The following is a 57671-nucleotide window of genomic DNA, read 5'->3' on the forward strand; positions in this document are numbered from 1 at the left end:
ACATGCACGTCGAGCACACCCGCATCGAGGTCCTCGCAGATGGTGTCGAAGTCGTCATGGAGGTCGGCGGAGAGCGAGGCCGGATAGGGCCTCTCGCTCGTCGACGAGGCCGTCGCGGCATCCGAGGCCCCACTGCCCGAGGCAGCCGCCGAGGAGGTCGTCACGGAGGAGGAGACCCGCGACGCGGACGTGGGGATGAGTCCCGTCGCCCGGCCCACGGCCACACAGATGGTCGTGACGAGCAGCACGGAGGCTATGCCACGAAGCAGACGCACGGCAGACCCTTCTCGGTGTGCCTACAGCACCTTGCTGAGGAAGCTCTTGGTGCGCTCGTTCTTGGGATGGCTCATGACCTCTTCGGGAGTGCCTTGCTCGAGGATGACACCGTCATCGACGAAGACCACACGGTCGGCGACGTCGCGGGCGAAGCCCATCTCATGGGTCACGACGACCATCGTCATGCCCTCCTTGGCAAGCTCGCGCATGACGTCGAGGACCTCCGAGACCATCTCGGGATCGAGGGCGCTCGTGGGCTCGTCGAAGAGCATGATGTCGGGTTCCATGGCGAGGGCACGGGCGATGGCGACACGCTGCTGCTGCCCGCCCGAGAGCTCCCGGGGCTTCGCGTCGACCTTGTTGGACAGTCCCACGCGCTCGAGGAGCTCGAGGGCCTTCTTCTCGGCCTCGGCGGGTGTCTTGAGCTTGAGCTCGACCGGCGCGAACGTGAGGTTCTGCTTCACCGTGTAGTGCGGGAAGAGGTTGAACTGCTGGAAGACCATGCCTAGGTGCCGACGGACCTGGTCGACGTTGGCGCTCTTGTCGGTGATGCTCTCGCCGTCGATGAAGACCTCACCCGAGGTGGGCTCCTCCAGACGGTTGAGGCACCGCAGGAACGTGGACTTGCCCGACCCGGACGGCCCGATGACGCAGACGACCTCGGCAGGCTTAATCTCGATGTCGATGCCCTTCAGGACCTCGACCTCACCGAAGGTCTTCGTGAGACCTACGACCTTTATCTTTGGCTCGGCCATGTTAGGCATGCATCCTTTTCTCGATCGTCCTCGAGACGAGCATGAGGACGCTGGTGATCAGGAGGAAGCAGATCGCCACCCAGGTATAGGTGGCGAACGACTCCATGGTCCTGCCGACATAGATCTTGGCCTGGTACATGACCTCGCCGAGGCCGATGGCATAGAGGATCGTGGAGTCCTTGAGCGTGATGATGCACTGGTTCACGAGCGAGGGCAGGCAGATGCGCACGGCCTGCGGCAGGATGATCTTCCGCATGGACGTGGCATACCCCACGCCGAGGCTGCGCGCCGCCTCCATCTGACCCTTGTCGACCGACTCGATCGAGCCACGGAAGATCTCGGAGCTGTAGGCGCCGGCATTGAGCGAGAGGGTCACGAGGCTCGCCGTGAAGACGTCGATGCGGAAGGCCGAGCCCGTGAGCATCTGGATGAGCTGGGGCATGGCGAAGTAGATGTAGAAGGCCTGGACCAGCATAGGGGTGCCGCGGATGAGCCAGATGTAGAACTTGGCGATGCCGCGGAGCACCCGATGCTTGGAGAGGTGCATGAGGCAGACGAGGATGCCCAGGACCATGGCGATCACGAGCGAGATGATCGTCACCTGCAGCGTGACCGAGAGGCCGCTGGCAAGCATCGGCGCCAGGTCCTCGAACGTCTCGAGCATACTCGACAGGCTCATGGACCACCCTCACATCCGGGGGCCGCGGGGCCCCATGTCAGTTGTCATGCGTACCATCCAGCTTACGCCTTGAGGTACTGGTTGACGATCTCGTCGTACTTGCCGCTGTCCTTGATGCTCTTGAGGCCCTTGTTGAAGGCGGCGAGGAGGTCGGCGTTCTTGCCCTTGAGCACGGCGAAGCCATACGGCGTGGAGAAGTCGTCCTTCTCCTCGACGACGATCTTGAGGCCGTTGCCCTTGGAGATGCCATAGGCCATGACGGGGTAGTCCTCGAAGCAGGCCACGGAGTTGCCCGTCAGGACGTCCTGGTACATGAGCGAGGAGTCATCGAAGTACGTGATGGTCAGGTTGTACTGGGACTTGAGGCTCTCCGCGCAGTCGGCCCCCTGCGTCCCCGTCTTGGCGGCGACGGTCTTGCCGTTGAGGCCGTCGAGGCTCGTGATGTCCGAGCCGTCCTTGACGGCGACGCAGACGTAGGAGTCGTAGTACTCATCGGAGAAGTCGTACTTCTGCTTGCGGGCGTCCGTGATGGACATGCCGGCCATGGCAGCGTCCGCCTGGCCGGACTCGAGTGCGGCCACCGCGGCGTCGAAGCCGAGGGACTGGAGGTCGTAGTTGAAGCCTGTCTCGGCCGCGATGGCGGCGAGCAGGTCGACGTCGATGCCGACGAACTTGTTGGAGTCGTCCGTGAACTCGAACGGGGCGAACGTGGTGTCCGTCGCGACGATGTAGCTGCTCTTGGAGAAGTCCGACGAGGATGACGAGGTCGTCGACGAGGAGCTCGATGACGAGGAGGACGAGCCGCAACCCGCGAGGCCGACCATGGCGACGGAACCAGCTGCGAGACCGAGGAACTCACGACGAGAGAAGGTATGAGACATGGTTGACCCCCAACGTTTGATGGCTTTCGATACCTGTATATGTTAAATGAGTGTACTGTATCTTGTTTTCCAACTTGTTTCGCCAAGAAAGCCACAAGTTCGTCCGAAGCAGCAGGTGCGGTGACGGACCTTATGCAATACCGGTCAGGTCGGGCTCGAGTGGCTCTCCCCCGCACATCCTCAGGCACATGTCACGAAGCTCTGCTATAGTCGACCGCAATTGCATAGACGGGGAGCTTGCGACGGCAGGCTGAGAGGGAGCACATGCTCCGACCCAGGGAACCTGATGTGGATAATGCCAACGAAGGGATGCGCTATGACGCAGATCGATGCCGCACGTGCGGGAACCATCACAGAACAGATGAGGACGGTCGCCGCCGACGAGTATCGGGACGCCGGGTTCGTGCGCGAGGGCGTGGCGGCGGGACGCATCGCGATCCCCGCGAACCCAGCCCATGTGGGTCTCGCGCCCCGCGGCTTCGGGGCGGGCCTCCGCACCAAGGTCAACGTGAACCTCGGCATCTCGGGCGACATCCATGACGCCCCCACGGAGTGGGAGAAGGTCGACATCGCCGAGAGGTATGGGGCCGACGCCATCATGGACCTCTCCAACTCGGGCAAGACCCGCCGGTTCCGCCAGCAGCTCATCGGCCGCACCCCCCTGGCCGTCGGTACCGTCCCCATCTACGACGCCATCGGCTACCTCGACAAGCCCCTCGTCGAGCTCACGGCAGAGGACCTGCTCGGCGTCGTGCGGACCCACGCCGAGGACGGCGTCGACTTCATGACCATCCATGCCGGCTTCAACCGCCGGGTGCTCGACACCTTCCTCGAGACGAAGCGACTCACCAACATCGTGAGCAGGGGCGGCTCGCTCCTCTTCGCCTGGATGATGACGACGGGCAACGAGAACCCCTTCTACGAGCACTTCGACGAGCTCCTCGCCATCCTCCACGAGCACGACGTGACCATCTCGCTCGGGGACGCCATGCGTGGGGGAAGCACCTTCGACTCGACCGACGCCTCCGAGACGGCCGAGCTCGTCGAGCTGGGCAAGCTCACCACCCGCGCCTGGGACGCCGGGGTGCAGGTGGTGGTGGAGGGTCCCGGCCACATGGCACTGGACGAGGTGGCCGCCAACATGAAGCTCCAGAAGCGCCTCTGCCATGACGCCCCCTTCTACGTGTTGGGCCCGCTCGTCACCGATGTTGGCATGGGGTATGACCACATCACCGCTGCCATCGGGGGTGCCGTCGCTGCCGCATCCGGTGCCGATTGGCTCTGCTATGTGACCCCCGCAGAGCACCTCAGGCTCCCCGACGCACATGACGTGCGAGAGGGGCTCGTCGCCACGCGCATCGCCGCCCATGCGGCAGACATCGCCAAGGGCATCCCCCATGCCCGCGACGTCGACGACCGCATGAGTGACGCCCGCAGACGTGTCTCCTGGGAGGAGATGTTCGACTGCGCGCTCGACGGTGACCATGCCCGCGAGGTCCTTGCCGAGGCACCCCCCGAGACCGAGGGCACCTGCACGATGTGCGGCAAGATGTGCGCCGCACGCACGGTCAACCGCATCATGGATGGACTCACCGTAGACCTGGGAGAGAACTAGATGAATACCTCATACCTCAAGACCTGCATGGACTCCGTCCGCGAGCAGGCGCCCCTCGTGCACTGCGTCACCAACTACGTCACCGTGAACGACTGCGCCAACGCCCTGCTCGCTGTCGGGGGAAGCCCCATCATGAGCAGCGGGGAGGCAAGCGACGTCCGTGACATCGCCAGCATCTGCGACGGGCTCGACCTCAACATCGGCACGCTCGACGAGGTGTCGGTCGCAGCCATGCGGGTCGCAGCCACCCGCGCAGGGGAGCTCGGGCATCCCATCCTGCTCGACCCGGTCGGAGCCGGCGCCTCGGCCATGCGCACCTCCACGGCGAGCGTCCTTCTCGACTCGTTCCCCGTGAGCGTCATCCGGGGCAACATGAGCGAGATCCAGGCCGTGGCAGGCGCGAGCTCGACCACGCACGGGGTCGACGCGAACCCGGACGATGCCGTCACCAGGGACAACCTTGCCGACAAGGCGGCATTCGTACGGTCCTTCTCGGCCACATGCGGCACCATCGTGGCCGTGACCGGTGCCATCGACCTCGTGAGCGACGGCACGCGCACGGTCGCCATTGCCAACGGTGATGCGACCATGAGCCGCATCACAGGCAGCGGTTGCATGCTCTCGGCCATCACGCCGGCATTCCTTGCCGCGCACGACGACGCCTTCGAGGCGGCCGTCACGGCCGTGTGCGCCATGGGGGTGGCGGGCGAGGTCGCCGCAGGACGCATGGGTCCGCTTGACGGGAACGGGAGCTTCAGGACCTACCTGCTCGACGCCCTCTATAACCTCACGGGGGATTCCCTGCTCGCAGGGGCCCGCATCGACGAGCCGGAGGCATGACGCATGACACCCCTGGCAGCCCGCGGCACCTGGTCGAGGCAGGACATCCGCCATGCGATGCGGCTCTATGCCGTCACGGACCGGGCCTGGCTCCATGGCAGGACCCTCCCCGACTGCGTGGCACAGACCATCGAGGGAGGTGCCACCTTCATCCAGCTCCGCGAGAAGCACGCCGGTCATGACGAGAGGCGCGACCTCGCCCTCAGCCTCAGGCACATCTGCGCCAAGGCAGGCGTGCCCTTCGTCATCGACGACGACGTCGAGCTCGCCCGGGAGGTCGGCGCGGACGGCGTGCACGTTGGGCAGTCGGACATGGCCTGCGAGAGGGCGAGGGAGCTCCTCGGCCCCGAGGCCATCATCGGGGTCTCGGCCCAGACCGTCGGGGAAGCCCTCGCAGCCGAGCGCCAAGGGGCCGACTACTTGGGCGTGGGCGCGCTCCACCCCACGCCGACCAAGCCGGACGCCGCCGAGGTCACGCTCGATGGGCTGGCCGGGATCTGCAAGGCCGTCTCGATTCCCGTCATAGGGATCGGCGGCATCGACGCGGCCACGGTCCACGAGCTTGCCGGGACCGGCGTCGCCGGCGTCGCCGTGGTGTCGGCCATCTTCGCGGCCGAGGACGTCACGTCGGCCACCCGCGAGCTCGCCTCAGGGGTGGCCGCCCTCCTGGACCGACCATGAGGCTGCCTGCGGTCCTCGCCATCGCAGGGACGGACTCGTCGGGAGGGGCAGGCATCCCCGCCGACATCAAGACGATCGCCGCGCACCACCTCTATGCCGAGTGCGCCATCACGGCCGTGACCGCCCAGGACACCTGCGAGGTCCGCGACGTCCAGACCATCGACGCCCGCATCGTGGGGTCCCAGATGGACGCATGCTTCGAGGACATCCCACCTGCCGCGGTGAAGGTCGGCATGGTGGGAGGCGCCGAGACGTGCTCGGCCATCGCGCGCGCCCTTCTCGCCCACCACGCCAAGGACGTCGTGCTCGACCCCGTGATGGTGGCCACGAGCGGGGCCACGCTCGCAGACGACGCTACCGTGGACGCCCTTACCAGGGAGCTCTTCCCACTCGCCTCGGTCGTGACCCCAAACATCCCCGAGGCGGAGCGCCTCGCGGACGCCCACATCACCGACGAGGCCAGCGCCGAGGACGCAGCCGATGCCATCGCGCGCCTCACCCCCGGCGCCGTCCTCGTGAAGGGTGGGCATGCCCGGAAGGGGGGCGGATGACCTGCTGCGCCTCGCCTCGGGAGAGATGGTCTGGCTCAGGGCCGAGCACATCGAGGCGCAGGGCACCCACGGGACGGGATGCACCCTCTCGTCGGCCATCGCCTGCGGCCTGGCATGTGGGAGCCCCCTCGAGGACGCCGTCCGTGCCGCGAAGGCCTATCTCGAGGGGGCCCTTGCGGCAGGCCTCGACCTCGGGCATGGCAACGGCCCCATCGACCAGCTGTGGGAGCTCCCGGAGGCCTGATTAGATTTCTCGGGACGATACGTTGACTGCATGTCGCTCGGCTCCTATACTCTCCATAATTCCTAGCTGCGTACTAGGATTATGACAGCGGACAAGGAGAAGAGAAGATGCCCCCTACGAACCCAACCTCGACCCTCCATGGTGCGACAAGGCTCATCCATGGAGGGGGCACGACGGACCTGACGACCGGTTCCGTCAACGTCCCGATCTACCAGACCTCGACCTTTCGACAGGAGGAGATCGGTGGCACTCCAAGATGGGAGTACTCACGCACGGGCAACCCGACGAGAGCGGCCCTCGAGTCCCTTCTCGCCGAGCTCGAGGACGGCACGCACGGCTTTGCGTTCGCCTCGGGCATGGCCGCCATCACGGCCGTGATCTCGCTCTTCGATGAGGGCGACGAGATCCTCATCTCAAGCAACGTCTATGGGGGGACCTATCGCGTCCTCGACAAGGTGTTCTCGCACTTCGGAATCGGCTTCTCGGTCGCCCAGGGGACCAGCCCCGACGACTATGAGGCCGCCATGGGACCCAAGACGGTCGCCGTCCTCATGGAGAGCCCAGCGAACCCGCTCCTCTCCGTGACCGACATCTCCGCCGTGAGCGAGGTCGCCCATAGGCATGGGCTCCTCTCGATCGTGGACAACACCTTCATGACCCCCTGGCTCCAGCGCCCCCTCGAGCTCGGCGCCGACATCGTCGTCCACAGCGCCACCAAGTACCTGGGCGGCCATTCCGACCTCGTGGCCGGCGCGGTAATCGTCCGGGACGACGAGCTCGCGCGCAGGCTCGCCTTCATCCAGAACTCGACCGGTGGCGTCCTGGGACCCTTCGACTCCTTCCTCCTGATCCGAGGCATCAAGACGTTGGGAGTCCGCATGGACCGCCACGTGAGCAACGCGCAGATCATCGCCGAGGCGCTCGCAGAAGACCCGGAGGTGGCCCATGTCCACTACCCCGGTCTCGAGGATGACCCCAGCTACGAGACCAACCGCCGGCAGGCCACAGGCGCGGGCGGCATGCTCTCCTTCGAGCTTGCTCCGGGCCACGACCACCGTATCTTCTTCAAGAGCCTTCGGCTCGTCGCCCTCGCCGAGAGCCTCGGCGGCGTCGAGTCCCTGGCCTGCCATCCGGCGACGATGACCCACGCCGCGATCCCCCGCGAGGAGCGGGTCCGTGCGGGCATCACCGACGGGCTCATCCGGCTCTCGGTGGGCATCGAGGACGCGGATGACATCCTCGCCGATGTCAGACAGGCAATTCGAGCGAGCTCCCAGGGAAGGAACTGAGATGGGACATCACTACGAGTCCATGCACGAGCTGGTCGGGCACACGCCCATGGTGAGACTCAGCCACGTGGGAGCGCCCGAGGGCGTGGGGCTCTTCGCGAAGCTCGAGCTCTGGAATCCCTCGGGCAGCGTGAAGGACCGGACGGGCATGTACATGGTCCAGGACGCCGAGCGTCGGGGCCTACTCCATCCGGGCTCGACCATCGTGGAGGGGACCGCGGGCAACATGGGCCTAGGAATCGCCTTCGCAGCCCTGGGCAAGGGCTACCGCGTCATCTTCGTGGTGCCCGAGAAGTTCAGCGAGGAGAAGCAGACCCTCATGCGCGCCCTGGGCGCGGAGATCGTGAGCACATCCCAGGAAGGCGGAATGTCGGAAGCGGCCTCCAAGGCTGACGAGCTCGCGTCGAGCATCCCTGGAGCCGTGGCCTTAGGGCAGTTCCACAACCAGGCGAACCCGCAGGCCCACTACGAGACCACGGGGCCCGAGATCTGGGACGACCTCGATGGGGACATCGACTGCTTTGTGGCCGGTGCCGGATCGGGAGGCACGTTCACCGGCATCATGCGACTCCTCAAGGAGAGGGACCCGAGCATCCGAGGGATCCTGGCCGACCCCGTGGGATCGACCATGGGTGGCGGCACGCATGCCGACTATGCCACCGAGGGCATCGGGAACGACTTCGTCGCCGAGACCATGGACATGTCACTCGTCGACAAGGTGGTCAAGGTCGATGACGAGAAGGCCTATGAGGGATCCCGTCTGCTCGCACGTGAGGAAGGCATCATCGCCGGTTCGAGCTCGGGAGCAGCCCTTGCCGCGGCCCTGGAGGTGGCACGGGGGATGCATGCGGGGACCGTGGTCACGCTGTTCCCCGACCGTGGGGATCGCTACTTCAGCAAGCATCTGTTCGCCTAGGAATGGCGATGTGCAGAGAGTGCTTGACAGGGCACGGCACGAGTGGCATCCTGTTCATCACATTAATTCCTAGTACATTACTAGGTGTTAGTGAACGACCAAGACGACATGAGAGGAGCGGCACCATGAGCAACGTGACATCGGGCACAGAGAGGAAGATGCGCATGTGCATGTGTGGCATGATGCCGCACACACCATAGGCCACTCTTCCACAACCAACGGTTGCGCCCGAGTGACCTCGGGGCCGCAGCCACCGTAGCAGCCCGCACACCGCGGGCTTTTTCTTACCGATCACACTTGAGAGGAATGACGACATGAGCCTTCTGGACACATTCGAACGGCTGGAACGGTACCGATGGGTCGAGCTCTCGCACCACCTCGATGACGACTCCCCCTACTGGGGAGGGCTCGACGAGGGCGCCGTGGAGATAGGCAGGACGGTGCTCGACTTCGATTCCGACGTACTCTCCTGCCTGATCCAGACCTTCAAGTTCCCAGGCCAGTTCGGGACGCACGTCGACTTTCCCGGTCACTTCGTCAAGGGAGGGAAGCTCTCCGATGCCTATGACCAGAAGCAGCTCGTCTTTCCCCTGGTAGTCATCGACATCTCCGACAAGGTCTCCAAGTCCCCCGACTACGAGCTGACCCTTGACGACATCCATGAGCACGAGTCGAGGCACGGCATCATCCCGGCCGGATCCTTCGTAGCCCTTCGGACCGACTGGTACAAGCGTTGGCCGAGTGGTGATGCCCTTGCGAACCTTGACGAGACAGGCCACGAGCACGCGCCTGGCTGGACGATCGAGACCCTTAGGTTCCTGTTCGAGGAGCGAGGGGTCAAGGGAACGGGCCACGAGACGTTGGACACCGACGCATCCGTGGGGGCCGAACGCACAGGTGACCTGGTCGCAGAGCGTTTCGTCCTGCAGCAGGGCAAGATCCAGATCGAGCTTCTCGCGAACCTCGATCAGGTACCCGCGACAGGCGCCGTCCTCTTCGCCTCGGTACCGCGGATAGATGGGGCCACGGGACTTCCGGCTCGCGTATGGGCAATCGTCGACGATGGTAACGAGGAGTAGAGATCATGGCTGAGACTTCATCTACTGGAACGCTTCATAAGGATGCACTTGGTTTCTTCGAGGTGATTGCCCTCTCCGTGGCAATACTTGCGCCCACGTTCGCCTCTTCGATGAACTTCGGTATGATCGCCGCGGATGCAGGGTCATCGGTGAGCCTCGTCTTCGTCATCTCGGTGGTCTCCCTTCTCTTCGTAGCGACGGCCTTCGTCAAGTTCGGGTCGAGATACTCCTCGGCAGGTTCGGCCTACACCTATATCGAGGTCGGCCTGGGAAAGCATGTCGGTGCCCTCAGCGGCTGGGCGCTCCTGCTCACCTACACTTGCTGGACGGCCGGCTGCTCGTCGGCCTTTGGTTACCTGTTCGGCCAGTTCGTGCTCGAGCTGACCGGCATCGACATCTCCTGGGTCGTCTTCACGCTCCTCGCGCTTGCGGGGATATGGTACATAACGTATTCCGACGTACACCTGAGCACACGCCTCATGCTCGTGGTGGAGCTCATCGCTGTGGCCCTGCTCCTGGTAGGTCTCATCTCCATCGCAGTGCAGGTGGCTGGGACGACCGGTCTGAGCATCGCTCCGTTCCAGACGTCCGGGGACACCACGGCCACGGGCATCGGTACCGGCATGGTTGCCGCTATCCTGAGCTTCGGCGGGTTCGAAGGGGCTGCCAGCCTGGGCGAGGAGACGAGGAACCCTCACAAGTACATCCCGGTCGCCATCCTGAGCACCGTCATCTTCGCTGGCATCGTCTATGTCTTCGTCAGCTTCGTCGAGGTGAACGCCTACGGTCTCTCGCCAGAGGGTATCGCCGCCTTCGCCTCATCGGGTTCTGCTGTGGTGGAGCTCTCCTCACGCTACCTGAGTCCGACGTTCACCACGATCATCACGTTGTTCATCAGCATCTCGGCCTTCTCGACGGCACTGGGGTCGATGACTGCAAGCTCACGCGTCCTCTACCAGCTGGCAAAGGATGGTAAGGCGCCTATCTCGCTCGGGAAGGTCCATCCCCGCCATCAGACCCCTTCCGTGGCAGACGGTGTCATCACCGTCGTCGCAGTGGCAACCGTTCTCGCGGTCTTCCTCGGGTCCGGTGCCACCATCGACGGCTTCCTCGTGTTCCAGTACGTCGGCACCATAGGCACCATCGCGCTCGTACTCGTCTATCTGCTCACCTGCATAGCCGCGATTGCCGAGTTCGGGGTCAAGAGCCACGAGTGGACCTGGCAGAACATCTTCCCGGCCGCTGGCAGCGTCTTGTTGGCCTACGTGCTGTGGGCCAACGTGGCCCCCGATGCCCTCGAGTTCCCCTTCAACATCTTCCCCTTCGTCGTCATAGCGTTCCTCGCCGCAGGCTACGCAGTGACGAGCATCATCTGGAGGAGAAGCTCGACCGACCCGCAGGTCAGCACGAGCGCAGAGGGCGCGACCTCACAGGCCTGATGCACCAAGGTCCTGCGTGTCACGACAGGCGGGGCCCATCGTTGACTCGACGGTGGGCCCCGACCTAGTAGAGAGGGCTCCAGGCAGCGGCATCGAGCGCGGCGTCGACGTCATCCGCTGGCACGCGTGCCAGGCCCTCGTCCATCGCCGTCGTCGCGACGGCCTCGGCCACACGGCGGGTGATGCGAGGCAGCTCGGCCATGGGCGGCAGGACCGGGGCACCCGGTGTCTCCACGTCGACGAGGTCGGCAAGGGCGCGGGCGCCGGCAAGCAGCATGGACCTGCTCACGACCTTGGCGCAGATGACCATGGCCCCCAGGCAGATGCCGGGGTACATGAGGGCGTTGTTGCCCTGCCCGATCCTATGGGTGATGCCGGCCACCTCGACCGGGTCGGAGGGCGTCCCCGTGACCACGAGCGCGCGTCCTTCGGTCCAGGCGAGCACGTCTGCAGCCGCGGCCTCGGCAAGCTTCGTGGGGTTCGAGATGGGGGCGATGAAGGGCCGATCGCAGCCCTGGGCCATGGCCTTGCAGACCTGCTCGTCGAAGGAACCATGCACCGTCGAGGTCCCGACGAGCCCGAACGGCCGGACGGCCAGGATGACATCGGCCAGGCTGGTGAGGTCGAGTCCCGCGGGAAGCTCGGAGCGGTCATGGGCATAGCGCCCCTGCCCCTCGGTGAGGTCATCGAGGTCGGACGTGACCAGCCCCTGCCGGTCGAAGGCGTAGATGCGCGAGGAGGCGTCCTCCTTGCTCAGCCCACCGAACGAGACCATCCCGTCCACGATCTGGTCGGCGATGCCGATGCCCGCCGTGCCGGCTCCGAAGATGACGACACGCATGTCGTCGTAGCTCGCGCCTGCCACACGCCGTGACGCCTCGAGCGCACCCAGCACCGTGACCCCCGTCCCCTGGATGTCGTCGTTCAGGGTGAGGACGCGGTCGCGATAGCGCTCGAGGATGGGCGCCGCGCAGGGGCGTCCGAAGTCCTCCCAGTGGAGGAGCGCCTTGGGGTAGAGGTCGAGTGCCGTGGTCACGAAGGCGTCGATGAAGGCGTCGTACCTCTCGCCACGGACACGATGCTCACGGAGCCCGAGGTAGCGCGGGTCATCCAGGAGCTGCTGCCGGTTGGTGCCGCAATCGATCATGACCGGGAGGATCTGGGCCGGGTCGATGTGGGCGGCCGCCGTGTAGACGGCGAGCTTGCCCGTGAGGATCTCCGCCCCGTTCACGCCCCAGTCGCCGATGCCGAGGATGCCCTCGCCGTCGGTGGCCACGACGAGGCGGATGTCCGCGCCCACGCCGGCGAACTGGGTGAGCGCGCGGCGGATTCCCTCGGGATGCTCCACGTCCACGTAGGCGACGGAGCTGCCTGAGTAGTGGTCGCAGTACCCCTCGATGGACTGGGCCACCGTGGGCGCATAGACGACGGGCATGTACTCAGAGAGGTGCCTCTCCATGCTGAGGTAGAACAGCCTCGTGTTGGTATGGCAGACGTCCATGAGGTACATGCGGCGCGCGAGGTCGGTGGGCTGGGCGAGGAAGCGCTCCCAGACCTGGGCCTCCTGCTGGTCCTGGGTCTCTAAGGCCGCAGGGAGCAGGCCGTCGATACCGAGGTCGAGGCACTCCTCCCGCGTGAAGGCGCACCCCTTGTTGGTCAGGGGGTCAGACAGGATGGCGCGACCGCTCTCGTTCATGCTTGGGTCCTCTCGTGTGGGTTGATGCCATCATGACAGACCGAGCCACCGGAGTGGGGGCGAACCCCCGGCTGTCACGGATGCAGGTGCCGACCGCCCACCGATGGGACGTCACTCTCGCCGTCCGAAGTGTCACCATGTTGATTGAACAACTTGAGAAGACCAGTGACTGGCAGATGGAGGAGCGCCCATGTCCGATTCGCTGAAGTGGTGGCAGAGGACCATCGTGTACGAGGTCTACCCCAAGAGCTTCCTCGACACGAGGGGCCAGGGGACGGGCACCATACAGGGCATCACGTCCAAGCTCGACCACCTCGCCTCGCTCGGCGTCGGCGCCGCCTGGCTCACCCCCGTCTACGCCTCCCCTATGGTCGACAACGGCTATGACGTGGCCGACTACTATGCCATCGACCCAAGCTTCGGGACCATGGCCGACATGGACGAGCTCATCGCCCGTGCCGGCGAGCGCGGCATCCGCATCGTGATGGACCTCGTGTTCAACCACACATCCGACCAGAACTCGTGGTTCGTCGACTCCGCCTCGTCACCCACGGCCGAGCACGCCGACTGGTACATATGGCGCGACGCCAGACCCGACGGCAGCGCCCCCACCAACTGGCGCAGCATCTTCGGGGGTTCGGCATGGGAGTGGTGCGAGGCACGGCAGCAGTACTACCTGCACACCTTCGCCCCCCAGCAGCCCGACCTCAACTGGGCGAACCCCCGCGTCCGCTCCGCGCTCTTCGACGTGGCCAACTTCTGGGCCGACAAGGGCGTGGGCGGCTTCCGCGTGGACGCCGTGACCTACATCAGGAAGCCCGACGAGTTCCGCGACGGCACGCCCGACGCCGATGACGGCATGGTCCGCATCCATGACATGACCGCCAACACGCCCGGCATCCTCGACTACCTCCATGAGTTCAAGGACGCCGTCTGCGACGGGCGCGACATCTTCACCGTGGGCGAGGCCAACGGCGTCGTCGCGTCCGACCTGCCCCTCTGGGTGGGCGACGACGGCGTCTTCGACATGGTCTTCGAGTTCTCGCACATGCACGTCCCCATGGGTTCCGCCGAGGTCTGGTACGAGGCTCCCGCCTGGAGGCTCACGGAGCTCAAGGCAGCGCTTGCCGCATCCCAGGCCAACACCGCGACCACGGGCTGGTACCCCATCTTCTTCGAGAACCACGACCAGCCGAGGTCGCCCTCCAACTTCCTCCCAGCGGGCGTGGACCCTGCCCTGGCCGCGAAGGTGCTGGCGACGGTCCTGCTCACCCTGCGGGGCACGCCCTTCGTCTACCAGGGCGAGGAGCTCGGCTACACCAACGTGGCCTGGCCCTCGATCGACGACTACGACGACGTCTCGTCCGCGTCGCAGTACGCCTCCGCGATCGCGGCCGGCCTCACGGCGGACGAGGCCCTGAGGTGCGTCCATCGCTTCAGCCGTGACAACGCCCGCACCCCCCTGCAATGGACCGACGGCAGCCACGCGGGCTTCTCCACGGGCACGCCCTGGCTTCCCGTGCACGACGACTACGCCACGGACAACGTCGAGGCGCAGGATGCCCAGAAGGCCTCCGTGCTCTCCTGGTACCGACGGCTGGTCGCCCTCCGCGCCTCGCACGAGGAACTCGTGTCGGGCGACTACGTCGAGCTCATGCCCGCGAGCGAGCAGGTCCTCGCCTTCCAGAGGACGGCAGGGGCCAGAAAGGCCGTCGTGCTCGCGAACCTCTCGGACGAGGACGCGCCCTACGAGGCATCGCTCGTCGACGGCATGGGGCTCCTCGCATCCACCTACGGCGACTCGCTCGCAGGGACCCTCCGCCCTCTGGAGTCCGTCGTCTTCGAGGCGTAGGCACGGCCGTCACCCCGCGTCGGCAACCCCCTAGGCCTTCCTGCCCACCTGCTCGGCGATCAGGTCGAAGAGCACCTGTGGGTCTATGGGCTTGGAAAGGTGGGCGTCCATCCCGACCTCGAGGCTCGCCCTCACGTCCTCCTCGTACGCGTTGGCGCTCATCGCGATGATGGGGACCGTCTTGGCATCAGGGCGGTCGAGGGCACGGATGGCGCGCGTGGCATCGAGGCCGTCCATGACCGGCATGCGGATGTCCATCAGGATGACGTCGTACGCCCCCGTCTCGGCCTCCGAGAACGCCGTGAGGCCTGCCTGCCCGTCCGCCTCATGCCGGACGTCGCAGCCCTGCCTCTCGAGGAGACGCTGCGCGACGAGCGCGTTGACGTGGTTGTCCTCGCAGAGGAGCACCTTGAGCCCCGTGAGGTCCACGGGCTCGTGCTCCTTGGGAATCCCCTGCGCCAGAGCGGCCTGCCGCCCCTGCGAGACGTCCTGGACGGCTGGCGCGGCCGCGTCCCTCGAGCGGTAGCGATAGGGCAGGGTCACCGAGAAGGTCGTGCCGACGCCCAGCGCGCTCGTCACCGAGATGTCACCGCCCATGGCGCGTGCCGTCCTCCGCGCGAGCGCGAGCCCCAGCCCCGTCCCCGGGATGGCGCCCGTGCCCTCGAGGCGCTCCTGCGCGAAGGGGGTGAACACCTGCCTCAGGAACCCCTCGCTCATGCCGCACCCGTCATCCGAGACCGTGAGGAGGTCGCACGTGTCCTCCTCGTCATGGCTCAGGTTCTTGACGGCGATCGTCACATGGCCTCCCTCGCCGGTGAACTTGAGGGCATTGCTCAGCAGGTTCATGAGCAGCCGCTGCGTCTTGGGGACGTCCATGTAGTACTCGTAACCAGCGACACCCGTACCCTGTGGGTACTCGAAGTGGATATGCTTCGACTCCATCTCGGGGGCGACCATGCTCACGCAGGGGATGAGGGCCTCCATGGGAGGGGCCCATGTGCAGTTGAGCGTGAAACGGCCGCTCTCGATGCGGCTCATGTCGAGGATGTCATTGAGGATGTGGAGCAGGTACTCGCTCGATTCCTTGATGTGCTGGAGGTCCTCCCTCGTCCCAGGCTCCTTGGTCTCGTCGAGGGCGAGCTGGGTCATGCCGATGATGGCGTTCATGGGGGTGCGGATGTCATGGCTCATGTTCGAGAGGAACTCGCTCTTGGCGCGGCTCACGCCCTCCGCCTTGCTCAAGGCCTCCTGCAGGACCTGCTGCTGCTTGAGGTCCTGCTCGTAGATGTCGGTGATGTCCCGGCTGGCGAGGACGATGTCCTCATGGGTGTCATCGAGATAGAAGGCCCGCGTCCGCTTGCAATGCGGCTCGCCGTCCTCGCCCATGCGCAGGTAGGTGATCTTGTCGACCGCCCCTCCCTGCGCCCCCTCGACCAACGCGTCGCGCGAGAAGAACCTCCGCACCTTGGCGACGTCCTCCGGCACGATGCCCTCGAGCACGGGGGCGTCCCCACCGAAGAGCGCGGCATCATAGTCGAACCCCTCGCCAAGCGCCTGGCCACGGTCCGCATAGTCGTCGCGCAGACGGAGCAGCACGGCCTTGCCCGAGACCACGCTCAGGAGCATGACGAAGTCGGTCTCCTCGTCTATGACCCCATCTGCCACGAGGGAGCGCTTCCTCTCGAGGTCGACGTCACGCACGAAGACGTAGGCGACGACGTCGTCCGTGTCGCAGTCACGCTCCATCCTGCTGTCCGCGCTCAGCCAGTGGAGGCACCCGTCATCGAACCGGACGCGGAAGTCCATGCTGCGCTCGGGCATCCCGCCGTCGAACAGGTCGAGGTTCGTGATGCGGTCGAACCGTGACGCGAGCAGCGCACGGTCACTCTCGACGGGCATGCCCTGCCTCAGGAGGGCCACGCACTCCGATCCGGTCTTGTTGTCCAGCGACCGGTCCTGCGGATGGTGCACGTTCCGGTACTCCGTCACGATGTCGCGTGTGACGTCATAGGTGATGGTGACCAGGCTGTCCTGCTCGAGGAACTGCCGCCGGTTGCGCTCGAGCTCATACTGAGCCTTGACCTGGCTGTTCGCACGCTCGAGGTGCTGCTTCGTCGCCATGGTGTGGTCATAGTCGGAATACCCGCAGTAGACGATGGTCGTATCGTCTATGCGCCTCACCACCGACGCGGAGACGCTCAGCCACTTGTAGGAGCCGTCGCCGCAGAGGTTCCGATATACGGTCGTGGCGACCTCGTCCCTGGTGGAGAGGCCCCTGATGAACCTCGAGACCGCCTCCTTGTCATCGGGATGGACCCCGCGTATGGGGTCGTCCCCCACCCGCCCCTCATGTTGCGCACGGGTCTCGCCGACCATGCGCAGGAAGCCCTCGTTCATGTAGACCTGGTGGGCGACGTCACCCCGTATCTCATAGATCCCGATGCCGGCCGGCATGAGGTCGAGCAGGTCCTGCTGGCGCAGGCGCTCGGCATGATCCTCCGTGACGTCCATGTCGTACTCGAGGAGGAGCCTCCGTCCGCCGACCTCGAGGACGGTGCTGCGGATCCTGATATAGAGGCCGACCTTGGGATAATGGCGTATGGACTCCAGGGACTCCCCGCACTCCAGGCTGCAGCCCGCGCAGTCCTTGCAGGGGGCATCGAGGCCACGCAGGTACGAGAAGCACGTCTCGCCAGGACGGGGAGACACACCGAGGTGCATCAGGTCCTTGAAGGCCTGGTTGATATAGACGACCTCATGTGTCGCGACATCGCTGACCATGATGCCGACATCAGATACCTCGGCAATACCCCTGAACAGGACCGACTCGTCCGGCGGCGTCATGGGACGGGCCTACTTGATCGTGAGAATGTCCGAGAACCCCGTCATGTCGAAGACCTCCATGACCGCATCACAGGCATTCACGATGGTGAGCGACCCTTGGGATGCCATGCGCTTCTGCGCGGCAAGGAGGACGCGGAGGCCCGCCGAGGAGATGTAGTCGATCTGGGCGAAGTCGACGACGAGGTCGACGATGCCGTCAAGCGAGGAGTCGAGCTCCTCCTGGAGCTGGGGCGAGGTGTTGGTATCGAGCCGACCCACGAGCCCGATGGTGAGCGTCGTGCCATCCTGATGCTTGATGATGTCCATCGAGACCTCTTCCGTCAGACGTTTCCGCTTGGGTGGCCAGCGACGCCACGCATGCATAGCGCCATTGTAGACACCGCGAGCCCCGCCACGCGAAGGAACCAACGAGCGGTAGCACACGGTCGGGCACCGTCACGAATCCGAGGGGACCCTCTTGCTCAGGGTGAGGACGTTGAGGCCGTTCGTATAGTGGTAGGCCATCCCGTCCATCATGCCCTTCACGAGGATGATGCCGCGCCCGCCTATCTCCTCGACGCCATGGGGATGGGGGGAACCACCCGTGGGGTCGAAGGGCACGCCGGCGTCGATGAAGCGGAGCACCACCTGACCTCCCTCGACGGCGAGCTCGACCGTCGCCTCGCCAGGGGCGGCGCGGCCGAGGGAGCCCGCACCGCGCACCCCCTCGGGGGGAGCGGGGGCCAGCGCCTCTTCCCCACCAGGGGCGGCGATGACGCCTTGCCGCTTAGCATCACCCGAGGCAGATGTCGTATATGCGTACCTCATGATGTTCGAGAAGACCTCGTCCTGGACCACCATGACCTGCGCGATGAGGCGAGGGGGGAGATGCCCCTGGGTGAGCCAACCCTCGATGAAGTCCGCCACGACGGCGCAGGCCTCGAAGGTCGCCGGGACGCGCAGATAGCTCCCGAGGAGGTTGATGCGCAGACCGAGCATGGTGATGTCATCGGACTGCTCGGCCCCATCGACGAACCCTGCGATGTCCTGGCGCACCGCGGGCAGCAGCTTGGTCGGGTCCTTCTCGTCGGAGGAGGCAAGGGCATGTTGCAGGCGGTCCTCGCCGAAGAGCTCGCCGGCCCCGTTCATGGCCTCGGTCACGCCGTCCGTGTACAGGAAGATGTCGTCCCCCGCCTGGAAGTCGAACTCGCAGGTCCGATAGGTGACGCCCGCCATGCCGGCCAGCACGAAGTTCGGACGTGACTCGACGAAGAACCAGTCCTTGGACCCGCCGTGGCACATGAGCGGCGGGTTATGCCCGGCGTTGGCGAACTGCGCATGGCCGTTCGAGAGGTCCACGAGCAGCGCCCAGGCGGTCACGAACATACCTGCGCCGTTCTCGGCACAGAGACGGTCGTTGGCGAGCTCGAAGGCCTTGGCCGGGGTCCTGCCGGCCATCATGTGGTCCTTGATGTAGGACTTCGCGGACATCATGACCAGGGAGGCAGGCATGCCCTTGCCAGACACGTCGGCCATCACGACGCCCAGATGCGTCTCGTCCACCAGGAAGAAGTCGTAGAAGTCACCACCGACCTCGCGCGCCGCCTGCATCGTGGCGAAGATGTCGAAGTCGATGCGACCAGGCCAGGGCGGGAACACGCTCGGCAGGGCGTTCGCCTGGATGGACGCGGCGAGGACCAGGTCCTTCCGCATGTGCTCCTGCTCGGTCTCGAGCAGGTTGTTGATGTGCTTGAGGTTGGTGATGTCCGATGCCGTCGCGATGAGGCCCTGATGCTCGTCGCTCCCAGGCAGGTCGATCGTCGTCAGCTGATAGTAATGGTCGTTCAGGAAGAACTCCTTCTGGTCGAGGCAGTGCCTCACCGAGGCGGGCAGGGGACTCCCGACGTCGAGGTCGCCCCACAGGTCGTTTGCCATCGCGTTCGAGAAGAGCAGCCTGCCCTCGGAGTCCAGGACGCAGACGACCTCGGGCATGGTGGCCACGATGGTCTCGAAGGCCTGCGGCAGGGCATCGAAGGCGCGCCTGCGCACGATGCAGTACGTGAGGATGCCGAGCGTGATGATCGAGCTCAGGGACGAGGGGTCGAAGCTCCCGAAGACGCCGAGTGCCTGGAGGAGCGACAGGAGGAGAGGCGTGGCCGCCGAGACGGTGAACAGGACGAGGATGGAGGTGTCACCCAGGAGGCGGTGCGTATGATGCGCATGGACGCTCATGGCGATGGTCGAGCAGAACATGAAGATCTGCACCGCACTGTTGATGTACTCGAACGGACCGTAGTCGAGAAGCACGCCCGGCAGCAGCTCCCCGGTGGCGATGCCCGTCGGGGTGAAGTACAGGGGCTGGTACCTTCCCGGAAGGGCCATCAGGCAGCCGATCCCCACCTCGAGCGCAAGGGCGACGCGAAGCCACGTGGGCACCTTCGCCTGGCACCAGTCGGCGATGAAGAGGTAGTAGAGATAGAGGGAGAGGTTGCCGCAGACGAACTCGAGGGTGACGCCAGCGGAGGCACCGTCGATCGACTGGGCGTTGAGCTCCATGAAGTAGCCGATGCAGGTGAATCCGGCGATGAAGCCCATGCAGAGCATGAGCGACTTGGCATTCGACGCGCGGCAGCGAAACAGCACGTCCGTGTTCCAGGCAACGAGCCAGAGGCCCAGCAGAAGGGAGATGTCCACGAGGTTGAGCGGTGTCATCGCAATCGCCTGGCTTCCAGATGATGAGTCCGGGCGAGGTAGGTGACGACCTCGCCCGCATCGACCCTGACGGGGCCCAGTCTATCATTACAGGAGATGGGCTTCGGTCATCCGCGACCATGGTAGGCACCATCCGAGACGCGAGAGGTCCTTCTCGACCGGAACGTCTGACGGGCGCTCCCCACGTACGCTCATCCCCTCCATCATGACCGCCCATGCCATTGCGGACGCGCCGGCATGAGGGGGCGCCCTATACTCCGTTCATACCAGGCCGACGGCCAGATGCGAGAAGCCAAGGGATTGGATGCCGGATGGACGAACACTCAAAGGCGATCCTGGACCAGTACCGTGAGGCTCGGCCGACCTTCGTCAGGATGCAGGGCATCGTCCTCGACACCCTCAGGGACAGGTTGCAGGCCAACGGCCTTGCGGTCGGAGGCCTGGAGGCACGCGTCAAGACCGAGGAGAGCCTCGCAGGAAAGCTCGAGCTCAAGGGCCTTAAGTACCATGGCCTCTCGGACATAACGGATATTCTCGGCGTCCGCGTCATCACGTTCTACACCGACGAGGTCGATGCCATCGCGAACATCGTGAGGGACACCTTCGACATCGACTGGGAGAATTCCGTCGACAAGCGCAAGCTGCTGAGCCCTGACCAGTTCGGCTACATGTCACTGCACTACATCTGCACCATCCCGAAGGAGCTCTTCCATGACGAGGGCTGTCCCGGAATCAACCGGTACCGCTTCGAGATCCAGATGCGCACCGCCCTACAGCATGTCTGGGCGAGCATCACCCACGACACCGGCTACAAGTCCGACATCGAGGTCCCGACCGAGTACGTCAGGGACCTGTCGCGCCTCGCTGGTGTGCTCGAGCTCGCTGACGACGAGTTCGTCCAGGTCCGCAACCATATCAATGACTATCGTGATGGCATCAAGGAGCTGATCGCCACCGGGGACTACGACAAGGTCTCGCTCGATGGCGACACGTTCAAGCTCTATCTCAAGACCAATCCCTTCGATGCCTTGGCCCAGAGCATGGCCGAAGAGAACGGGGCGGAGCTCTACAAGGTCAGCGAGTGGCCCTACCTGGCAGCCCTCAAGCAGATGGGCATGGAGACGCTCGCCGACATCGAGCGCATGCGGACAGACGATGCCGAGGATGCCCGCAGGTTCATCGCGAGCCAGCTCGAGGGCACCGACATCGACATCATCGCCACCACCGCGGCCCTGCACGTCCTCTGCATCGTTCACATCGTCAAGCACGGCGGCGGCGAGGCCGACATCAGGCGATTCCTCGAGGCCGTCTATGGGGAGCGAAGGTCGAACGCGGGATCGGCGCGACGCTACCTCGCCCGCGCGAACGAGGTCGGCATCGGATAGGGGACGTCGGGCACAGGGTATATCTAGGTAGTCTTGCCGTGCGGTCACCGAAACAAGGAGACGTCATGGAACTCGACACCACGCTTCTGGACAGGGCCATCATCTTCGCCGTCAAGGCGCATGCGGGCACGGAGCGCCGCGGGAAGGGCTTCCCCTACATCGTCCACCCCATGGAGGCCGTCGAGATCGTGGCCACGATGACGACCGACCAGGAGCTCCTCGCCGCAGCGGCGCTCCATGACGTGGTCGAGGACACCGACGTCACCATCGGTGACGTGGCCGACGAGTTCGGTGATCGGGTCGCGGAGCTGGTCGCGTCCGAGAGCGAGGTCCCCGTCGAGGGGATGAGCGAGGAGGCCTCCTGGCACGGACGCAAGCAGGCCGCCATCGACCGCTTGGCGGCAGCCACCACTGACGCCAAGATGGTCGCCTTGGGCGACAAGCTCTCGAACATGCGTGCCATCGCTCGCGACCACGCCAAGCTGGGCGACGAGCTCTGGCAGCGGTTCCATACCACCGATTCTGCCGAGCACGAGTGGCACTACCGCGGGCTGGCGGCCTCGCTCTCCGAGCTCGCCGACACGAGCGCCTACCGTGAGTTCGTCTGGCTCATCGACCGGACCTTCACCAGCGGCACGGATACGTTCTCCCTCGAGCATGACGGTGACGTGCTCCACGTCACGGGCGCGATCGGCAGGGACGAGGCAAGCGCGTTGGTGGCTGAGCTCGGTGCGCCCATGACCGTCCTGGACTTCGCTCGCGTCACCTCGGTCGACTTCGCTGCCCTGAGGGTTCTCCTCGACTGCCGACAGGATGGCGGCTCCTTCAGGGTCTCGAACGCATCGGACGAGGTGTACATGCGCTTCGAGACCACGGGCACCTCGAGGTTCATAAGCGTGTGCCGTCGTCCGCGCGAGTTCGACATGTCCACGGTCAAGCGCCAGGGCGAGGGATGGACCGCCGAGAGCTACACCAGCGCCGACGGGGACTCGATGGTGAAGCTCTATCAGGCATCCATGCCCCAGGGCATCATCGAGACCGAGAAGGTCCAGGCACAGGCCGTGCTGTCATGCGGCATCCCGACCCCCCTCTCGGGCGACCTCATCAAGGTGGGAGACCGCCACGGCGTCACGTTCGAACGCATCACCGGCAAGAGGTCCTTCTCGCGGCTCGTCGCCGACGACCCGGACCACATCGAGGCCTACGCGGCGCAGTTCGCCGAGGCGTGCAGGCAGCTCCACTCGACCCCGTGCGACACGCGCGCCTTCCCCTCGGTCACGGAGTACTACCGCGGGGTCCTCGGGCGCGAGGCCTTCTGGCCCGATCCCGTGCGCACGACCTTGGGCGCCTTCCTCGACGGCATCGACGAGACCGGCCGCTGCGTGCATGGCGACCTGCATATAGGCAACGTCATCAGGGCAGACGGCAAGTGCCTCTTCATCGACCTCGCCGACTTCGGCTATGGCAACCCCGACATCGACCTGGGCTCGATGTACTTCACGATGTGCTTCACGCCCGAGGACATCGCGCACAACCTGTTCCATCTCGACAGCGAGACCATGCAGCGGTTCTGGAAGCTGTTCGTCCCCCACTACTATGGCACCGACGACCCGGCGAGGATCGCAGAGATCGAACATGGCCTGTACCCATATGCAGCCCTCAGGCTGCTCTACATCTCCCGGCATGTGGAGGGGCCCGAGCCACCGGAGGCGACACTCCGGATGATGCGCACGTTCCTCTTTGGCTAGATCATGAGGTCGAAGACCCTGGCGGGCACGATCTATCGCTCGAACTTCTCGAAGTAACCATCACCCCAGGTATAGCCATAGGGCGTGTCCTTGTCCTTGCAGATGCGCTCCGAGAGGGGAAGCGCCACCGCCATGAGGACCGCACCGAGTGCGACCGCACCGATCACGTCGGGAAGCGTGAGACCGGCCTCGACAAAGAAGGACACCACATAGGCCACCGTGAGCGGGAAGTACCCAAGCCATGAGGTGGCGAACCCCGGGTCGTAGATGGTCCGCTTCCCTTGGGCGCGGTACCGCTTGAGCGCCCAGAACCCCGAGGTCGTGTGAGCGAAGAGTTCGCCGACCCCCTGGAGGCATTGCATGAGCGCGAACATCGGCCCTACGCCGATGACAAGCATGGCGATACCGACGAGGGTGCCTATCCAGTTGGTCCACATGTCCGAGAGCTGGTTCATGGGATAGCGGTCGGGTGTCTTGGAGTCAGCCATGACGTTGTACATGTAGTGGAACCCGCCCGGGAAACGCCACTCCTCCAGCACATGGAAGGAGAGCATCGCCGTGGAGAGGGCCACGAGCTTGGTCTGGAGATCCCAGACGTCCCAGTTGGCCACTACGAGCCCGATAAGGACCCCGGCTATGAGCACCATCACATAAAGCCAGATGGAAAGCCATGCCTTTGTCAGCCTCTGTCTCATATCAGGCCACCTCCCAAGGGTTGCCGCCGATCGTGGCGGCGACCCCACTACGTTGCCTTGCAGACTAGTCGAACTTCGTGAACTCGGGGTCGAAGAAGACCTTGTCCTGATTGGCGAAGAGGATGGGAGCGACATCCTGGACGCGACCGGTCTCCTGGATATTGTGATGGATCCACTGCATCCCGGAGGTCTTGCTGTAGAGCTTGGGGATGACCGCCTTGTTGAAGGCCTTGGCCTCGGCACCGCCCTCGGTCATGCCCACCATGGTCTCGGCATAGAAGGTGGAGCCACCCTCGCAGGGTCCGAAGACATGCTTCACATGACCGGTGGCCTTGCCGCCCTTCATCACGTTGAAGGTGAACTCATGCTCGTTGAGGCACACGGTCTCCATCTCGAAGTAGATGACATCGTTGACCTCGCCGGTAAGCTCATGGATGCGCGACTTCGCACCCTCACGGAAGCCGAGGTTCTTGGTACCATCCGCGGCATCGGTAAGGGGCGTCACGGCGACGTGGTCGCGGTTGTGCCACAGATGGTAGATCGAGACCTCGGGGCCAGAGAAGTCGATGCCGTTCCAGGTGGTGCAGCACCCCAGATGCTCGAAGAACCACACGATCATCTCTGGTGTCACTCCCTCGAGGTCATCATGCTGGACCTGCGCGAAGAAGCAGCCCCTCTCGTCCTGTACGTAGTCGGCCCACTTGGCCGAGCTCTCACGCTTGAACTGCTTCTTGCCAGCACGGACGAGCGCCTGCCTCGCGATCTCGTGGTCCTTGCGGAGACGGTCCATGTCCTTCACGTGCGTCTGGCTCTCCTTCATGCCGATCATCCTCTCGTCCTCATATATGATACGATTGTATCTAACGAGACGAATGTATCATTGGCATGATTGCGAGACAATCGCCTCGCAACGTGTAATACAGAAGGATTTGATATGTATCACGTCAAGGATGACATCCGCGCACGACGCTCCTCCGAGCTGCTCTATCAGGGTCTGCTTGCCATGCTCCAGGAGAAGGACTTCTCGAAGGTCAGCATCTCTGACATCTCGCGGGTCTCGACCGTCGGACGTGCCACGTTCTATCGGAACTTCGACGAGCTGGCCGACATCCTCTGGTGGAAGTGCGACCAGGACTTCTCGGAGGTGCTGACCTCGTTCGTGAGGTCCGAGCCGACCCTCGAGAGGCAGGACGAGCTGCTCCTCTATGTGCTCCGCTATTGGATGGGCCATTCGAAGGACCTCGAGACGCTCATGCAGGTCGGTCGCCTGGACATCATCTACAACTGCTTCGTGGACAATGCCGGCATCGTCCTCGACTACTTGCACGGACGAGGCATCAAGATGTCGACCAGGAACTACACATACTTCATCTCCGTGCGAGCCGGCTTCTTCGTGGGCATGATGCGCGCGTGGATGGAGAACGGCAAGCATGAGTCCGCCGAGGAGGTCGCCCGCATCGTGAGCGAGCAGCATGGCGAGGTGATGAGCGCTGGGGTCATCGTATGAGCATCGGCCAGCGGAGCTGCCCGATGCTACGTGCGCCCTTATCAACTCTCAATCTACCTGCGATAACGTTGCATTCTGGCGCATAGTGTGACGGGGTGTCCTGGGGCCGGACCACTCCAACTCCATGGGTGAATCCGTGCGCCTAGTACCCACGGCCCGCAGCAATGCCATCTGGAGCTTCTGGTCCCTCATTCTGTAGTCTTGAGTGCTACCCATTGCCACCTCCCAACGGTTTGCGTCCTCGACTCCAATCTCATGCGATTCGGTGCGACCCATCCTCAGGCTCGGAGTACACCTCCTTGGCAAAGATTGATACCACCCGACAGGAGACCAGGGAGAATGCCACACCCAACAGGCCGCAGAGGAAACGCTCCGCAATGATGTCCTGGGTCAGATAGGGTTGTCCCAGTGAGTTTCCCGTCATCGCCATCAGGGCGACCATCGAGCTCCCGATTATGTAGCACCATGGCTTCTCGCCAACCTTCGGCATGAACGTCAACGCGACGAGCATGGCCGGAACGTACACCCATACCCTGATGCCCAGCGACACGGCGAAATGCTCGAACAGCCAAGCAATCGAGCAGCCGATCGTAACACCGATTGCGAAGTTCAGCCCGCGAATCGTAAGCGTGTCGAGGTCATCACCAATGAGCACGGCACCAGTGGCAAGGAGGACCCACTGCCCCCGGAAGTCCCGAAGCCGATAGGCGATGATGCCCGCCACGAACAGGAGAAGGCAATGGACCAGGATGCGCAGGGGCATACGTTCGTCCCGCTGGAGCAGTAGGCGATACTTGGTGATGACCTCATGCCGCAGACCGTCCTGCGGCCAGAGAGGAAGGCCCTTCAAACAGGACGGCACGACGTTCGCCGCGCAGACGAGGAGGGTAATCCCTGCCTCGACGCCGGCCACCGTCCCGAGGATGCCTTCCGGGAGACCGGCATTGCAGCCGATGACGAGACACATGGCGATGAAGAAGTACATGGGGAAGGGCAGTTCGTTCGCATTCGTGATGAAGTAGAAGACGTAGTAGACCACCGGAAAAACGAAGGCGACGACGAGCGGTCGGTTACCGATCAGCAGTCCCGCCGTGAGCGAGACCATCATGGATGCGGTGAGTACGAGGGTCGGGAGCAGGCCCCCGACAATGGAACGATCATCTTCCAAGCTAATAGCTCCTCTCGGTGGAGTCGTCGTCTGCCATGGCTGGCAGAAGTGCTGCATTCGTTCTGGATGGTCCATGCCATGGCCCGGACCGCTCGTGACGATAACGGGCTGCCCAAGCCATGACCCATCCGTTGAGTGACGGACGTCCGAAGTGCTTCTAGCCGCGTCCGCCTCAGAGCCTCTTCAGAGGGTTGATGCCGTTGGCCTTGAGTTCCTTCCAGATGAGGACGCAGTACCAAAGGTCGAAGACGAAGCACACGGCGTTCAGCGACCCCACGAAGTACCAGTCGGTCGCATGGGACATGCAGAACGAGATACCGACGGTCAGTGAGGTACCGATGAACTTCGTGAGAGCGATGTAGAAGGACTGGCCATCGATAGGATGCCCATAGTGCTTCCTCGTATAGAACATCTGGATGAACAGCACGCTCATGATGGCGTTCTGGATGAAGGCGATGAACTTCGCACCCTCCCTGGCAGAGTTATCGAAGAAGTAGCTGAAGTGGCTGAAGAAGTCCCCGCCGGTGAACATGATGAAGAACGCGAGCACGAAGCCCATCCCGTTCTCCTTGACTCGTATGTATATATGTATACGTTTGTATATTCTCGAGAAGGAGTATGTGATTCAGCCACAGCCAGAACGGTTGGCATAGGCGAACATGCGCACATTCACGGAAGTGAGCATCATATGCAGAGGAAGCTGTCGAGGACGAGAAGGGACATCATCGTCGCCCTCCTTGAGCTGCTGAAAACGAATAGCCTCGCCGAGATCACAATCACTCAGATCGCACAGGAAGCGAAGGTCGCAAGAAGGACGTTCTATCTGAACTACCAGAACAAAGAAGGGGTGATGAAGGACTACATCGAGGTGTTGTTCGATGAGTTCAGCAGATCCTTGCAGACAGCGGGGAGCAGAGACTCCCGACATGACACGATTGCATTCTTTCGCTTCTGGAAGGAACACCGGGAATTCCTCCTCTTGCTACAGAGGAACAGCCTTCTGAATCTGCTGCTTGATGAATATGAGCAGATGTTGGAAGAAACGACCCTGTTCAGCATCGAGAACGTCATGGAGAAGGACGTCGGCGCGAAGCAGATGCGCTATGTGAGGGTCGTATTGGCAGCTTCGCTCATGGGGATGCTGCTGGAATGGGTCGAGTCAGGTTTTCGCGAAGAGCCGGAAGAGCTCGCGGAAGTCATGGAGAACATGATGTACCACCGCAAACAAGAGTAGATGGACTCTGAGACTAGGTAGGAGGCGAATCCGTGCGCCCAGTTCCTCCTGTGCGTCGTGATGTCATCCGATGCCCCAGGTTCGCCGATTTGACGCTTCGTGTGGTACCCATCTGGTACCCGGCACCTCAAAACGAGTGCCTCCCCTCAAGGCTATCGGAGAGCCTCGATACGCCGCGCGACCTCGTCAGGGGAGAGCGAGGTCGTGTCGACTTTCTCGGTCTCGAGCGAAGCATAGAGCGGCAACCTGGTCACGCTCCTCTCGATGACGTCAGGCTCACGCAGGCCAGCGTCCACATCATGCGCCAGACGGTCACGAAGCGTCTGCTCGTCACAGGTGAGCGACACCGTGACGACACGTACGTCCTCGAGGTCGAGAGGCGACAGGATCCCATCGATGATGGACCGCTCGTGCATGACCCAGCAGAAGACGACGTTGTCGATGGCTGGGCAGGCGAGGAAGTTGGTCAGGCAGGTGACGATGTTGCCCATCACCATGCGCTTGGTCTCGTCCGTCACGCGAAAAGGATGCAGGTCCCAGCACCAGTCGCCATCGAGAAAGACGCTGTTCGGCAGGTCATCGGCCATAATCTTGCAGACGGTCGTCTTGCCCACGCCCATCGTGCCACCCACGACATAGAGCGTCCTCATGCCCGCGCCTCCCTAGATGGCCCAGACGGGAACGGCCTGCACGTCACGCGTGATGAGATAGGGCTCCTTCGTCTGGCAGATGACGGCGCCCTCCCCCACCTCGTAATCCGTAAGGGAGTCCAAGGCCGAGAAGTGCTTGATCGCATCGGTCCCGACGGTGAAGCCCGTCTTCACCTCCACGGGGTGCAGCACATGGCCCTCCTGTATGACGAGGTCGATCTCGCGCTTTCGGGAGTCACGGTAGAACCAGACGTCACGTACGTTCCTGCCCGCATTCATATAGCTCTTGAGCACCTCGGAGACCACGAAGGTCTAGCACCCGTGACGAGGACCACCTTCGACTGCCGGAGTCGCTCGTCAAGCGTCTCTTCTAACTCGCGCTCGATATACATGCGGATGCTCCCCTCTTTGGGTTCATCCTAGAGTGTACCGGTGAGTTTGCAAGATTTGGAGTTGTACTCCAAATCTTCTACTCCCACTCGATTGGTGAATCCGTGCGCCCAGTTCCTCCCGTGCGTCGTGATGGCGTGCCGTGTCCCAGGTTCGGCGAATCCGTGGTTTCATTGACACCCATTTGGCACCTCGGAGCCAACGACTATTGATCGGCCCATGACCGAGACGGACGCTCTCCCCCATCGCCACAGGGAAAGATGCCCCGGCGAGCCCTACCTCGCGACATATCCCGTGGACCGTCCGCGACCGACCTTCTCGATCGCACCCGCATCGAGGAGTTCTTTGAGCGTTCGCTCCACAGTGGTCTGGGATATGTCGGGGCACTCGACCAGGGTGTCTGACTTGGTGACCTTCCCGAGCCTTCCCTCGAAGTCGCGATACGCTGCCAGGACGGTACCCGGCAGGTACCGGACGATGGGAGCATAGTCGCAGGTCCCCTCGTGCCAGCCCACCAAGCTCTGACGCAGGGCGTCATGGTAGGCCTGCTTGGTCTGCTTGGTCTGCTTGGTCTGCTTGGTCTGCTCGATGATCCTCTCGATGCTGACGTACCTGCCGACCAGATACCCGCTCCGATAGAGGAGGAGCATAATCAGACGACTCATGCGTCCGTTGCCATCGTTGAGCGGGTGGATGCAGACGAAGTCGAACATGAACATGCAGGCAAGCAGCAGTGGGTCGTACCTCTACATCGAGACGGCATCACGGTACGTGGCGCATAGCCCCTCGACGGCGTCGGGCGTCTCAATGGCAGACAGTGGCCTGAAGCACAGGTGGCTTGCCCCAGCCGCATCGAACTCGACGATGGCGTTGTCCGAGTCCTTCCAGCGGCCTCCGTACGAGAACGCCGTATGACGGTAGAGGTCCCGATGGAGCTGGAGAATCACGCCGGGCTTGACCTCTATGTGCTCGTAGTCCTCGTGGATGGTCGCCAGCACGTCCCGATAGCCAGCGATCTCCGCCTCGTCGCGGTCCCGCGGCTCTATCCGCTGGGACACGAGCTTCGCGAGGCGGCCATCCGTCGTACGGATCCCCTCGATACGGTTGGAAGCCCCCGTGCTCTTGATCCGCGCCTCCTCGCAGAGTTTGTCGAGGACGTCGGGTTTGGTCGCGAGGTAGAGGTCCTACCTACCCTTGAACTCATGGATGGCAGACGCCATGTTGGTGATGTCTGGAGACATGAGGACGTCGGGAAGTCCAGTGTAGTCGAACGACCTCATTACGGTCCCTTCTGCCTCATCCATCTATTTACTGCATCATTTTGCGTTATTTGATGCAGATAGTACATGCATGGGACAGAGGGAGCGGCGACGTTGTCTGCATACGAGTCGGTCCTTCGATGCGCTGAGCAAAGGCCATGCTGGTCATCATGCCCATCGTGGACATGGAGAGCACCTCGTGTCCAGGTTGTATAGAGAATGGCCTGTAGTAGGCCCCGTCAGTACACGCCCCGCGACTTCCAATCCACAGGCGCACCGGTCTCCTCGTCATACTCCTTGCGCGATGAGTCGTAGCCCCTGTCACACACGGGGCACCAGACATAGGCCTCACCAATCGGGTCTCGGTCGCATGTCTTGGCCAGCATCTCATGTCCGCAGTTCAGACATGGATGGGGCATGGACTCGGGATGCGCCGCGAGCCACTGCCCATAGGTCATGCGCGGAGGCAACCCCCCATTGACTAGTGATAGCGCCATATTTCCCAGCTCCCCTTGGACGTCCCTGCCATCGCACAATGGCACCAAGCACACGTCATTGGCATGGGTCTCAGCCCTTGAACGGGATGCTGAGGATCCCCACTACCACCGCCAGCGGCGCTAGTAACGCGACTATCAGCATCTTGCCGATCGCCCTGAGCATGTCTGCCACCCTTCTCTCGTAGAGCTATGGGGCAGCGCAGACCCTATCACCCGACTGGGACACAAATGCCTCCCCACCACGTCGAGAGGCACAACAACATGATCGAGCGGACCTACAAGCTCGAGCGCGACATGGCCCTCGCCAGGAACGACATCGACACGATCAAGGAGGAAGCGAGGACGAGATGAGCGAGTTCCTGACCAGCAACGAGTGGCAATGGCGCCTGCTGCGCACCATTATCCGGGGAATACTGGGCGTGGTCGTGGCCAACGTCGACCTCATCATGGGCACCTGCGTGCTCGACCCCACATGGCGCGCGCTCACCGTGGCCATGGTGATGGCGGAGCTCTCGCCGGTGATGGCGGAGCTGGGTGCCACGACGGGGAAGGAGACAGACAATGGGTGACGTGACCGAGCCGACCGAGGCGGAGCTTTCCGCCATAGAGGACGGGCCCGAGGGCGCGCCTACGGGGTGGGAGGCCGAGAATGGCTGACGTGGCCGAGTTCATACAGTGCGACGCGCGCAACTACACGCCGGGCCGTCGCGGCTGCGGCATCTCGAACGTCGTGGTGCACTACGCCTCGACCGGTGCCTCGGCGCACGACAACCTGCTGTACTTCTCGCGCTCGGATGCCAAGGCGTCGGCCCACTACTTCATCGACAAGGACGGGACCCTGCGCCAGAGCGTACGCGAGGGAGACACGGCCTGGCACGCCGGCAACTGGGAAGTGAACCTACGTTCCGTGGGCGTCGAGGTGGTGAGCGCAGGCGAGGACTTCACCGAGGCGCAGGTCGCGACGCTCGCGAGCCTGGTGGCCGACCTCCGCGCCAGGTATGGCATCGGAGCCGGTGACGTCATCCGCCACTACGACGTGACGGGCAAGCTCTGCCCCGCACCCTACGTGGACGCAGGCAAGTGGGCAGCGCTCCATGCCCGCATCTGCGGTGGGGCGGCACCTGCCACGGGAGGCGGCGCCTCTGCGCCCTCCGGTGACGTGGCCGACCTGGCGAGGCGCGTAATCGCGGGAGAGTTCGGCAATGGCGACGCGAGGCGTACCGCCCTGGGAGACCGCTACCAGGAGGTGCAGGCCGAGGTGAACCGTATGCTGGGAGCTGAATCTGCACCGAGTGCCCCCGCGCCCGCCGTGGACGTGGACGAGCTCGCACGCAGGACCATCAGCGGCGAGTTCGGCAACGGCGACGCCCGCAGGGCGGCGCTGGGAACCGACTACGCAGCCGTGCAGGCCCGCGTGAACGAGATGCTGGGATGCGGCGGTGGCTCGGGCGATGCCGTGGACGTGGACTCCCTTGCCCAGGCCGTCATCAACGGCGACTACGGCAACGGCGAGGAGCGAAAGCGACGACTCGGTGCCAACTACGCCGCCGTTCAGATGCGCGTGAACGAGATCCTCTCGTGACGCGGGAGGACGTGCGCTGGGGAGCGGGACTCATGGCGGGCATGGCACTCATGGTGCTTGTGCTGCCGCTGGTGCTTTTGGCGTGGATAGTGCAGGGGCTCGAGAGATAGAAGGACGGCGCACCCTGGTTTGGATGCTGGGATGCTTCTTCTGTTATGCGCGCGAGGTGAAACCCTGAGGCGCCGCACTCGTTGGCTGAACGGACCGATGGAACCGGTGGGTCCCTCAACAAAAAAGAAATGACCTCATCATGGCATCTGATGGATTGCTAGTCAGGCTTAGAAGATAGTCGAAGCTGACCCAGACACCCGTCAACTTAAGCCGGGTAGGTATCAGCTTCATTGCTAATTATACCCACGCCGTATAGCCGAACGACCCGATGAAGCCAGTGGGTTGTTAAACAGAGAAAGGCCGCCCTCTCGGATGGCCCTCTGGTTGCTGCAATGTGAACGAACTAGAACTCTAAGAACGACACTGACACATTTCCGCCATCGTCTTCCCAGTCGGCCAAGCGCATGTCGTCCATGAACTTATCTGGAACGTCGTTCGGATCGTTCCTCCAGATAGGCTCGAACTCATCGGCGTCATCCTTGTCTATGAGCCAACCTGAAGTCTCCTCACAATGGATCCCTCCGACGATGCCATCATGGTTCTCGCCGCAGTCTAGGAAGTAGACCTTCCCGAGCTTCGAGGCTGAGCCCTGCACGATCTCGAAGAACCTCATGAACTCGGCATCGTCCGAGTCGCTCTTGAATCTAATCCCCAGAGCGTCCGATAGCTCCTCTGTAGTGCGCATTGTTTGCCCCTCCCCTCATGACTTGAATGACCCGATGAAACCGGTGGGTTGTTTAATCTGAAAACCACAACGAGGTGGCACGACAAGAGACGCGGCGACCAGTTAGCATCCAGAGGCAGCACTGGCTTGGCTGCCAAGGTACGCCGTCATCTTACATTGCTGCTGGCACCAAGCTCCTGAGGTGATACGAATTCCGGTACAAATCAACCCGCGAGGAGCGTCCTGGAGGGTTCGCTCGCGTTGCATCGAGGAGCTAAGGTCTGCTTGTCTACCTATCCGCTATATGTCGTTCGATGGTGCACTGCAACAAGACATTCGGCAAGTCTGACTGTGTTCAAAATGAAGACCGTCATGAATTAGGCGGCCGTCTCAAGCAAAATGCTCCTAGCATCCGCGCCGCGGAAGACGGCTCATCATCTCCAGGATAGAATCGCGTTATTGATGTAGAAGAACGCCGCGAGTAGTGCAGCAGCGATCAGGACCACGAGGAGGACCTTCTTCTTCACTGCCATCACCGCCACTCGTACTCTATCGTGTACTGATTGCCAAAGGCAGAGACAAACATGTTGGTAATATTCGTCTCCGCATTTGTACGAGCCTCGTCGATAAACCTCCGACAAGGTCGAACGACAGAGAACATATTAGTGAGGTCAACTGCCAGTTCCGCCGCATCTCTCTCCTCTCCGGATTGCACCCACAGCAGAGGGGCACCCGTGCGGGCGCCCCGTGTTCCCTGGATATGAGAAGGGCCACCACCTCGGGTGGCCCTCGATCGTGCCTGTTCTTGCTCCGGTCTAGACGAACGGGAGCGCGCTCTTGGTCTCCTGAAGAAACCTCAACGCCTTCTTCATCGCTCCGTTCTCCTGCATGAACTCGACACCTGAGAGTGTGACCGTCGGCTCCACGAGCCTGACGATGACGTCTCCGCCCCATGTCTTCGTAACGACCACGCCGTCGATGTAGCCGGCATCGACGAGCTGCCTCATGACCTGCGCCCAGTAGACGTACGGGATCTCGAACATACCTCCAGAGCAGGACACGACCTTGTGGTCAACCGGCTCCCCGCTCTTCAGGCAGGAATACAGATAGGCGAGAATCTTGTACATGATGACCTGCATGTCATCCTGTGCCATCGGCTCCTCCTAGTAGATTGCCCCGACGACGAAATCGGAGCTCACGAGCCCCGCGTCGTCGAACTCATTCTTGAGCGCCTTGAGACAGTATGGAGTTGGGTCGGTGAATGGATCGTCGCACAATCCAAGCCCATCTATCGCTCTTCTGGCGCGCTCAATGACACTTGATGGGACGCAATCAAAGAGGACCCATCCACAATCGTCGGTGATGACGTCCGGTACTTGTGGTGTGTCGCGCCATGGGTCACCGAGCCACAATGGGGTCTTCCCGTCATACAGCTCAGGGTATGGGTGCTCGGCGTCAACCCGATATGTCTTGTCCCCGTCGACGACATCGAAAATAATCATCATCACACCTCCAAGAGCTTGTTTAGCACGAACTTGAGAAGCTCGGGGTCATGCAAGAATGCCCATGCAGAATGACCTGCTGAAATCGGCCGATCGTTCAATTACAGCGGCAGCTGTATTGCCGAGGTCAGGATGGCTATAAGACACGAACTGAGCGACAGCCAAGGGTCAACAGTAGACCGGGCCATCGCTCGAGCATATTATACCCACGCCGTCGGTCTAGTGCTGAATGACCTGCTGGAGGTCAAACGGCCATTAAACCTGTACCGGTCACTCGAAGTCGATGACATCCTTCTGGTCTACCGATGGGATGCCTTCGACCTTGTACTCGCAAGGATCTCCTGAGAAGAGGATTCCTGAGGGCTTGTCGTGGTCATGCGAATAGTGGCCACAGCTCCCCTTGCAGTAGTACGGCTCGCCATCAAACTTGTTAGAACCCTTTAGTGCAAGCTTGCATGATTTGCACACGACGTTATCTGGGTCAGGGGAGATGCCATTGAACATCTCGTTCTCATCAAACATACCGGCACCTGCCCCACGCTGGACGACCCTCTCGAAGCGGCTATTCAATCAGCTTAAGACGGAGCCGTTTCCCGATTCGATGGTCTGGGCGTACTCCGTCTTCTATGAAAGACCTCCATCCCTATACAGAGCAAGAGGACTTCCAACAATTTGATTATACCCTCGCCTCTGACACTAACTGACCTATTGGGGTCGACCGCCTAATGAGAAACGGCGCGCCCTGGCTTGGCTGCCAAGATGCGCCGTTGTCTTGCTGGTCCCTTGTGCTTCTCCGCCCTCTCTTCCATGGAAGAATTCATGGAAGAATAATCCCGAGAGGAGCGTCCTGGAGCGTTCGTTAGTGTTGCGTTGGCCCTTCTCCGATTCGCTATTCTACCTGCAATAACGTTGCCTTCTGGCGCATAGTGTGATGGGGTGTTCTGGGGCCCGAACTACTCCCACTCGATCGTCGCGGGCGGCTTCGACGTGATGTCGTAAGCCACACGGTTCACACCCGGTACCTCATCCACGATGCGGCGGCTCATGTCAGCCAGCACCTCGTAGGGGATCTTGGCCCAGTCCGCCGTCATGGCATCGCTCGACTCCACGGCCCTCACGATGATCGGGCGCGCATACGTACGCTCGTCACCCATCACGCCCACGCTCTTGATGTCAGGCAGCACGGCGAAGTACTGCCAGCAGCTGTGCTCGGAGTTGCGCTCACCCGTCTCCTCGAAGAGGCGCGCGTTGTAGGCATCGAGCTCCTCGCGCACGATGGCATCGGCGTTCTTCAGGATGTCGAGCTTCTCGGGCGTCACCTCACCGATGATGCGGATGGCAAGGCCCGGTCCCGGGAAGGGCTGGCGATACACGATGTGTGCCGGCAGACCCAGCTTGAGCCCCAGCTCGCGCACCTCGTCCTTGAAGAAGTGGTCGAGCGGCTCGATGAGGTCGAAGTTGACTCCCGGCGGGAACGGGATGAGGTTGTGGTGGCTCTTGATGGTGCTGGCCTTGCCGCCGGTCTTGCGCGCGCCGCTCTCGATGATGTCAGGATAGATGGTGCCCTGCGCCAGGTACTCCACGCCATCGAGCTTCTGGGCCTCCTCGAAGAAGACCTTCCAGAACTCGGTGCCGATGAGCCGGCGCTTCTGCTCGGGGTCGGTCACGCCAGCAAGCAGCTTGGCATAGCGCTCCTCGGCGTGCACGTGCACGAAGTCCACGTCGAACTGCTTGGTGAAGACCTCCTCCACCTGCTCCGGCTCGTTCTTCCTGAGCATCCCGTGGTTCACGAACACGCAGGTGACCTGACGGCCGATGGCCTTGGAGCACAGCGCCGCCACGACGCTCGAGTCGACCCCGCCCGAGAGCGCGAGGATGACCTTCTTGTCGCCCACCTCGTCACGGATGGCAGCGACCTTCTGCTCGACGATGTTGTCCATGGTCCAGCTGGGCTCCAGATGGCAGATCTCGAAGAGGAAGTTCTTGAGGATGCGCGTGCCGTAGGCGGTATGACGCACCTCGGGGTGGAACTGGGTCGCGAAGAGGCGCTTGCGCGGACACTCCATCGCAGCCACCGGGCAGGTCTCGGTCCTGGCCGTGACCATGAAGCCCTCAGGTGCCTCGGCCACGGAGTCGCGATGGCTCATCCACACGGTCTGGGCCTCGAGCGGGGTGCCGTCGAGAAGGACGGACGAGCCCAGGCGCGTGAGCGATGCCGGGCCATACTCGCCCTTGTCGGTGTGCGCGACGCTGCCGCCGAGCTTGGTCGCCATGATCTGCTCGCCATAGCAGAAGCCGAGCACGGGGATGCCCATGTCGAAGATGGCCGCATCCATGTCAGGGGCGTCGTCGGCATAGACGCTTGCAGGCCCACCCGAGAGGATGATGGCCGCGGGGGCCTTCTGGGCGAGCTCGGCGGCCGTGACGTCGCAGGGGACGACCTCCGAGTACACGTGAAGGTCGCGCACGCGGCGCGCGATGAGCTGGCCGTACTGGGCGCCGAAGTCGAGCACTGCCACGTATTGCCGGGGCGAGAGGTTCTGCATGTGTCTGTGTCCTCCAGATCGTGAGACCGCATGCCATGACAGGGCAGCGGTCATCCCACAGGGTTACATGGGACATTCTATGCCAAGCGCCCGAACCCCGTAGGCAAAGCCCCGTAACACCCATCCCTGAAAGGAGCCAGCATTTCCTATGGACTTCCCCCGTGGAAGGCGCGCCGGCAGTACCATAGGCACGTTCATTGGAATGAATGCCACCTTTTGCTGCATGTACCTTGTCCTCATGGGCACCGGTGCATGGAGGCATGACCGAGGGAGTCCCTTGAGCATCGGCCCAAAGAAGAAGAACCCCGAGAGCAAGGCCCCTGTCAGCGATGGCACCACGCGCCATCGCTCTTCTCGTGAGCAGGCACGACAGGTATCCAGCGCGTCGGCCCTCTCCCGAGATGCGTCGACGGACCATTACTCCGACGAGCGCAAGCACCGCTCGCACAAGAAGGCACTCAAGATAACCCTCATCACCGTCGCGTGCGTGCTCGTCTGTGCGGTCGGTGGCGCCTGGGCTTACCTCAATAACATATCCTCCCAACTCAACAGCGGCGTCGATGACTCCTTGCGCGGGCAGCTGACCGAGACGACGGGATCGGATCCCTTCTATATCCTCCTCCTCGGGGTCGACAAGAGCCAGGACCGTGCCGAGGGCGACGAGTATGGTCCCTCGGACAGCGCCTATCGCTCCGACTCCATGATGCTCGTACGGGTCGACCCGCAGAACAAGCAGGTCACCCTCGTCTCGCTCCACCGTGACACCCTCATCGACTTCGGCAGCGACGGTGGCAAGCAGAAGCTCAACGCCGCCTACTCGATCGGCGGCCCCTCCTATTGCGTCCAGACCGTCTCCAAGTTCGCAGGCGTGCCCATATCCCACTATGCCGAGCTCGACTTCGACAGCTTCTGTGCCATCGTCGACCAGATCGGCGGCATCGAGGTCGACGTACCTGTCGACGTCTACGACCCCGAGTACACCGGCGCCGACATCAAGGCAGGCGTCCAGACCGTGAACGGCGACCAGGCCCTGCAGCTCTGCCGCGCGCGTCATGCCTATGACAACTATGGCGACGGGGACCTCTACCGCGCAGCCAACCAGCGTATGGTCATCGCCGCCATCGTGAAGAAGGTCCTCACCCTCGACACCGCCAGCATGGCAAGCACCGTCTCGACCATGGCAGGCTCCGTCACCACCGACATGAGCGTCACTGACATCCTCTCGCTCGCCAACGAGATGCGCGGCCTTGACGTCGACAACAACGTCTACTCCGGCATGGAGCCGACCAACTCCGAGTACGTCAACAACACCTGGTACGAGATCTGCGACACGACCGCCTGGCAGAAGATGATGACCCGCGTCGACGAGGGCCTCTCCCCCTATGAGGACTCGTCCGACGACCCCACGCAGGGCGTCGCCGGCGGAACCGACAACACCAAGAACGAGGGTGCCACCACGAGCTCAGACACCTCGAGCTCGACGGACTCCTCGACGACGAGCTCCACCACGGGAACCTCCTCGGACATTGACGTCCTCAACGCCGCCGGCGTACAAGGCATCGCCGCCAAGGCGGTCACGACGCTCGAGGCCGAAGGACTCACGGCGACCGCATCGAACGCAAGCTCGCACTCTGCCACGTCAAAGGTCATGTACGCAAGCGACGAGTACAAGGACGAGGCCGAGAAGGTCGCATCCGCCCTCGGCGGCCTCACCGTCGAGGCGAGCGACGGCAGCTACAGCTCGAGCGCTGGCGTCATCGTGATACTCGGCGCAGACCAGTCCTGACACAGGTCAGGGCCGTCACATAGACAGATGAGAGGGCCCGGCATCGTATGATGCCGGGCCCTCCTGCATTACCTGGAACCTGTTGCCAGCCGATGGCTAGACGTTGAAGCGGAAGTGCATGACGTCGCCGTCCTCGACGACGTAGTCCTTGCCCTCCATCCGGAGGCGTCCCGCATCGCGGCACCCCGCCTCTCCGCCCAGCGCGACATAGTCCTCGTAGCTGGCGACCTCTGCCTTGATGAAGCCACGCTCGAAGTCCGAGTGGATGACGCCAGCAGCCTCGGGCGCCTTCGCGCCGATGCGGACCGTCCAGGCCTTGACCTCGAGCTCACCCGCCGTGAAGTAGCTCTGGAGCCCCAGCGTGCGATAGGCGGTCTTCGCGAGGGTCTCGAGGCCGCTGTGCTCGAGGCCGAGGGAGTCGAGGTACTCCCGCGCGTCCTCCTCGGAGAGGTCGGCGAGCTCGGCCTCCACCTCGGCACAGATGGGGATGGGAGCCGTGTCCTCGAGGGGCGCGAGGTCCGCCGAGAGGGAGTCCTCGTCGACGTTCGCCACGTAGATGATGGGCTTCATCGTAAGGAGGAACAGGTCATGTGCAGCGGCACGCTCCTCCTTGGTCATCTCCATGGTCGCGGCACGGTTGCCCTCGTCGAGCCAGGATGAGAGGCGCTTGGCGACCTCGTAGCGAGGGGCGTTCTCCTTGTCCCGCTTGGCCTCCTTCTCGAGCTTCGGCAAGGACTTCTCGAGGGTCGCCATGTCCGCGAGGATGAGCTCCGTCTTGATGGTGTCGGCATCGGAGGCAGGGTCGACCCTACCTTCCACGTGCACTACGTCGGGATCAGAGAAGTAGCGCACGACCTCGCAGATGGCATCGGTCTCACGGATGTTGGCGAGGAACTGGTTGCCAAGGCCCTCGCCCGCGTTGGCGCCCTTGACGAGGCCGGCGATGTCGACGAACTCGACCGACGCAGGGACGATGCGGCTGGGGTGCACGATGTCGGCCAGCTTGGCCAGGCGTGCGTCGGGAACGTCGACGACGCCGACGTTGGGCTCGATGGTGGCGAACGGGTAGTTGGCCGCCAGACCGCCCTTCTTGGTGAGGGCGGTGAACAGGGTCGACTTGCCTACGTTGGGCAGGCCCACGATTCCGATTGACAGTGACACGTTCTCTCCTTCTTCAGGGCACGCAAGCGCGCCACGGGACTTCCTGACATGGGACGAGGCCATGCGACCGGTCTGCTACTGGTCCGACGACCCGTCATCGAGCTTCTCGAGCATGTCCAGGCCTTGGTTGAGCTTCTCCCTGCTCTTCTGCTTGAGAAGCTCTGCCTGGGCAGCACGCTCGGTCTTCTTGCGGATCTCCTCCTCGGTCGGCTCATCGGGCACGACCACGAGCTCCTGGGCATCGAACGCCTCCATGGACAGCGCATGCGCCGAGCAGGCTTCCACGCACGCACCGCACTCCGTGCAGTAGGCCGCCTCGATGCGCACATGCCCGTCCTCGGTGAGGTCGAGCGCATGGACCGGGCAGATGTCCTCGCAGGCCCCACAGAGGGTGCAGACGGACGTGTCGGCCACCGGACGCGCGGGCTTGATGTTGCAGGGCGAGCTCGGGGGCCTTCTGCAGGGCCGAGAGCATGATCTGCCGCCGTGCCGTGAGGATGCGTCGCTTCGACTGCGTGGTCCGCTCGCCGCACATGCGATCAAGGGACTGCTGGAGCGCGATGATCTGCTTGGAATGGAGGTCGAGCTTGGCCGTCACGGCCTGGAGCGCGCTCGCAGGCCGTGAGACGCCACCAACCAGCTGGGTACCTGTCTTGAGGGCAGAGTTCACGAACTCCTTGCGCTGCCAGCTCCGACGGATCTCGTGATTGAGGGCATAGTCGTCCACCTCGAGGTTCATCGGCTTGCCAGCCCAGGTCTCTGCCTGCGAGATGGCATCGGTGAGCCTCGCCTCGCCCGTGGTCGTGCGACAGCGGGTACAGATGTCGAGCGGGAGGTAGACCGAGACGTTGGGATACTCCACGAGCACCGAGAACCACACCTCGACGGGTACGTCACCGATGCACGGCAGCACGACCTCGTTCTCCTCGGGGATGCGGCCGAGCGCGCGCGTGCAGGTGACGTAGGCCTCCTCATGGGAGGTCGCCGCCGTGCAGATGCGCTGGTAGAGCTTGCGCGCCGAGGTCTTCTGGGTCGAGAAGCACTCCGAGGGACAGACCGCCGTGCACAGGCCGCACTTGCGGCAGGTATCCGCCAGCTCGATGGCGCCCTCGTCGAACTCGATGGCATCCGTGGGACAGACGTCCTTGCAGCGCGTGCAGAACGAGTCGTCCTTCATCTTGCAGCTGGCACACGGGATCGTGTTGGCGCGGGGGCGTTCCTTCCAGTCCGCGGGGTTCCAGGTGGGCTCGTCCGTCGACTCGCCGGTAAGGCTGTTCGCAAGGTTGCCGAGGGGGTTCTGGATGGCCTTCCAGTCGGTCTGTATGTCGATGAGGTCATCGAGGAAGTCGCGCTTCTGGGCCATGCCTCTGCCTCCAGCCGGGTCGTTGGGATGCGATGGGCCGCTTCTGCGATACCCACGGCATCCTATTGTACGGCAGGAGGGAGACGGTTTGCCGACGCACAAGAAAGGGGCACCCCGCCATCGCGGGATGCCCCTCCGAGTCGATGCTGACCTGACGGCCTAGTACATGCCGCCACCCTGGCCACCCTGCGAGGCGGCTGCGGAGATTGCCTCCTCGATGGTGGTGTCCTTGGGCTCGTCGGAGACGGTGGCCTCGGTGATGAGGATGAGGCTCGAGACGCTCGCGGCGTTCTGGAGCGTGGTGCGCGTGACCTTGACCGGGTCGAGGACGCCCATGTCGATCATGTCGCCATACTCGCCCGTGGCGGAGTCGAGACCCTGGCCCGCAGGCAGGCTCTTGATCTTCTCGACCACGACGGAGCCCTCGAAGCCGGCATTGTCAGCGATGGTCTTCACCGGTGCGGTGAGGGCCCTGGCGATGATGTCGACACCGATCTTCTCGTCGGCATCCTTGCACTCGACCTTGTCGAGTGCGTCGGCTGCCTCGAGGAATGCGACGCCGCCGCCGGCGACGATGCCCTCCTCCACAGCCGCACGCGTGGCCTGGAGCGCGTCCTCGATGCGGTGCTTGATCTCCTTGAGCTCGACCTCGGTGGCAGCTCCCACCTTGATGATGGCGACGCCGCCGGAGAGCTTGGCGAGGCGCTCCTTGAGCTTCTCGGAGTCGAAGTCGGAGTCGGTGTGCTCGATCTCGCCCTTGATCTGGGAGATGCGGTCGTCGATGGCCTCCTTGGAGCCGGCACCGTCGACGATGGTGGTGTTGTCCTTGGTGATCTTGACGGACTTGGCACGGCCGAGCATCTCGGCGGTGGTGTCCTTGAGCTCGATGCCGAGCTCCTTCATGGCAACCTGGCCACCGGTGAGGACGGCGATGTCCTCGAGCATGCGCTTACGACGGTCGCCGTAGCCAGGGGCCTTGACGGCGCAGATCTGCAGCGTGCCACGGAGCTTGTTCAGGATCAGCGTGGCCAGGGCCTCGCCGTCGACGTCCTCGGCGATGATGATCAGCGGTGCTCCGGACTTCTGCACGGCCTCGAGCACGGGCAGGATGTCCTGGATGTTGGAGACCTTCTGGTCGGTCATGAGGATGTAGGGGTCCTTGAACTCGGCCGTCATGGCCTCGTTGTCGGTCGCGAAGTACGGGGAGATGTAGCCCTTGTCGAACTGCATGCCCTCGACGGTGTCGATGTCCATGCCGAAGGTCTGGGACTCCTCGACGGTGATGACGCCGTCCTTGCCCACGACGTCCATGGCGTCAGAGATCTTGTTGCCGATCTCGGGGTCACCGGCGGAGATGGTGCCGACGGCAGCGATCTGCTCCTTGGTGGAGACGTCCTTGGCGGCACCCTTCATGGAGTCGACGCAGGCGTTGACGGCCTTGTCGATGCCGCGACGGATGGCCAGCGGGTTGGCGCCGGCAGCGACGTTGCGGAGGCCCTCGTTGACGATGACCTGCGCGAGCAGCGTGGCGGTGGTGGTGCCGTCACCCACGGTGTCGTTGGTCTTGGTGGCGACCTCCTTCACGAGCTGGGCGCCCATGTTCTCGACGGGGTCCTTGAGCTCGATCTCCTTGGCGACCGAGACACCGTCGTTGGTGATCGTGGGGGCACCGTAGGAGCGCTCGAGGGCGACGTAGCGGCCCTTGGGGCCCATGGTGGTGGTGACGGCGTCGGCAAGGGTGTTGACACCCTTGGCGAGCTTGGCACGTGCGTCCGTGCCGAACTTGATGTTCTTAGCCATATGTTCTTATCCTCCAGTGGAAGCCCGCATTGCGGGTGGTGAGCATTGGGTGAAGCGTGCGAGAGGAGCCTGGCGAGAAGCTAGGCCTCGATGATGGCGTAGATGTCATCGGCACGGAGGAGCAGGAAGTCCTCGCCGTCGATCTTGACCTCGTTGCCGCCGAACTTGCCGTAGAAGACCTTGTCGCCGGCCTTCACGTCAGGGACGATGCGCTCGCCCTTGTCGTTCGTCTTTCCTGCGCCCACGGCGATGACCTCGCCCTTCTGGGGCTTCTCCTGAGCACCGCTCGAGATGTAGAGACCCGTGGAGGTCTTCTCCTCCTTGGGAGCCGGCTTCACGAGCACGCGATCGCCCAGTGGCTTCAAATTCATATCTATGAACCTCCTCCTTGCGCCTCCCGGCGCAACCCTCGGCGAGAGATCTGGCACTCCCGCCCTTCGAGTGCTAACGCAAAGGATACTACCCACCTGGCCCACCCTATACAACGGGAAGGCAAAAAATCTTCTGAGTTTGCACTTAGATTTTGTGGTGGTCGGGAGAACAGGCATGACGGTCCCAATGATCCATCCATCGGGACCGTCATGCCTCCTAGGCGTTGCGCCTGCGCAGTGCGAGGGCAAGACCTGCCAGGACACAGCCGACAAGGGCCATGGGCAGCACCGACATCGAGTCGTCCGCCGTACGTGGGACGGCTTGGGCAGTGGTCATGCTGACCTGCGTCGTGCCGTCTTCCGCCGTGGGTGTCTCGGGACTCGTAGGGGTCTCGGGTGACGTGGGTGTCTCGGGACTCGTGGGCTCAGGCTCGATTCTCGTAGCCCTAAGTACCAACACATCGTCATCGAGGGCCGTGGAACCCATCACGTAGAGCCAACCCCCCGAGGTGGCGGCGCTGGCATAGAAGAGCGGTGCCCGCCACGCGCGCTTGCCGAAGTCCGAGAAGGTCTTACCGCCATCGGACGAGAGGTACGTGTCGGCGTCGACGAAGGTGGTCTCGGTGTCATCGGTATAGGCGAGCACGCCGCTGATGACAGGTCCCGTGCTGGTCATGGCGATGCCATAGGTACCATGGATGGTCTTGGTGCGGTCACTCGTCGAGGACTTCGTAACACGGGGCAAGGCGGAGCTGATGTCCTCCGTCGACCAGGCATCCCCTGACCTGGTGACCTTCTGCATGCCAGCAATCGTCATGACCGAGCTAGACGAGATGCTTCGGCCCTGGCAGACATAGATGGAAGTGTCGTCTGCCGCGACCCTGGGGCAGACACAACCGCTCGCAAGGCTTCCCACCGATGTGACCGTACCATCGGAGACATCCAGCGTCGCGACGTTGTCCTTGTCGAGGGCAAGCAGCGACGTGAACCCCAGGGGGGACGTCCCTATGCCGCTCGCCCCACCCACGAGCACGAGCTGGCCACCCATATCGGCGATCGAGGAGGCCAGGGGTACCTGGGAGGCATCGAGGACCTGCCAGGCATCGGCAGCGGGATCGTAGGAGTAGAGCACCGATCGGGCCGTCTTTGCGGTCCAGTCGAGGACGGTGCCGCATGCGACGATGTGACCGTCATGCACCGTCGCAGAGAGCGTGTTGACCTGCTCGGGCAGCGCCGCACACGTCGTCCAGCTCTCATCGCTGGGGTCATAGCGCCACATCTCGCGATAGGACCCCATCTCATAGCTCTGGTCGTGATCGCTCTGGTAATAGGCCTCGTACTGGTCCTGGGGAAGCACATAGAGGCAATCGTCGAGGCCCACCATGAGGTTGTCCATGCTGTTCTGCGAGAGCTCCGCCGGCATCTCGATGTCCTTCTCGAAGAGGGCCTTGTTGCTGGCCGAGGGGACCTCCAGCAGGTAGCTCTCGGTACAGCTGCCAGCACTCGTCGTCACCGTGATGGGCAGGACACCGGCCATGGTACCCTCGGGCACCTCTGCCACGATCTCATCGTCCGTCCATGAGATGACGGTCGCACTCGTACCTGCGACGCTCACGGTACCGGAACTCCCGAAGTCGCTGCCGCTGACCCTGACCTGGAGAGGGTCGGAGCCATCCACGAGCTCGGCCGAGTCGATGACCGGCAGCACCTTGGCTGAGGAGGTGGAGAGGTCGATCTGGCCGCCAGAGGTGCATGTGGTGAGGAAGCGACCATCATATTGGTTGATGTGCGACTTCAGCCAGGACACGCGATCGCGTGCGAGTTGGCCACGCATGCTGGAAGGTGCCTGCGAGGTCAGGCCTTGGTCGAGGGCGGCGACGGCCGCCGCACCCGCGACCATGGGCGCGGCCATGGAGGTCCCCGACATGTAGCGATAGGGGGCCACTGTCGTACCAGCAGCGAAACAGTCCAGATAGGCCTCCGAGACCGCAGGCGCGAAGGAGAGCCTGAAGGTGGCGCATCCGTCCGCATCGAGGGCGATATGACTGCCTGCGGTCCCCACCGACGCGAGGTCGAAGGAGCTGCCCCTCCAGACCCGATCGGCCAAGTAGTCGTCCGTCCATGAGGAGGCCGAGAAATATGTCACCCATTCGAAAGACCCATCGGACCGTATGGTGGCCAGCTCAAGGGTCTTGGCAGTAGTAGTTACTTGAGATGCCGCATCGCAGACCGCCAACGTCTTGAAGTTGGCCATGGTGGCGGAGCCAAGGGGCACCTTGAGGTAGCACCCGTTCTGCTGGTATCCATACGCCGTTCCGAGATCTGCCAGGTCGTCCGTACCCAGCTTGAGGGAGGACCCACCCTCGTAGTAGTACGTCGAGCTCGTGGTCCCGACCTGGTCTGCCGCAACAAGGGTGGCCTCGTCGAAGGTCTTATAGACCTTCACGGAGCCGTTGGCAGTGTCGAAGTTGTCGTACACCGTGGGGTTGCCGTCGGTCTCGGCCAGATAGGAGGCCCGCTCCGGCTCGGAGGTCCCCTCGAGGATCGCCGTCGAGAGGATCTGGGCACCCGGCGCCATCACGTCGGTGGTCGACTGGCCGAAGTTGTAGGCAACCTCGCCGTTCTTGCCCGTGGCACCCACCACGACGGCGTAGGGATTGTCCTTCAGGGCCGAGGCCAGGCGGGGGTTGTAATCGGTGTCGTCCTCCTCGTTGCCCGCCGAGAAGATGCTGACCACGCCCTTCTCGCCCAGCTGCGTCACGATGAGGGAGGTCATCCTGGTGATCTGGCGATCGCCCCAGGAGTTGTTGACGGCCACCAGGTTGAGACCGTTGTCGACGCACTTCGAGAGGTAGGCATAGCCACGGGCCATGCTTGCGGTGGTGAGGGCCCCGTCAGCGTTGTACACCTTGACGGCGGTGAGCTTCACGCCGTTGGCCACACCGCTCGTGCCGAAGTCGTTCCACTCGGAGGCGATGACGCCGGCGCAGTGGGTGCCATGGCCTAGGGTGTCCATGACGTCCGTCGCGTCACCGACGCCACTGACGTTCATGCCATAGTCGCCGCCGTCGAGGTTGTAGGAACGCATGTTGTCGATCACGACGTCATCGAGGTCGGGGTTGGTGTAGTCGATGCCTGAGTCCATGACCGCCACGACACCGGCAGCGTTCTCGTCGCCATCCGGCCAGTTGGGCGAGTTGATGTCGAAGCCGAGATACGACTTGCCGTCATTCAAGGTCGAGCCGTCGTTGTCGAGGCCCCACTGGTAGGACGTGAGGTCGGGCACGCTCGTGGCCTGTACTGTCGCGGTGTCAGAGCTGGTCGAGGAGGCCGACGAGACAGCATCCTGGGCGGCGAGCTCAGCAGCGGCATCGACGGACGTGGTGTCGACCTCGTCTGCGGTGTCCTCCCCTGCCTGCTCGACATAGTTGGGTTCCACCATGAGGACGCGCGAGTCATCCCAGAGGGCGTCGAGCATCTGCTCGCAGGTCATGTCCGGGTTGGTGATGAGGATGACGGAGATGGTGTCATCGGTCGACTGGGCGGATACGGCCTCGTCGGTCGCCGTGGCATAGGACGATGCCGTGGTGTCGAGGAGGGTCTCGGTATCGGAGGAGTCGCCCTCCGTCGCGAACCAGTCCGTCGTGGAAGCCGCGTCGCCATAGACGGCAGCTACGACCTCGCCTTCCACATAGTCGCCTGTGGCAAGGAGATCGGAGATCTGGGTGGCCTTGTCGGACTCGGAGTCGGACGTCGAGGCTGCTGCCGTATCCGACGCATCGCTCGTGGTACTCGAGACGTCGGTGGTGACGGTGGAATCCTCGGCAGGCTCAGAGGATGCCACGGCAGGCATCGGCACCCCGGAAAGCACCAGGACCAACGAGAGGAACGCCGCGAACACGAGGCGCATCCTGGACAGGGACGTCATTCTCGGATGGTTCTGGGTCATGGTGTCCTCCACGTGGCTCGGCAGACTCACTTGCACCCGACGTGACACAGTGAGGACGTCATGTCGGAGGGATAGGGACGATCAGGCGGTTCTCCTCGACTGTCCCAGTATCTGAAGGATGATGTTGATGATCTTGAAGTAGATGTAGATCACGGTGTAGACGAGCCCGAAGGCGGCCATCCACTCGAGCTTCTTGGGCATCTCGCCCTCGACGCACCCCTGGATGGTGTCGAAGTCGACCAGCAGGAAGAGCGCCGCGATGATGACGAAGACCACGGACATGGCGATGCTCACGATCGGTGACCCCATGAAGGTCATCATGGACTGGATGATGGTCCCAAGACCAGGGATGAAGGACAGCGCGAACAGTGCGATGCCACCAAAGATGCAGGTGAGGAAGAGGGCAAATACGATGGTCTTCGCCTTGCCCGAGAGACGCACCTTCATGTGGACGTAGAGGAACAGCATCCCTCCCACGAGCGCGGCCGTGAGGATGAAGGCAGCGAGCGACACCCACTTGTACTCGGGGGTGAGGCTCTGCGTGAACATGCCGATGAAGTAGCCCTCGAAGAGGGCGTAGAGGGTTCCCACCACGGGGATGGCAGGGCGGATGAGCCAGGCCAGGAGCGGTGTGAAGAGCACGATGACGCCAGCCACGGCCACCACCATGAGCTCGATGGCACATGAGTCGATGGCGACGATACCCGTGAGGTTATCGAGGTCGGTCACGGAAATGGTCCCGCCATAGGCGGCGGCGTTGGCCATGAGGTAGGAGTGGGCGATCCCAAAGACGAAGTACCCTGCGAGACAGAGCACGAGGAAGTAGATCGTCTTGTGAGCGATACCCTGGTAGGTGGCCACATCACCTGTGACCTCGAGCGTGTTGGCCTTCTTGGCCATCTTGCGGATGAGGGGATTGCACATCCCATAGCCCACGAACGAGGCCACCGAACCTGTCTGCGCCATGATGTCTCCTCTGCTCGTATCCTCGATTGGTCGTCATCAGATGGCTTTAAGGCTTAGGAGCAGTATGGCATGCCATGGACACCAAAAGGACACCAAATGGCGAGCGGCACTCAGCTACGCGCTCGATGTCATCACGGGAGAGAAAGAGACACCCGACCTCGCAGTCGCCTCACGCCTCGAAGGCGAGCCTGCCCCCACATAGTGACGGTGCGACCTCGCTACGACGAGAGGGCAGGGTCACGACCGTGGACGTCGATGACGCTCCCCTCGGTATTTGCTACTATATGCCTATCATTTAAAACGACGTCGGAAGGAACCGACCATGAACCTCTATGACTTCAGCATCCATGACCGCGATGGCAAGGACGTCAGCTTGGCCGACTACCGTGGCAAGGTGGTGCTTGTGGTGAACACCGCCACCGAGTGCGGATTCACGCCCACCTACGCCGACCTGCAGGCCCTCTACGAGAAACTCCACGACCGCGGCCTCGAGATCATCGACCTGCCCTGCGACCAGTTCGGCCATCAGGCGCCAGGGTCGGCCGACGAGATCCACCAGTTCTGCACCGGCCGCTTCGGCGTCACGTTCCCGCAGTTCGACAAGGTCGAGGTCAATGGCGCAGGCGAGATACCCCTCTACACCTGGCTCAAGTCCGAGAGGGGCTTTGCCGGCTTCGACCCTGACCACAAGATCACGCCGGTGCTCGTGGACATCCTCGGCAAGGCGGACCCTGACTGGCAGAGCGACCCGTCCATCAAGTGGAACTTCACCAAGTTCCTGGTCGACCGCGAGGGCGACGTGGTGGCGCGCTTCGAGCCCACGGCCGACGTCGAGAAGGTCGTCGAACCTGCCGTGGAGGCGCTGCTCTAACAGCTACTCGGCACATCCTCCCCCTCCGGGCGCCCATGCTGACTGACGAGGGAGAACGTCCTTCCCTACACCAGCTGGTCGAGCTCCGCCTGCCACACCGCGCGGCTCGCGTCGCTCGGCATGCGCAGGTCGCCACGCGGGCTCACGGCCACCGAGCCCACCTTGGGGCCGTCAGGCAGGCAGCTGCGCTTGAACTGCTGGGCGAAGAAGCGCCGGTAGAAGACCTTCTCCCACGAGAGTATCGTCGAGGCAGGATAGGCCCGCGCGCCATGGGTGCCGTCGAAGGCCACACGCGCGAGGCGATAGACCTTGGCCGGGCCGAACCCCTGGCGGAGCATCCCATAGAGGAAGAAGTCATGCAGCTCATAGGGTCCCACGAGGTCCTCCGTGCGCTGCGAGATGGTGCCGTCGGCCGTGGCCGGCAGGAGCTCGGGCGAGACGGGCGTGGCGAGCACGTCGGCAAGCACCGTGGCCAGGGCATCGTCCCCGCAGGTGTCGGCCACATGACGCACCAGGTGTCGGACGAGCGTCTTGGGGACGCCGGCGTTCACGCCGTACATCGACATGTGGTCCGCGTTGTAGGTGGCCCAACCCAGCGCGAGCTCGGAGAGGTCTCCCGTGCCCACCACGATGCCCCCCTCCTGGTTGGAGAGGTCCATGAGGATCTGCGTACGCTCTCGCGCCTGCGCGTTCTCGTAGGTGACGTCGTGCGTGGCCTCATCGTGGCCGATGTCGGCGAAGTGCTGCCGCACCGAGGCGGCGATGCCCACCTCACGGAGCTCGCAGCCCAGGGCCTCCGCAAGAGAGGAGGCGTTGCCATGCGTGCGATCCGTGGTGCCGAAGCCCGGCATGGTGACGGCCAGGATCCCCACACGGGGGAGTCCCAGCAGGTCGAAGGCGCGTGCGCTCACGAGAAGCGCCAGCGTGGAGTCAAGCCCGCCCGACACCCCCACCACCGCGCGGCTGCTCCCGGTGTGCTGCAGGCGCCTGGCCAGTCCGTGCGCCTGGATGGCGAGGATGTCCTCGCACCGCTCGGCCCTGCTCGCGGGGTCATCGGGAACGAAGGGGTGCGGGTCGACGAAGCGAGTGAGCCGCGTCTCGACGGGGTCGAGCGTGAAGTCGCTCACCACGTAGCCCGCAGCCTCGGCAGACGGGCTCGTCAGATACGTCGACATGCGCCGGCGCTCGGCCGCGAGGAGCGCCACGTCGACCTCGCTCGCGGCGACGCCCTCCCCGAACGGGCGCGACTCCGCAAGCACGCGGCCGTTCTCGCAGACCAGGTCATGGCCGCCGAAGACGATGTCCTGGGTGGACTCGCCCCAGCCCGCGCTCGCATAGAGGTACGCGCACACGAGGCGGGCGCTCTGGCCGCATACGAGCTCATGACGGTAGCTGGCCTTGCCGACGAGGTCGTTCGAGGCCGAGAGGTTGCAGACCACGGTGGCACCGGCGCACGCAAGCCCGATGGAGGGCGGCTCGGGCACCCAGAGGTCCTCGCAGACCTCGACGCCGAGCACGAGCGACGGCATGTCGGCGCAGCGGAAGAGCTGCCGGGCCCCGAAGGACACGCCAGACTGGCCCGCGACGTCGATGCGGCAGACGTCCGCAGGACCAGCCGAGAAGTGACGGCCCTCGTAGAACTCGTTGTAGGTGGGGATGGCCCGCTTGGGCACCACGCCGAGGATGCGTCCGTGGGCCAGGACGGCGCAGCAGTTGTAGAGCTTGGCGTTGACCCGCAGGGGAACACCCGCGAGCACGACCGCATCGACGTCGGCGAGGTCGGCGGCCAGGGTGGCAAGACCCCTCTCGGCAGCATCGAGAAGCTGGTCCTGCCAGAAGAGGTCCTCGCAGGTGTAGGCCGTGACGCAGAGCTCCGGGAGCACGACCACGCGGGCGCCGGTGCCCGCCGCCGTGCGCACGGCCTCCTCTGCGGACCGGACGTTATAGGCCACGTCAGCCACACGCACATGCGGCGTGACCGCCGCCACCGCCACGAACCCGTCGTGCATGGGAGCCTCCTCGGGAGAACGGACACGATGTCAGATGACCCCATGATAGCGGGAGCAGGGCCTTTGGGTCACAGGGCAGCCGAGAAGGGCCCGGTCGAAGGTCGTGGAACCGGTGCTACGGCTCCACGCAGGTGTGCTCGAGGAGGTCGATGAGCACACGGATCCCCTGCACGTAGGCCCGTCGCGTGATGCGCTCGTCGGTCCCGTGCACGCCTCGCGCCGACTCGTCGCCGTCCACCATGAAGACGCTCATGCGCAGGCAGGAGTCGCACACGCACTCGTACATGCGGGCATCGCTCGCGGCCACGGCCAGGTTGGGTGCCACGGTGATCGGGCGTCCCGTGGCAGGGTCCTCGAAGTAGCGGCCGGCGGAGGCGGCCAGGTGCGCGAACCCGTAGCCATCGGCGCGCGAGGTGGCCGAGGGGTCGTTGCCCACGAAGTAGAGCTCCACGTCGACGTCGAACGGCGCCGCAAGCTCCTGGCAACGCCTGAGCATACCCTCCTGGGTGTCGCCCTCGATGGCCCTGAGGTCGATGACGGCGAACATGTCCTGGGGCATCACGTTGGAGGCCGTCGAGCCGCCCACGCACATCGTAGGTGCCACCGTGGTGGCCACGTAGGGGAAGGTCTCACGCTGGGAGGCGAGCACCTGCGCGATCTCGTCCGCGTGGGCATCGACCGAGGCACGGCCCCCTCGCACCAACGACGCCAGCGGCTCCTCCGTGACCTGCGGTGCGAGCGCGGCGAGCATCTCGCGGTCGCACTCCACGAGGCCCACGGCCCACGGCTCGGCGACGACGGCCGCGACGGCCTGCGAGAGCCGCCCGAGCGTGGTCCCCCCGAAGGGGTTCGAGGAATGGCCGCCGGCACCTCGGGCGGTGAGGCGCAGGTCGCAGTAGCCCTTCTCGGCGAGGCTCACGAAGAGCACCGGCACGCCCGGCGCCCCCATCGCGTCAGCCGTCGGAATCACGTAGTCGCCCTCGTCGAGGAGGTACTCGAGGCGTACCCCGCGCTCCTCGAGGATGTGTCCCAGCCGGCGTCCGCCCGTCTGCTGGACCTCCTCGTCACAGCCGAAGCAGAACATGAGGGGCCGCGCGAGCGAGGAGCCATGCGCGAGCAGGTACTCGCAGGCCTCGAGCTCACCCATGAGCTGGTCCTTCATGTCGACCGAGCCGCGTCCCCAGACGTAGGTCCCGTCCAGGAAGCCCTCGAAGGGGCCATGCGTCCAGTCGCCCTCCGTACCTGGCATCACAGGCACCACGTCCTGATGGGCCATGAGCATCGCCGGGCGGAGCGACGCGTCGGTACCGGGGAGCGTGAGCATGACGGAGTGGTCGAATACCTCGAGCGTACCCGCGGCGAAGGTGCGGGGGAAGCGCTCCTCAAGATAGGAGAGCTGCGCCTCGAAGGGCTCCCAGTCGGTGGCCGCGAGGTCGACCTGGGCGATGGTGGGGAAGCGTAGCACGCCCGCCAGGCGTTCGCAGCAGGCGTCCGTGTCGAGGTCGGGATAGTCGTCCTCGTGGGCGAAGTAGCGCCAGACCTCAGCCATGCGTGTCTCCTCCTGGCAGCTCTCAGCCGCCGGTCATGCCTGCTACAGGCTCATGTTAGGGTCGGCGTCCATCGTGAGGTCGGCCGTCTGTCCCGCAGCGAGCCTCCGGGCCGCCACCAACGCGATCATGGCTGCGTTGTCCGTGCATGCCGAGAGGGGCGGCACCGTCACGCGGACGCCACGGCGCGAGAAGGCCTTCTGGTATGCGGCGCGGAGCTGAGGGTTCGCAGCGACTCCCCCGCCCACGCAGAAGTCCGTGACCCCACACTCCTCCACGGCCGTGACCGCCTTGGCCACCTGCACGTCGATGACGGCGGCCTCGAAGGATGCGGCCAGGTCGGGAAGGTCGATGGCACGGCCGGCCTTGTTCTGGCCCTGGATGTAGGTTATGACCGAGGTCTTGAGGCCCGAGAGCGAGAAGCGATAGTCGTGGCTGTGCATCATGGCACGGGGGAAGCGCACGGCCTTGGGATTGCCCTGGGCAGCGAGCTTGCTGATGACGGGGCCACCGGGGTACCCGAGCCCCAGGGCCTTGGCGACCTTGTCGAAGGCCTCCCCCACCGCGTCGTCGATGGTCTCGCCGAGGACCTCGTAGTCGCCCCAGCCACGCACGCACACGAGCATGGTGTGACCACCCGAGACCAGGCTCGCCACGAAGGGCGGCGTGAGGTCGGGGGTCTCGAAGAGGTTCGCGAGGAGGTGCCCCTCGAGGTGGTTGACCCCGACGAGCGGCAGGCTCGCCGCGGAGGCAAGGCCCTTCGCGAAGGCGATGCCCACCACGAGCGCACCCACGAGGCCGGGCCCCTGGGTCACGCCCACGGCGGCGAGGTCGGCGGGGACGAGCGTGTCCACACCGAAGTGCGCGCCTGCCTGTGCCATGGCCTCCTCGTAGACGCCGACCACGGCCTCGACGTGCTTGCGCGAGGCGATCTCGGGGACGACGCCGCCGAAGCGGGCATGGAAATCGATCTGGGTGGCCACGACGCTCGAGACGATCGTGCCGGAGCCGTCGATGACGGCCATGGCGGTCTCGTCACAGGACGACTCGATGGCGAGCACGAGGTCGCCTGCGGAGGCGATGGCGGATGCCGCCTCGTCGCTGCGCGGCGCGCACTCGATGGGCCAGGGACGGATGGAGGCACGGGGCTCGGGACGGCTCGCGTTGGCCGGGACCTCGAGCGGAAGCCGCGCCACGAGGATGAGGGCATCCTCCCCCTTGGCATAGTAGTCACGACGACGGCCCGTCTGGGCCATGTGGAGCTGGTCGTAGAGGGCCCGTGCCGGTGCGTTGTCCACGGCGACCTCGAGCGAGCAGGTCTCGGCACCGAGCATCTGCCCGTCATAGGCCACACGGGCGAGAAGGCGCTCGGCGATGCCCTGCCTGCGACGGTCCGATGACACGGCGACGTCAAGGACCTCGAGGTCGGGGCCGGCAAGCCTGCCGCCGGCAAAGCCCACGACCGTGCCCTGGTCATGCGCGACCCACCAGACATGCCCCGGCTGGGCCAGGTCGTCCTCGAGCATGGGGGCGGACCACGGCGTGTGGGGGCTTCCCTTGAAGATGTCCGCCTCGAGGGTGGCCACGGCCGCCACGTCGTTCACCGACATGGGCCTGAGCTGGAGGTGCCTGTCGGCAAGCGCGTCGTCGCAGCCGGTGAGCGCCACCGTGGGCGGCTCGGACAGGCCGAGGCGCTTCGCCTCGTTCTCCTCGGCATCCGAGAGGCGCGTGTACACGGGGAGCACGAGCGCAGGGTCGCCCGTCTCGGTGGCAGAGTAGCGCGCGGGTGAGGCGGCGGCGCGGAGCAGCCCCTCGCCCGTAGGATGCCAGAGCGACTCGTCGAGCACGGAGGTGAGGCCTGCCGCCTCGTACCGGTCGCGATACTTCTTGAGGCCGTCACCGGTGAGCTGGATCGAGCCATGGTCGTCGCGCTCGGCCCATGCGCGCACGGCGTCGTCGACCTTCGAGACCGACTCCACGGCGAAGAGGCGCTTGGGTCCCTGGTCGCTCACCTGGTAGAGGGCAGGATAGACCTCGCGGCGCATGGCGTCGCCCACGACGCCCACGAGGCCGCGCGAGCCAGCCTTCCAGGCGCCCCAGGCGACGGCATCGAGCGTCGAGGTCCCGTGGAGGGGACATCCCAGGCCGCACGCCAGGCCCTTGGCCGTGGCGATGCCGATGCGCACCCCCGTGAACGAGCCGGGGCCACGTCCCACGAGCACGGCATCGACGTCGGCCATGGCATGTCCGGCACGCGCGAGCAGCTCCTGGCAGGTGGAGACGAGCTCCACGTTGGCATGCCTGCGGCAGAGGTGGTCGCCCGAGGCGAGCATCTCGATGGAGGCGCCGGAGGCATGGGGCGTCCACTCGCAGGCGGCCGCTGCCAACATGTCAGTCGAGGTATCAAGGGCGAGCACGAGCATGGTTCAGGACTCCTTGCAGATGGTGGCGTCGAACGCCGCGTCGAGGGACAGGACGAGCCGGGTGGCCTCGGTGCCGTGGGGCTCGAACGTGATGGAACGGGGAGGCTCGACGTTTGCGGCGACCTCGTCGTCGAGGCGCTCGAGCGTCACGTCGACCCGCTCGTCACCGAGCTCGTCGGCGAACGCCTCGCCCCACTCGACCAGGCAGGGACCGTCACCGTCCAGCGCGTCATACACACCGGCATCGCCGAGCTGGCTGGCATCGTCGAGACGATAGAGGTCGAAGTGATGGAGGTCCGTCTCGGCACCCTCGTGGGTGACCTCGATGTTGAAGGTGGGGCTGGTGACCTCGTCGGCCACGCCCATGCCCCGGGCGACGCCCTTGGTGAGCTGGGTCTTGCCAGCACCGAGGTCGCCGGTGAGGATGAGGAGGTCGTCCGCGCCGAGCAGGGTCCCGAGGATCCGGCCGAGCTCGATGGTCGCCTCAGGCGAGGTCGAGACATAGGTGCCCGCACCCGTGCGTCGGAGGTCAGCGCCCATCGGGCGCCTCCGTGCCGCGCCGGGTCTGGCCCTTCGTACGAACGGCGGTGCCCATCTCTGCGGTGGCATCCCCATGCTCGACGGGGGCATCGTTGGCGGGATGTGCCTTGAGCCACTCACCCAGCATCGCGAAGTCGGCCTCGAGCACCTCCTGCTTCGACTGGTCATAGATCGCCGCGGCGGGATGGTAGACGGGGAGCACATGGAAGTGGCCCGTCTCGTGCATGCGCCCGCGCAGCTGGGTGATGCCCACGTCCGTGTGCAGCACGAAGTGGGCCGCGAAGTTGCCGAGGCAGACGATGACGTCAGGCCAGATGGACCTGATCTGCTCGCGCAGGAACGGCGAGCAGGCCTCGATCTCGGTCGGCTGGGGGTTGCGGTTTCCGGGAGGGCGGCACTTCACCACGTTGGCGATGTAGATGTCCTCACGACGGATGCCCGCGATCTCGAGAAGGGCGTCGAGCTTGTGGCCGGCGGCACCCACGAAGGGGATGCCGGTCTTGTCCTCGTTCTTACCGGGCCCCTCGCCCACGAACATCACGCGGGCATGGGGGTTGCCCGTGCCGAAGACCAGCGTGGTGCGCGTGTCACCGAGAGGGCACAGGTGGCAGTCGCCCATGAGCGACGAGATCTCCTCGAGCGAGACCTCGCGCGGCTTCTGATGGTCGTGACCCGGTATGACCAACCTGGACATCGGCGCCCCCTAGACGTAGATCTTCTCGAGGCGCAGGCCGAAGTCGCAGACCACCTCGTAGTTGATGGTTCCCCGGAGCGTCGCATGGTCATCGGCCGTGATGCGGTCGTCGCCGTCGGCGCCGATGATGGTGACGCGGTCACCCGCCGAGACGGGCACGGCAGGGTTGAGGGAGCGTATGGGGTTGACGTCGACCGCGAACATGAACTGGTCCATGCAGATGTTTCCCACCTGATGGCAGCGCTGGCCGTTCACGAGCACGTCCATGCGGCCCGAGAGGGTGCGAGAGAGTCCGTCGGCATAGCCCACCGAGCAGGTCGCGATCTGGGTGTTGCCTCGGGGCACTCGATAGGTGAGGCCATAGCCGACGCCCGTGCCCACGGGAGGCTTGACCGCTCGCGTCACGCGGGCGCGCACGCTCATGACCGGCTCGAGGTCGACCTTGCCCACGGTCGCCGCAGAGGGGTGGAGCCCGTAGAGGGCGATTCCCTCGCGGCACATGTCGAGGTGGGTCTCGGGATGGAGGATCGTGGCCGGGGTGTTGTCACAGTGCACGAGCCCATGGTCGAGGCTGGCATCGGCAAGGGCGTTCACGGCATCGCAGAAGTGCTTGTACTGGAGCTCGAAGTCCCAGTCGCCCGGCACGTCGGCCGTCGCGAAGTGGGTGAAGGTGCCCGCACAGGTGAGGCCGCGGTGGAAGTCGATGGCCCGGCGGAAGTCGACCGCATCCTGCCAGTTGACGCCGATCCTGGTCATGCCCGTGTCGATGGCCAGGTGATAGCGCCCCTCGACCTCGTTGGCAGCCGCGCACTCGCCATAGGCGAGGGCGAACTCCGTGGTATAGACCGACGGCATGATCTGGTACTGCACCAGCGTCTCGATGGCCGACTCGGGCGGCTCGGCGAGCACGAGGATGGGCCAGTCG

Annotated in this window: 50 protein-coding genes, 2 pseudogenes and 1 riboswitch (2 of these 53 cut by a window edge); of the genes and pseudogenes, 17 read left to right on the forward strand and 35 right to left on the reverse strand. The window is 64.0% G+C overall.

The features are described from left to right. From LKE50_00750 to LKE50_00765, 4 genes are all read right to left on the reverse strand, one after another. Window positions 1–275, reverse strand: partial view of a hypothetical protein gene (locus LKE50_00750; GenBank protein MCH3967173.1) — the beginning only. 847 nt of this gene lie to the left of the window's left edge; 275 of the gene's 1122 nt are visible here — the first part of the coding sequence; it begins with the start codon at window positions 273–275; its stop codon lies beyond the left edge, outside the window. A 21-nt stretch (window positions 276–296) separates the two neighbouring features. Then, complete coding sequence (locus tag LKE50_00755; GenBank protein ID MCH3967174.1) at window positions 297–1031, reverse strand: amino acid ABC transporter ATP-binding protein; 735 nt, start codon at window positions 1029–1031, stop codon at window positions 297–299. A gap of 1 nt (window position 1032) precedes the next feature. Beyond that, window positions 1033–1710: an amino acid ABC transporter permease gene (locus tag LKE50_00760; protein MCH3967175.1), complete on the reverse strand. Its 678-nt coding sequence runs from the start codon at window positions 1708–1710 to the stop codon at window positions 1033–1035. A 62-nt stretch (window positions 1711–1772) separates the two neighbouring features. Continuing rightward, the gene (locus LKE50_00765) at window positions 1773–2591 is read right to left on the reverse strand and encodes a transporter substrate-binding domain-containing protein (protein MCH3967176.1); all 819 of its coding nucleotides are present in this window, start codon (window positions 2589–2591) and stop codon (window positions 1773–1775) included. A 219-nt stretch (window positions 2592–2810) separates the two neighbouring features. Continuing rightward, window positions 2811–2918, forward strand: a riboswitch (TPP riboswitch). Between LKE50_00765 and thiC the strand changes: the two genes are divergently transcribed. From thiC to LKE50_00805, 8 genes and pseudogenes are all read left to right on the forward strand, one after another. Next, a complete protein-coding gene (gene thiC, locus LKE50_00770; protein ID MCH3967177.1) occupies window positions 2908–4206 on the forward strand; it encodes a phosphomethylpyrimidine synthase ThiC in 1299 nt (432 codons plus the stop codon). It overlaps the preceding riboswitch by 11 nt. Continuing rightward, on the forward strand, window positions 4207–5046 hold the full coding sequence (gene thiM / locus LKE50_00775) for a hydroxyethylthiazole kinase (protein ID MCH3967178.1): 840 nt from the start codon (window positions 4207–4209) through the stop codon (window positions 5044–5046). 3 nt (window positions 5047–5049) lie between these two features. Next, window positions 5050–5727: a thiamine phosphate synthase gene (thiE, locus tag LKE50_00780; GenBank protein MCH3967179.1), complete on the forward strand. Its 678-nt coding sequence runs from the start codon at window positions 5050–5052 to the stop codon at window positions 5725–5727. Beyond that, a pseudogene (thiD, locus tag LKE50_00785) lies at window positions 5724–6522 on the forward strand (bifunctional hydroxymethylpyrimidine kinase/phosphomethylpyrimidine kinase). Before thiE ends, thiD begins: the two are co-directional and overlap by 4 nt. Before the next feature lie 107 nt (window positions 6523–6629). Next, window positions 6630–7811, forward strand: a complete 1182-nt coding sequence (locus tag LKE50_00790) for a PLP-dependent aspartate aminotransferase family protein (GenBank protein ID MCH3967180.1) — start codon at window positions 6630–6632, stop codon at window positions 7809–7811. A gap of 1 nt (window position 7812) precedes the next feature. Continuing rightward, complete coding sequence (locus tag LKE50_00795; protein ID MCH3967181.1) at window positions 7813–8727, forward strand: cysteine synthase family protein; 915 nt, start codon at window positions 7813–7815, stop codon at window positions 8725–8727. A 314-nt stretch (window positions 8728–9041) separates the two neighbouring features. Further along, window positions 9042–9806 (forward strand): cyclase family protein, encoded by a 765-nt coding sequence (locus LKE50_00800; GenBank protein MCH3967182.1) that lies wholly within the window; start codon window positions 9042–9044, stop codon window positions 9804–9806. 5 nt (window positions 9807–9811) lie between these two features. After that, window positions 9812–11245: an APC family permease gene (locus LKE50_00805; protein MCH3967183.1), complete on the forward strand. Its 1434-nt coding sequence runs from the start codon at window positions 9812–9814 to the stop codon at window positions 11243–11245. Window positions 11246–11309: 64 nt separating this feature from the next. On the opposite strand, the gene LKE50_00810 is transcribed toward LKE50_00805, so the two are convergent. Beyond that, entirely contained in the window at window positions 11310–12941 is a 1632-nt protein-coding gene (locus tag LKE50_00810; GenBank protein MCH3967184.1) for an NAD-dependent malic enzyme, read from the reverse strand. 190 nt (window positions 12942–13131) lie between these two features. Here LKE50_00810 and LKE50_00815 point away from each other — a divergent pair, with 190 nt between their 5' ends. Continuing rightward, complete coding sequence (locus tag LKE50_00815) at window positions 13132–14793, forward strand: alpha-glucosidase (protein MCH3967185.1); 1662 nt, start codon at window positions 13132–13134, stop codon at window positions 14791–14793. A 30-nt stretch (window positions 14794–14823) separates the two neighbouring features. Here LKE50_00815 and LKE50_00820 read toward each other — a convergent pair whose 3' ends face one another. The 3 genes from LKE50_00820 to LKE50_00830 form a co-directional block, all read right to left on the reverse strand. Then, the gene (locus tag LKE50_00820) at window positions 14824–17637 is read right to left on the reverse strand and encodes a response regulator (protein ID MCH3967186.1); all 2814 of its coding nucleotides are present in this window, start codon (window positions 17635–17637) and stop codon (window positions 14824–14826) included. Window positions 17638–17646: 9 nt separating this feature from the next. Beyond that, window positions 17647–17943, reverse strand: a complete 297-nt coding sequence (locus LKE50_00825; GenBank protein ID MCH3967187.1) for an STAS domain-containing protein — start codon at window positions 17941–17943, stop codon at window positions 17647–17649. Window positions 17944–18072: 129 nt separating this feature from the next. Beyond that, window positions 18073–20328 carry a SpoIIE family protein phosphatase gene (locus LKE50_00830; protein MCH3967188.1) on the reverse strand — a complete coding sequence of 752 codons (2256 nt, stop codon included), beginning with the start codon at window positions 20326–20328 and terminating at the stop codon, window positions 18073–18075. Window positions 20329–20639: 311 nt separating this feature from the next. Between LKE50_00830 and LKE50_00835 the strand changes: the two genes are divergently transcribed. Both LKE50_00835 and LKE50_00840 read left to right on the forward strand, forming a co-directional pair. Then, entirely contained in the window at window positions 20640–21713 is a 1074-nt protein-coding gene (locus LKE50_00835) for a hypothetical protein (GenBank protein ID MCH3967189.1), read from the forward strand. Between the two features lie 65 nt (window positions 21714–21778). Further along, window positions 21779–23461, forward strand: a complete 1683-nt coding sequence (locus LKE50_00840; protein ID MCH3967190.1) for an HD domain-containing protein — start codon at window positions 21779–21781, stop codon at window positions 23459–23461. Between the two features lie 32 nt (window positions 23462–23493). Here the strand turns inward: LKE50_00840 and LKE50_00845 are convergent, their stop codons facing one another. Next, a complete protein-coding gene (locus tag LKE50_00845; protein ID MCH3967191.1) occupies window positions 23494–24156 on the reverse strand; it encodes an HXXEE domain-containing protein in 663 nt (220 codons plus the stop codon). A gap of 64 nt (window positions 24157–24220) precedes the next feature. Then, window positions 24221–24976, reverse strand: coding sequence for a hypothetical protein (locus LKE50_00850; GenBank protein MCH3967192.1), 756 nt, complete (start codon window positions 24974–24976; stop codon window positions 24221–24223). 114 nt (window positions 24977–25090) lie between these two features. Here LKE50_00850 and LKE50_00855 point away from each other — a divergent pair, with 114 nt between their 5' ends. After that, window positions 25091–25663: a hypothetical protein gene (locus LKE50_00855; GenBank protein ID MCH3967193.1), complete on the forward strand. Its 573-nt coding sequence runs from the start codon at window positions 25091–25093 to the stop codon at window positions 25661–25663. A 253-nt stretch (window positions 25664–25916) separates the two neighbouring features. On the opposite strand, the gene LKE50_00860 is transcribed toward LKE50_00855, so the two are convergent. Together LKE50_00860 and LKE50_00865 are read right to left on the reverse strand one after the other, a co-directional pair. Then, on the reverse strand, window positions 25917–26888 hold the full coding sequence (locus LKE50_00860; GenBank protein ID MCH3967194.1) for an FUSC family protein: 972 nt from the start codon (window positions 26886–26888) through the stop codon (window positions 25917–25919). A gap of 115 nt (window positions 26889–27003) precedes the next feature. Then, window positions 27004–27390: a hypothetical protein gene (locus LKE50_00865; GenBank protein ID MCH3967195.1), complete on the reverse strand. Its 387-nt coding sequence runs from the start codon at window positions 27388–27390 to the stop codon at window positions 27004–27006. A gap of 129 nt (window positions 27391–27519) precedes the next feature. On the opposite strand from LKE50_00865, the gene LKE50_00870 reads away from it, so the two are divergent. After that, window positions 27520–28065, forward strand: a complete 546-nt coding sequence (locus LKE50_00870) for a TetR/AcrR family transcriptional regulator (protein MCH3967196.1) — start codon at window positions 27520–27522, stop codon at window positions 28063–28065. A 152-nt stretch (window positions 28066–28217) separates the two neighbouring features. On the opposite strand, the gene LKE50_00875 is transcribed toward LKE50_00870, so the two are convergent. The 5 genes and pseudogenes from LKE50_00875 to LKE50_00895 form a co-directional block, all read right to left on the reverse strand. Further along, window positions 28218–28715 carry an AAA family ATPase gene (locus LKE50_00875; GenBank protein ID MCH3967197.1) on the reverse strand — a complete coding sequence of 166 codons (498 nt, stop codon included), beginning with the start codon at window positions 28713–28715 and terminating at the stop codon, window positions 28218–28220. Between the two features lie 12 nt (window positions 28716–28727). Next, window positions 28728–29009 (reverse strand): DUF4143 domain-containing protein, encoded by a 282-nt coding sequence (locus LKE50_00880; protein ID MCH3967198.1) that lies wholly within the window; start codon window positions 29007–29009, stop codon window positions 28728–28730. 371 nt (window positions 29010–29380) lie between these two features. Beyond that, window positions 29381–29770 (reverse strand): hypothetical protein, encoded by a 390-nt coding sequence (locus LKE50_00885; protein ID MCH3967199.1) that lies wholly within the window; start codon window positions 29768–29770, stop codon window positions 29381–29383. A 21-nt stretch (window positions 29771–29791) separates the two neighbouring features. Next, window positions 29792–29818, reverse strand: a pseudogene (locus LKE50_00890) (hypothetical protein). A 33-nt stretch (window positions 29819–29851) separates the two neighbouring features. Further along, window positions 29852–30163, reverse strand: coding sequence for a hypothetical protein (locus tag LKE50_00895; GenBank protein ID MCH3967200.1), 312 nt, complete (start codon window positions 30161–30163; stop codon window positions 29852–29854). 1045 nt (window positions 30164–31208) lie between these two features. On the opposite strand from LKE50_00895, the gene LKE50_00900 reads away from it, so the two are divergent. Further along, window positions 31209–31430: a hypothetical protein gene (locus LKE50_00900; GenBank protein MCH3967201.1), complete on the forward strand. Its 222-nt coding sequence runs from the start codon at window positions 31209–31211 to the stop codon at window positions 31428–31430. A gap of 80 nt (window positions 31431–31510) precedes the next feature. Further along, window positions 31511–32443: an N-acetylmuramoyl-L-alanine amidase gene (locus tag LKE50_00905; GenBank protein MCH3967202.1), complete on the forward strand. Its 933-nt coding sequence runs from the start codon at window positions 31511–31513 to the stop codon at window positions 32441–32443. A 454-nt stretch (window positions 32444–32897) separates the two neighbouring features. Here LKE50_00905 and LKE50_00910 read toward each other — a convergent pair whose 3' ends face one another. The 5 genes from LKE50_00910 to guaA all read right to left on the reverse strand — a co-directional run bounded on the left by LKE50_00910 (window position 32898) and on the right by guaA (window position 37266). Further along, window positions 32898–33239 (reverse strand): hypothetical protein, encoded by a 342-nt coding sequence (locus LKE50_00910; GenBank protein MCH3967203.1) that lies wholly within the window; start codon window positions 33237–33239, stop codon window positions 32898–32900. A gap of 794 nt (window positions 33240–34033) precedes the next feature. Further along, a complete protein-coding gene (locus LKE50_00915; protein MCH3967204.1) occupies window positions 34034–34372 on the reverse strand; it encodes a YjcQ family protein in 339 nt (112 codons plus the stop codon). A gap of 9 nt (window positions 34373–34381) precedes the next feature. After that, window positions 34382–34723: a hypothetical protein gene (locus tag LKE50_00920; protein MCH3967205.1), complete on the reverse strand. Its 342-nt coding sequence runs from the start codon at window positions 34721–34723 to the stop codon at window positions 34382–34384. A gap of 267 nt (window positions 34724–34990) precedes the next feature. Beyond that, entirely contained in the window at window positions 34991–35242 is a 252-nt protein-coding gene (locus LKE50_00925) for a hypothetical protein (protein MCH3967206.1), read from the reverse strand. Between the two features lie 431 nt (window positions 35243–35673). Continuing rightward, on the reverse strand, window positions 35674–37266 hold the full coding sequence (gene guaA / locus LKE50_00930) for a glutamine-hydrolyzing GMP synthase (protein MCH3967207.1): 1593 nt from the start codon (window positions 37264–37266) through the stop codon (window positions 35674–35676). A gap of 277 nt (window positions 37267–37543) precedes the next feature. Here guaA and LKE50_00935 point away from each other — a divergent pair, with 277 nt between their 5' ends. Continuing rightward, window positions 37544–39052, forward strand: a complete 1509-nt coding sequence (locus LKE50_00935; GenBank protein ID MCH3967208.1) for an LCP family protein — start codon at window positions 37544–37546, stop codon at window positions 39050–39052. A 96-nt stretch (window positions 39053–39148) separates the two neighbouring features. On the opposite strand, the gene ychF is transcribed toward LKE50_00935, so the two are convergent. The 7 genes from ychF to LKE50_00970 all read right to left on the reverse strand — a co-directional run bounded on the left by ychF (window position 39149) and on the right by LKE50_00970 (window position 48662). After that, on the reverse strand, window positions 39149–40213 hold the full coding sequence (gene ychF / locus LKE50_00940; GenBank protein MCH3967209.1) for a redox-regulated ATPase YchF: 1065 nt from the start codon (window positions 40211–40213) through the stop codon (window positions 39149–39151). Between the two features lie 75 nt (window positions 40214–40288). After that, window positions 40289–40435: a hypothetical protein gene (locus tag LKE50_00945; protein MCH3967210.1), complete on the reverse strand. Its 147-nt coding sequence runs from the start codon at window positions 40433–40435 to the stop codon at window positions 40289–40291. After that, window positions 40425–41576 carry a 4Fe-4S ferredoxin gene (locus tag LKE50_00950; protein MCH3967211.1) on the reverse strand — a complete coding sequence of 384 codons (1152 nt, stop codon included), beginning with the start codon at window positions 41574–41576 and terminating at the stop codon, window positions 40425–40427. The genes LKE50_00945 and LKE50_00950 overlap by 11 nt, the downstream gene beginning before the upstream one ends. Before the next feature lie 159 nt (window positions 41577–41735). After that, the gene (gene groL / locus LKE50_00955) at window positions 41736–43376 is read right to left on the reverse strand and encodes a chaperonin GroEL (GenBank protein MCH3967212.1); all 1641 of its coding nucleotides are present in this window, start codon (window positions 43374–43376) and stop codon (window positions 41736–41738) included. Window positions 43377–43456: 80 nt separating this feature from the next. Next, window positions 43457–43747 (reverse strand): co-chaperone GroES, encoded by a 291-nt coding sequence (locus LKE50_00960; GenBank protein ID MCH3967213.1) that lies wholly within the window; start codon window positions 43745–43747, stop codon window positions 43457–43459. A gap of 217 nt (window positions 43748–43964) precedes the next feature. After that, window positions 43965–47696: a S8 family serine peptidase gene (locus LKE50_00965; GenBank protein ID MCH3967214.1), complete on the reverse strand. Its 3732-nt coding sequence runs from the start codon at window positions 47694–47696 to the stop codon at window positions 43965–43967. A gap of 81 nt (window positions 47697–47777) precedes the next feature. After that, window positions 47778–48662: a Bax inhibitor-1/YccA family protein gene (locus LKE50_00970; GenBank protein ID MCH3967215.1), complete on the reverse strand. Its 885-nt coding sequence runs from the start codon at window positions 48660–48662 to the stop codon at window positions 47778–47780. 322 nt (window positions 48663–48984) lie between these two features. Between LKE50_00970 and LKE50_00975 the strand changes: the two genes are divergently transcribed. After that, window positions 48985–49533 carry a glutathione peroxidase gene (locus tag LKE50_00975; GenBank protein ID MCH3967216.1) on the forward strand — a complete coding sequence of 183 codons (549 nt, stop codon included), beginning with the start codon at window positions 48985–48987 and terminating at the stop codon, window positions 49531–49533. A 65-nt stretch (window positions 49534–49598) separates the two neighbouring features. Here the strand turns inward: LKE50_00975 and LKE50_00980 are convergent, their stop codons facing one another. From LKE50_00980 to alr, 6 genes are all read right to left on the reverse strand, one after another. Next, a complete protein-coding gene (locus tag LKE50_00980; protein MCH3967217.1) occupies window positions 49599–51542 on the reverse strand; it encodes an NAD(+) synthase in 1944 nt (647 codons plus the stop codon). Between the two features lie 115 nt (window positions 51543–51657). Next, window positions 51658–53091 carry a M20/M25/M40 family metallo-hydrolase gene (locus LKE50_00985; protein ID MCH3967218.1) on the reverse strand — a complete coding sequence of 478 codons (1434 nt, stop codon included), beginning with the start codon at window positions 53089–53091 and terminating at the stop codon, window positions 51658–51660. Window positions 53092–53133: 42 nt separating this feature from the next. After that, window positions 53134–55512 (reverse strand): tRNA (adenosine(37)-N6)-threonylcarbamoyltransferase complex transferase subunit TsaD, encoded by a 2379-nt coding sequence (tsaD, locus tag LKE50_00990; GenBank protein ID MCH3967219.1) that lies wholly within the window; start codon window positions 55510–55512, stop codon window positions 53134–53136. Window positions 55513–55515: 3 nt separating this feature from the next. Then, entirely contained in the window at window positions 55516–56052 is a 537-nt protein-coding gene (tsaE, locus tag LKE50_00995) for a tRNA (adenosine(37)-N6)-threonylcarbamoyltransferase complex ATPase subunit type 1 TsaE (protein MCH3967220.1), read from the reverse strand. After that, window positions 56042–56746, reverse strand: coding sequence for a uracil-DNA glycosylase (locus LKE50_01000; protein ID MCH3967221.1), 705 nt, complete (start codon window positions 56744–56746; stop codon window positions 56042–56044). Before LKE50_01000 ends, tsaE begins: the two co-directional genes overlap by 11 nt. Window positions 56747–56755: 9 nt before the next feature. Then, window positions 56756–57671: the 3' portion of an alanine racemase gene (gene alr / locus LKE50_01005; protein ID MCH3967222.1), read on the reverse strand. 245 nt of this gene lie beyond the right edge of the window; 916 of the gene's 1161 nt are visible here — the last part of the coding sequence; its start codon lies beyond the right edge, outside the window; it ends in the stop codon at window positions 56756–56758.

Source organism: Atopobiaceae bacterium (assembly GCA_022483015.1).
Taxonomy (GTDB): domain Bacteria; phylum Actinomycetota; class Coriobacteriia; order Coriobacteriales; family Atopobiaceae; genus JALCUE01.

Excerpts from the sequence above, each read along its gene's own strand:
- LKE50_00755 (MCH3967174.1), bottom strand. The coding sequence starts at position 1,031 with ATGGCCGAGCCAAAGATAAAGGTCGTAGGTCTCACGAAGACCTTCGGT.
- LKE50_00760 (MCH3967175.1), bottom strand. The coding sequence starts at position 1,710 with ATGAGCCTGTCGAGTATGCTCGAGACGTTCGAGGACCTGGCGCCGATG.
- LKE50_00765 (MCH3967176.1), bottom strand. The coding sequence starts at position 2,591 with ATGTCTCATACCTTCTCTCGTCGTGAGTTCCTCGGTCTCGCAGCTGGT.
- thiC (MCH3967177.1), top strand. The coding sequence starts at position 2,908 with ATGACGCAGATCGATGCCGCACGTGCGGGAACCATCACAGAACAGATG.
- thiM (MCH3967178.1), top strand. The coding sequence starts at position 4,207 with ATGAATACCTCATACCTCAAGACCTGCATGGACTCCGTCCGCGAGCAG.
- thiE (MCH3967179.1), top strand. The coding sequence starts at position 5,050 with ATGACACCCCTGGCAGCCCGCGGCACCTGGTCGAGGCAGGACATCCGC.
- LKE50_00790 (MCH3967180.1), top strand. The coding sequence starts at position 6,630 with ATGCCCCCTACGAACCCAACCTCGACCCTCCATGGTGCGACAAGGCTC.
- LKE50_00795 (MCH3967181.1), top strand. The coding sequence starts at position 7,813 with ATGGGACATCACTACGAGTCCATGCACGAGCTGGTCGGGCACACGCCC.
- LKE50_00800 (MCH3967182.1), top strand. The coding sequence starts at position 9,042 with ATGAGCCTTCTGGACACATTCGAACGGCTGGAACGGTACCGATGGGTC.
- LKE50_00805 (MCH3967183.1), top strand. The coding sequence starts at position 9,812 with ATGGCTGAGACTTCATCTACTGGAACGCTTCATAAGGATGCACTTGGT.
- LKE50_00810 (MCH3967184.1), bottom strand. The coding sequence starts at position 12,941 with ATGAACGAGAGCGGTCGCGCCATCCTGTCTGACCCCCTGACCAACAAG.
- LKE50_00815 (MCH3967185.1), top strand. The coding sequence starts at position 13,132 with ATGTCCGATTCGCTGAAGTGGTGGCAGAGGACCATCGTGTACGAGGTC.
- LKE50_00820 (MCH3967186.1), bottom strand. The coding sequence starts at position 17,637 with ATGACGCCGCCGGACGAGTCGGTCCTGTTCAGGGGTATTGCCGAGGTA.
- LKE50_00825 (MCH3967187.1), bottom strand. The coding sequence starts at position 17,943 with ATGGACATCATCAAGCATCAGGATGGCACGACGCTCACCATCGGGCTC.
- LKE50_00830 (MCH3967188.1), bottom strand. The coding sequence starts at position 20,328 with ATGACACCGCTCAACCTCGTGGACATCTCCCTTCTGCTGGGCCTCTGG.
- LKE50_00835 (MCH3967189.1), top strand. The coding sequence starts at position 20,640 with ATGGACGAACACTCAAAGGCGATCCTGGACCAGTACCGTGAGGCTCGG.
- LKE50_00840 (MCH3967190.1), top strand. The coding sequence starts at position 21,779 with ATGGAACTCGACACCACGCTTCTGGACAGGGCCATCATCTTCGCCGTC.
- LKE50_00845 (MCH3967191.1), bottom strand. The coding sequence starts at position 24,156 with ATGAGACAGAGGCTGACAAAGGCATGGCTTTCCATCTGGCTTTATGTG.
- LKE50_00850 (MCH3967192.1), bottom strand. The coding sequence starts at position 24,976 with ATGAAGGAGAGCCAGACGCACGTGAAGGACATGGACCGTCTCCGCAAG.
- LKE50_00855 (MCH3967193.1), top strand. The coding sequence starts at position 25,091 with ATGTATCACGTCAAGGATGACATCCGCGCACGACGCTCCTCCGAGCTG.
- LKE50_00860 (MCH3967194.1), bottom strand. The coding sequence starts at position 26,888 with ATGCAGCACTTCTGCCAGCCATGGCAGACGACGACTCCACCGAGAGGA.
- LKE50_00865 (MCH3967195.1), bottom strand. The coding sequence starts at position 27,390 with ATGGGCTTCGTGCTCGCGTTCTTCATCATGTTCACCGGCGGGGACTTC.
- LKE50_00870 (MCH3967196.1), top strand. The coding sequence starts at position 27,520 with ATGCAGAGGAAGCTGTCGAGGACGAGAAGGGACATCATCGTCGCCCTC.
- LKE50_00875 (MCH3967197.1), bottom strand. The coding sequence starts at position 28,715 with ATGAGGACGCTCTATGTCGTGGGTGGCACGATGGGCGTGGGCAAGACG.
- LKE50_00885 (MCH3967199.1), bottom strand. The coding sequence starts at position 29,770 with ATGAGTCGTCTGATTATGCTCCTCCTCTATCGGAGCGGGTATCTGGTC.
- LKE50_00900 (MCH3967201.1), top strand. The coding sequence starts at position 31,209 with ATGAGCGAGTTCCTGACCAGCAACGAGTGGCAATGGCGCCTGCTGCGC.
- LKE50_00905 (MCH3967202.1), top strand. The coding sequence starts at position 31,511 with ATGGCTGACGTGGCCGAGTTCATACAGTGCGACGCGCGCAACTACACG.
- LKE50_00910 (MCH3967203.1), bottom strand. The coding sequence starts at position 33,239 with ATGCGCACTACAGAGGAGCTATCGGACGCTCTGGGGATTAGATTCAAG.
- LKE50_00915 (MCH3967204.1), bottom strand. The coding sequence starts at position 34,372 with ATGGCACAGGATGACATGCAGGTCATCATGTACAAGATTCTCGCCTAT.
- LKE50_00920 (MCH3967205.1), bottom strand. The coding sequence starts at position 34,723 with ATGATGATTATTTTCGATGTCGTCGACGGGGACAAGACATATCGGGTT.
- LKE50_00925 (MCH3967206.1), bottom strand. The coding sequence starts at position 35,242 with ATGTTTGATGAGAACGAGATGTTCAATGGCATCTCCCCTGACCCAGAT.
- guaA (MCH3967207.1), bottom strand. The coding sequence starts at position 37,266 with ATGCAGAACCTCTCGCCCCGGCAATACGTGGCAGTGCTCGACTTCGGC.
- LKE50_00950 (MCH3967211.1), bottom strand. The coding sequence starts at position 41,576 with ATGGCCCAGAAGCGCGACTTCCTCGATGACCTCATCGACATACAGACC.
- groL (MCH3967212.1), bottom strand. The coding sequence starts at position 43,376 with ATGGCTAAGAACATCAAGTTCGGCACGGACGCACGTGCCAAGCTCGCC.
- LKE50_00960 (MCH3967213.1), bottom strand. The coding sequence starts at position 43,747 with ATGAATTTGAAGCCACTGGGCGATCGCGTGCTCGTGAAGCCGGCTCCC.
- LKE50_00965 (MCH3967214.1), bottom strand. The coding sequence starts at position 47,696 with ATGACCCAGAACCATCCGAGAATGACGTCCCTGTCCAGGATGCGCCTC.
- LKE50_00970 (MCH3967215.1), bottom strand. The coding sequence starts at position 48,662 with ATGGCGCAGACAGGTTCGGTGGCCTCGTTCGTGGGCTATGGGATGTGC.
- LKE50_00975 (MCH3967216.1), top strand. The coding sequence starts at position 48,985 with ATGAACCTCTATGACTTCAGCATCCATGACCGCGATGGCAAGGACGTC.
- LKE50_00980 (MCH3967217.1), bottom strand. The coding sequence starts at position 51,542 with ATGCACGACGGGTTCGTGGCGGTGGCGGCGGTCACGCCGCATGTGCGT.
- LKE50_00985 (MCH3967218.1), bottom strand. The coding sequence starts at position 53,091 with ATGGCTGAGGTCTGGCGCTACTTCGCCCACGAGGACGACTATCCCGAC.
- tsaD (MCH3967219.1), bottom strand. The coding sequence starts at position 55,512 with ATGCTCGTGCTCGCCCTTGATACCTCGACTGACATGTTGGCAGCGGCC.
- tsaE (MCH3967220.1), bottom strand. The coding sequence starts at position 56,052 with ATGGGCGCTGACCTCCGACGCACGGGTGCGGGCACCTATGTCTCGACC.
- LKE50_01000 (MCH3967221.1), bottom strand. The coding sequence starts at position 56,746 with ATGTCCAGGTTGGTCATACCGGGTCACGACCATCAGAAGCCGCGCGAG.